Source organism: Microbispora sp. NBRC 16548 (assembly GCF_030268985.1).
GTDB lineage: Bacteria > Actinomycetota > Actinomycetes > Streptosporangiales > Streptosporangiaceae > Microbispora > Microbispora catharanthi.
In genome coordinates, this window is sequence record NZ_BSSF01000003.1 from 624,114 (window position 1) to 681,784 (window position 57,671).

Annotated in this window: 51 protein-coding genes (2 of these 51 cut by a window edge); 21 read left to right on the plus strand and 30 right to left on the minus strand. The window is 72.2% G+C overall.

The annotated features are described in order from the left end of the window. The 9 genes from QSK36_RS10710 to QSK36_RS10750 all read right to left on the minus strand — a co-directional run. On the minus strand, positions 1-573 hold the 5' portion of the coding sequence (locus QSK36_RS10710) for a DEAD/DEAH box helicase (RefSeq protein ID WP_285782316.1). The gene continues 990 nt to the left of window position 1, outside the view; only the first 573 of its 1,563 coding nucleotides appear in the window; the start codon lies at positions 571-573; the stop codon falls past the left edge of the window. A gap of 403 nt (positions 574-976) precedes the next feature. Continuing rightward, on the minus strand, positions 977-1,366 hold the full coding sequence (locus QSK36_RS10715; RefSeq protein WP_139573118.1) for a metal-sulfur cluster assembly factor: 390 nt from the start codon (positions 1,364-1,366) through the stop codon (positions 977-979). 67 nt (positions 1,367-1,433) lie between these two features. Beyond that, positions 1,434-1,871 (minus strand): Fe-S cluster assembly sulfur transfer protein SufU, encoded by a 438-nt coding sequence (sufU, locus tag QSK36_RS10720; RefSeq protein ID WP_139573119.1) that lies wholly within the window; start codon positions 1,869-1,871, stop codon positions 1,434-1,436. Positions 1,872-1,874: 3 nt separating this feature from the next. Beyond that, entirely contained in the window at positions 1,875-3,137 is a 1,263-nt protein-coding gene (locus QSK36_RS10725; RefSeq protein ID WP_183537372.1) for a cysteine desulfurase, read from the minus strand. Further along, positions 3,137-3,886 carry a Fe-S cluster assembly ATPase SufC gene (gene sufC / locus QSK36_RS10730; RefSeq protein WP_183537370.1) on the minus strand — a complete coding sequence of 250 codons (750 nt, stop codon included), beginning with the start codon at positions 3,884-3,886 and terminating at the stop codon, positions 3,137-3,139. Before sufC ends, QSK36_RS10725 begins: the two co-directional genes overlap by 1 nt. A gap of 6 nt (positions 3,887-3,892) precedes the next feature. After that, complete coding sequence (locus QSK36_RS10735) at positions 3,893-4,222, minus strand: non-heme iron oxygenase ferredoxin subunit (protein ID WP_139573122.1); 330 nt, start codon at positions 4,220-4,222, stop codon at positions 3,893-3,895. Beyond that, positions 4,219-5,343 carry a Fe-S cluster assembly protein SufD gene (sufD, locus tag QSK36_RS10740; protein WP_285782255.1) on the minus strand — a complete coding sequence of 375 codons (1,125 nt, stop codon included), beginning with the start codon at positions 5,341-5,343 and terminating at the stop codon, positions 4,219-4,221. The genes QSK36_RS10735 and sufD overlap by 4 nt, the downstream gene beginning before the upstream one ends. Beyond that, positions 5,343-6,755 (minus strand): Fe-S cluster assembly protein SufB, encoded by a 1,413-nt coding sequence (gene sufB / locus QSK36_RS10745; protein WP_030507291.1) that lies wholly within the window; start codon positions 6,753-6,755, stop codon positions 5,343-5,345. The genes sufD and sufB overlap by 1 nt, the downstream gene beginning before the upstream one ends. Further along, positions 6,752-7,504: a helix-turn-helix transcriptional regulator gene (locus QSK36_RS10750; RefSeq protein WP_139573246.1), complete on the minus strand. Its 753-nt coding sequence runs from the start codon at positions 7,502-7,504 to the stop codon at positions 6,752-6,754. The genes sufB and QSK36_RS10750 overlap by 4 nt, the downstream gene beginning before the upstream one ends. A 337-nt stretch (positions 7,505-7,841) precedes the next feature. On the opposite strand from QSK36_RS10750, the gene QSK36_RS10755 reads away from it, so the two are divergent. The 3 genes from QSK36_RS10755 (at position 7,842) to QSK36_RS10765 (ending at position 10,655) form a co-directional block, all read left to right on the plus strand. Next, positions 7,842-8,798, plus strand: coding sequence for an ABC transporter ATP-binding protein (locus QSK36_RS10755; protein ID WP_285782256.1), 957 nt, complete (start codon positions 7,842-7,844; stop codon positions 8,796-8,798). A 56-nt stretch (positions 8,799-8,854) separates the two neighbouring features. After that, positions 8,855-9,571 (plus strand): ABC transporter permease, encoded by a 717-nt coding sequence (locus tag QSK36_RS10760; protein WP_183537522.1) that lies wholly within the window; start codon positions 8,855-8,857, stop codon positions 9,569-9,571. A gap of 172 nt (positions 9,572-9,743) precedes the next feature. Next, entirely contained in the window at positions 9,744-10,655 is a 912-nt protein-coding gene (locus QSK36_RS10765) for an EamA family transporter (protein WP_183537350.1), read from the plus strand. 23 nt (positions 10,656-10,678) lie between these two features. Here the strand turns inward: QSK36_RS10765 and QSK36_RS10770 are convergent, their stop codons facing one another. Both QSK36_RS10770 and QSK36_RS10775 read right to left on the minus strand, forming a co-directional pair. Continuing rightward, positions 10,679-11,626: a GNAT family N-acetyltransferase gene (locus tag QSK36_RS10770; RefSeq protein WP_285782257.1), complete on the minus strand. Its 948-nt coding sequence runs from the start codon at positions 11,624-11,626 to the stop codon at positions 10,679-10,681. Positions 11,627-11,697: 71 nt separating this feature from the next. Continuing rightward, on the minus strand, positions 11,698-12,423 hold the full coding sequence (locus QSK36_RS10775; RefSeq protein ID WP_285782258.1) for a GntR family transcriptional regulator: 726 nt from the start codon (positions 12,421-12,423) through the stop codon (positions 11,698-11,700). Between the two features lie 163 nt (positions 12,424-12,586). Here QSK36_RS10775 and QSK36_RS10780 point away from each other — a divergent pair, with 163 nt between their 5' ends. Continuing rightward, on the plus strand, positions 12,587-13,594 hold the full coding sequence (locus QSK36_RS10780; RefSeq protein WP_285782259.1) for a COX15/CtaA family protein: 1,008 nt from the start codon (positions 12,587-12,589) through the stop codon (positions 13,592-13,594). Between the two features lie 6 nt (positions 13,595-13,600). Beyond that, a complete protein-coding gene (locus QSK36_RS10785) occupies positions 13,601-14,341 on the plus strand; it encodes a SanA/YdcF family protein (protein ID WP_285782260.1) in 741 nt (246 codons plus the stop codon). Between the two features lie 394 nt (positions 14,342-14,735). On the opposite strand, the gene QSK36_RS10790 is transcribed toward QSK36_RS10785, so the two are convergent. Together QSK36_RS10790 and QSK36_RS10795 are read right to left on the minus strand one after the other, a co-directional pair. Further along, positions 14,736-15,815 carry a lytic polysaccharide monooxygenase auxiliary activity family 9 protein gene (locus QSK36_RS10790; RefSeq protein ID WP_183537342.1) on the minus strand — a complete coding sequence of 360 codons (1,080 nt, stop codon included), beginning with the start codon at positions 15,813-15,815 and terminating at the stop codon, positions 14,736-14,738. A 201-nt stretch (positions 15,816-16,016) separates the two neighbouring features. After that, positions 16,017-17,420: a PrsW family intramembrane metalloprotease gene (locus QSK36_RS10795; protein ID WP_285782261.1), complete on the minus strand. Its 1,404-nt coding sequence runs from the start codon at positions 17,418-17,420 to the stop codon at positions 16,017-16,019. A 140-nt stretch (positions 17,421-17,560) separates the two neighbouring features. Here QSK36_RS10795 and QSK36_RS10800 point away from each other — a divergent pair, with 140 nt between their 5' ends. From QSK36_RS10800 to QSK36_RS10815, 4 genes are all read left to right on the plus strand, one after another. Continuing rightward, on the plus strand, positions 17,561-19,114 hold the full coding sequence (locus QSK36_RS10800; protein ID WP_285782262.1) for a N,N-dimethylformamidase beta subunit family domain-containing protein: 1,554 nt from the start codon (positions 17,561-17,563) through the stop codon (positions 19,112-19,114). Between the two features lie 105 nt (positions 19,115-19,219). Then, positions 19,220-19,618 carry a nuclear transport factor 2 family protein gene (locus QSK36_RS10805; protein ID WP_183537337.1) on the plus strand — a complete coding sequence of 133 codons (399 nt, stop codon included), beginning with the start codon at positions 19,220-19,222 and terminating at the stop codon, positions 19,616-19,618. A 2-nt stretch (positions 19,619-19,620) separates the two neighbouring features. Beyond that, positions 19,621-20,622, plus strand: coding sequence for a zinc-dependent alcohol dehydrogenase family protein (locus QSK36_RS10810; protein ID WP_285782263.1), 1,002 nt, complete (start codon positions 19,621-19,623; stop codon positions 20,620-20,622). A 203-nt stretch (positions 20,623-20,825) separates the two neighbouring features. Next, positions 20,826-22,883, plus strand: a complete 2,058-nt coding sequence (locus QSK36_RS10815) for an MMPL family transporter (RefSeq protein ID WP_285782264.1) — start codon at positions 20,826-20,828, stop codon at positions 22,881-22,883. On the opposite strand, the gene QSK36_RS10820 is transcribed toward QSK36_RS10815, so the two are convergent. From QSK36_RS10820 to QSK36_RS10830, 3 genes are all read right to left on the minus strand, one after another. Beyond that, positions 22,884-23,570 carry a response regulator gene (locus tag QSK36_RS10820; RefSeq protein WP_183537331.1) on the minus strand — a complete coding sequence of 229 codons (687 nt, stop codon included), beginning with the start codon at positions 23,568-23,570 and terminating at the stop codon, positions 22,884-22,886. After that, entirely contained in the window at positions 23,567-24,778 is a 1,212-nt protein-coding gene (locus tag QSK36_RS10825) for a sensor histidine kinase (protein WP_285782265.1), read from the minus strand. The genes QSK36_RS10820 and QSK36_RS10825 overlap by 4 nt, the downstream gene beginning before the upstream one ends. Positions 24,779-24,871: 93 nt before the next feature. Beyond that, on the minus strand, positions 24,872-25,825 hold the full coding sequence (locus tag QSK36_RS10830) for a heme o synthase (protein WP_183537327.1): 954 nt from the start codon (positions 25,823-25,825) through the stop codon (positions 24,872-24,874). A 213-nt stretch (positions 25,826-26,038) separates the two neighbouring features. Between QSK36_RS10830 and tkt the strand changes: the two genes are divergently transcribed. From tkt to pgl, 6 genes are read left to right on the plus strand one after another with little or no spacing between them, the layout of a single operon-like run. Beyond that, entirely contained in the window at positions 26,039-28,180 is a 2,142-nt protein-coding gene (tkt, locus tag QSK36_RS10835; RefSeq protein WP_502883300.1) for a transketolase, read from the plus strand. A 10-nt stretch (positions 28,181-28,190) separates the two neighbouring features. Beyond that, a complete protein-coding gene (gene tal / locus QSK36_RS10840; RefSeq protein WP_183537322.1) occupies positions 28,191-29,294 on the plus strand; it encodes a transaldolase in 1,104 nt (367 codons plus the stop codon). 7 nt (positions 29,295-29,301) lie between these two features. Beyond that, positions 29,302-30,927, plus strand: coding sequence for a phosphoglucose isomerase-related protein (locus QSK36_RS10845; RefSeq protein WP_285782266.1), 1,626 nt, complete (start codon positions 29,302-29,304; stop codon positions 30,925-30,927). A 46-nt stretch (positions 30,928-30,973) separates the two neighbouring features. Then, positions 30,974-32,653, plus strand: coding sequence for a glucose-6-phosphate dehydrogenase (gene zwf, locus QSK36_RS10850; protein WP_183537318.1), 1,680 nt, complete (start codon positions 30,974-30,976; stop codon positions 32,651-32,653). Between the two features lie 49 nt (positions 32,654-32,702). Next, positions 32,703-33,626 (plus strand): glucose-6-phosphate dehydrogenase assembly protein OpcA, encoded by a 924-nt coding sequence (locus QSK36_RS10855; protein WP_285782267.1) that lies wholly within the window; start codon positions 32,703-32,705, stop codon positions 33,624-33,626. After that, complete coding sequence (gene pgl, locus QSK36_RS10860; protein WP_285782268.1) at positions 33,623-34,402, plus strand: 6-phosphogluconolactonase; 780 nt, start codon at positions 33,623-33,625, stop codon at positions 34,400-34,402. Before QSK36_RS10855 ends, pgl begins: the two co-directional genes overlap by 4 nt. A gap of 205 nt (positions 34,403-34,607) precedes the next feature. On the opposite strand, the gene QSK36_RS10865 is transcribed toward pgl, so the two are convergent. Beyond that, on the minus strand, positions 34,608-35,573 hold the full coding sequence (locus tag QSK36_RS10865) for a hypothetical protein (protein WP_285782269.1): 966 nt from the start codon (positions 35,571-35,573) through the stop codon (positions 34,608-34,610). Between the two features lie 16 nt (positions 35,574-35,589). Here QSK36_RS10865 and QSK36_RS10870 point away from each other — a divergent pair, with 16 nt between their 5' ends. Continuing rightward, complete coding sequence (locus tag QSK36_RS10870; protein ID WP_285782270.1) at positions 35,590-36,138, plus strand: YciI family protein; 549 nt, start codon at positions 35,590-35,592, stop codon at positions 36,136-36,138. Positions 36,139-36,209: 71 nt separating this feature from the next. Here the strand turns inward: QSK36_RS10870 and QSK36_RS10875 are convergent, their stop codons facing one another. Then, positions 36,210-37,286: a GNAT family N-acetyltransferase gene (locus QSK36_RS10875; RefSeq protein WP_285782271.1), complete on the minus strand. Its 1,077-nt coding sequence runs from the start codon at positions 37,284-37,286 to the stop codon at positions 36,210-36,212. A 196-nt stretch (positions 37,287-37,482) separates the two neighbouring features. Between QSK36_RS10875 and QSK36_RS10880 the strand changes: the two genes are divergently transcribed. Further along, positions 37,483-38,898, plus strand: coding sequence for an NAD(P)/FAD-dependent oxidoreductase (locus QSK36_RS10880; protein ID WP_285782272.1), 1,416 nt, complete (start codon positions 37,483-37,485; stop codon positions 38,896-38,898). 10 nt (positions 38,899-38,908) lie between these two features. After that, positions 38,909-40,513 (plus strand): amidohydrolase, encoded by a 1,605-nt coding sequence (locus tag QSK36_RS10885; protein ID WP_285782273.1) that lies wholly within the window; start codon positions 38,909-38,911, stop codon positions 40,511-40,513. A gap of 13 nt (positions 40,514-40,526) precedes the next feature. On the opposite strand, the gene QSK36_RS10890 is transcribed toward QSK36_RS10885, so the two are convergent. Next, positions 40,527-41,129: a hypothetical protein gene (locus QSK36_RS10890; protein WP_183537301.1), complete on the minus strand. Its 603-nt coding sequence runs from the start codon at positions 41,127-41,129 to the stop codon at positions 40,527-40,529. Positions 41,130-41,296: 167 nt separating this feature from the next. Here QSK36_RS10890 and QSK36_RS10895 point away from each other — a divergent pair, with 167 nt between their 5' ends. Continuing rightward, complete coding sequence (locus QSK36_RS10895) at positions 41,297-43,210, plus strand: sensor histidine kinase (RefSeq protein ID WP_285782274.1); 1,914 nt, start codon at positions 41,297-41,299, stop codon at positions 43,208-43,210. After that, positions 43,207-43,848, plus strand: a complete 642-nt coding sequence (locus QSK36_RS10900; protein ID WP_183537298.1) for a response regulator — start codon at positions 43,207-43,209, stop codon at positions 43,846-43,848. Before QSK36_RS10895 ends, QSK36_RS10900 begins: the two co-directional genes overlap by 4 nt. 255 nt (positions 43,849-44,103) lie before the next feature. Here QSK36_RS10900 and QSK36_RS10905 read toward each other — a convergent pair whose 3' ends face one another. After that, on the minus strand, positions 44,104-44,529 hold the full coding sequence (locus tag QSK36_RS10905; protein ID WP_285782275.1) for a DUF2690 domain-containing protein: 426 nt from the start codon (positions 44,527-44,529) through the stop codon (positions 44,104-44,106). A gap of 148 nt (positions 44,530-44,677) precedes the next feature. Then, positions 44,678-48,034 (minus strand): golvesin C-terminal-like domain-containing protein, encoded by a 3,357-nt coding sequence (locus QSK36_RS10910; RefSeq protein ID WP_285782276.1) that lies wholly within the window; start codon positions 48,032-48,034, stop codon positions 44,678-44,680. Positions 48,035-48,174: 140 nt separating this feature from the next. On the opposite strand from QSK36_RS10910, the gene QSK36_RS10915 reads away from it, so the two are divergent. Then, on the plus strand, positions 48,175-49,116 hold the full coding sequence (locus tag QSK36_RS10915; RefSeq protein ID WP_183537292.1) for a helix-turn-helix domain-containing protein: 942 nt from the start codon (positions 48,175-48,177) through the stop codon (positions 49,114-49,116). A 144-nt stretch (positions 49,117-49,260) separates the two neighbouring features. Here the strand turns inward: QSK36_RS10915 and QSK36_RS10920 are convergent, their stop codons facing one another. The 9 genes from QSK36_RS10920 to uvrC all read right to left on the minus strand — a co-directional run. After that, entirely contained in the window at positions 49,261-49,608 is a 348-nt protein-coding gene (locus QSK36_RS10920) for an RNA polymerase-binding protein RbpA (RefSeq protein ID WP_139573152.1), read from the minus strand. 75 nt (positions 49,609-49,683) lie between these two features. Next, positions 49,684-49,914 carry a preprotein translocase subunit SecG gene (gene secG / locus QSK36_RS10925; RefSeq protein ID WP_030507323.1) on the minus strand — a complete coding sequence of 77 codons (231 nt, stop codon included), beginning with the start codon at positions 49,912-49,914 and terminating at the stop codon, positions 49,684-49,686. Positions 49,915-50,038: 124 nt separating this feature from the next. Then, the gene (gene tpiA / locus QSK36_RS10930; protein ID WP_285782277.1) at positions 50,039-50,818 is read right to left on the minus strand and encodes a triose-phosphate isomerase; all 780 of its coding nucleotides are present in this window, start codon (positions 50,816-50,818) and stop codon (positions 50,039-50,041) included. Continuing rightward, entirely contained in the window at positions 50,819-52,006 is a 1,188-nt protein-coding gene (locus QSK36_RS10935; RefSeq protein WP_285782278.1) for a phosphoglycerate kinase, read from the minus strand. Continuing rightward, complete coding sequence (gene gap, locus QSK36_RS10940; protein WP_285782279.1) at positions 52,006-53,010, minus strand: type I glyceraldehyde-3-phosphate dehydrogenase; 1,005 nt, start codon at positions 53,008-53,010, stop codon at positions 52,006-52,008. The genes QSK36_RS10935 and gap overlap by 1 nt, the downstream gene beginning before the upstream one ends. A gap of 297 nt (positions 53,011-53,307) precedes the next feature. Continuing rightward, positions 53,308-54,288, minus strand: a complete 981-nt coding sequence (gene whiA / locus QSK36_RS10945; RefSeq protein WP_139573156.1) for a DNA-binding protein WhiA — start codon at positions 54,286-54,288, stop codon at positions 53,308-53,310. A 63-nt stretch (positions 54,289-54,351) separates the two neighbouring features. Then, the gene (locus QSK36_RS10950; protein ID WP_285782280.1) at positions 54,352-55,311 is read right to left on the minus strand and encodes a gluconeogenesis factor YvcK family protein; all 960 of its coding nucleotides are present in this window, start codon (positions 55,309-55,311) and stop codon (positions 54,352-54,354) included. Between the two features lie 222 nt (positions 55,312-55,533). Then, complete coding sequence (gene rapZ / locus QSK36_RS10955; protein WP_079319418.1) at positions 55,534-56,403, minus strand: RNase adapter RapZ; 870 nt, start codon at positions 56,401-56,403, stop codon at positions 55,534-55,536. A 256-nt stretch (positions 56,404-56,659) separates the two neighbouring features. Beyond that, positions 56,660-57,671, minus strand: partial view of an excinuclease ABC subunit UvrC gene (uvrC, locus tag QSK36_RS10960; RefSeq protein WP_285782281.1) — the 3' portion only. The gene runs 995 nt beyond the window's last position; only the last 1,012 of its 2,007 coding nucleotides appear in the window; its start codon lies beyond the right edge, outside the window; it ends in the stop codon at positions 56,660-56,662.

The following is a 57,671-nucleotide window of genomic DNA, read 5'->3' on the forward strand; positions in this document are numbered from 1 at the left end:
GCGCTGCCCGTCGGCGGGCGTGCGCGCGAGCAGCGCGCTGACCACGGGCAGGAACCCGAGGTCGCACATGTGGTCGGCCTCGTCGAGGACGGTGACCTGGACGTCGTCCAGCGCGCACTCGCCCTGCTCGATGAGGTCGGTGAGGCGGCCGGGCGTGGCGACGACGACGTCGACCCCCCGGCGCAGGTCTTCGATCTGGCGGCCCATGGACATACCGCCGACGACCGTGCGGGTGCGCAGCGACAGCCCGCGGCCGAGTGGTTCGAGGGCGTCGGCCACCTGCAGGGCCAGTTCGCGGGTGGGCACCAGGACGAGGGCCCGGGGTCGGCCGGGGCGTGCCTTCTCCCCCGCGATCCTGGTCAGCGTGGGCAGGCCGAAGGCGAGCGTCTTGCCGGAGCCGGTCTGGCCCCGGCCGAGGACGTCGTACCCGGCGAGGATGTCGGGGATGGCCGCCCGCTGGATCGGGAACGGCGCGGTGATGCCCTGCCGGGCCAGCCCCGCCACGAGCGGCTTGGGCAGACCCAGCAGTGCGAACTCGGCGCGGGTCTCGGTGCCCTCACCGAGGTCAAGCATGGTCACGAAATCGTGCCTTTCGTAGAAAGAACGTGCCGGAACACGTGGGCGCGTCACTTCTGCGAAAGGACGAGCCTGTACAGGTACGGCAGGCGAGCCGTACCGATCGGGGCGCCGCGGGCCGGAGAATGAAGCGGCCTGCGCCCGGGTGATGCCGTGAGCGCGTCCCGCAGAAGTGGAGACCGCCGGGTGGCGGCATCCCACGGACGCCCGTCACTCACGTCGCACAAAGCAAAGCAAAGAACCACTGTACGGCATTCCCGCGCCGCGACGGCGATTTGCCGGGCGGACGGCGGCGGGAGCGCCGCGTCGTGAACGCTCCGGGAAACGATCGCCGGAACGCGTGTGTCCGGGGCGCGAGGCCCCGGACACACGGGTGGCAGGACCGACCCGGTCCGGCCGGTCAGACGTTGAAACCGAGCATGCGAAGCTGGTCGCGGCCCTCGTCGGTGATCTTGTCGGGACCCCACGGCGGCAGCCAGACCCAGTTGATGACCACGTTGGAGACCAGGTCGGCGAGCGCCGAGTTGGCCTGGTCCTCGATCACGTCGGTCAGCGGGCAGGCGGCGCTGGTCAGCGTCATGTCGATGGTGGCGATCGGGCGCTCGCCCTCGCCGGCCGGGTCGAGGTTGACGCCGTAAACGAGGCCGAGGTCCACCACGTTGATCCCCAGCTCGGGGTCGACGACGTCCTTCAGCGCCTCGAGCACGTCGTCAAGGGAGCTCTCCCCGTCGTAGGTCCCGGTCGCCGCCTCGGTCGCGGTTCCCGTCGGGGTCTCGGTCGGCTTGCTCACGTCGTCTCCTCACCTCGCGGCGCCCGCGGGGCGGCGCCGTACTTCCCAACGCGGCCGGGGCGGCCGGTCATCCCTGGCTCCTCATCAACGCGTCCTTGTAGGCCATCCAGGCCAGCAGCGCGCACTTGACGCGGGCGGGGAACTTCGCCACACCGGCGAACGCCACCGCGTCGCCCAGCACGTCCTCGTCGGGCTCCACCTGGCCCCTGCCCTGCATGAGCCGGGTGAACTCCTCCACCACCGACAGCGACTCCTCCACCGTGGAGCCGGTGGCGAGCTCGTGCAGCACCGAGGCGGCGGCCTGGCTGATGGAGCAGCCCTGGCCGTCGTAGGACACGTCGAGCACCTTGCCGCCGTCGGCCACCTTCACCCGCAGCGTCACCTCGTCGCCGCAGGTGGGGTTGACGTGGTGCACCTCCGCGTCGTACGGATCACGCAGGCCCCGCCCCTGGGGATGCTTGTAATGCTCCAGGATCAGCTCCTGGTACATGGATTCACCGATCATGGCTCAGCCGAACACCTTCTGCACGTGGTGGAGGCCGCGGACCAGCGCGTCGATCTCGGCCGTCGTGTTGTACAGGTAGAAAGACGCCCGCGTGGTCGCCGGAATTCCGAACCTGAGGTGGAGCGGCCGGGCGCAGTGATGACCTACCCGCACCGCGATCCCGTACACGTCGTCGAGGATCTGCCCCACGTCGTGCGGGTGGATCCCCTCCAGCGTGAACGAGATCGTGCCGCCACGGGCGATGGGCGTGCGCGGGCCGATGATCCTGAGCCCGGGGACCTCCGGCAGCGCCTCCAGCGCGTACGCGACCAGTTCCTTCTCGTGCGCCTTGATCTGGTCCATGCCGACGGCGGTCAGGTAGTCGGCCGCCGCGCCGAGGCCGATCGCCTCGACGATGGGCGGCGTTCCCGCCTCGAACTTGTGCGGCACCGGCGCGTACGTCGAGCGGTCCATCCAGACCGCCTCGATCATCTCGCCGCCGCCGAGGAACGGCGGCATGGCGTCGAGCAGCTCGCGGCGGCCCCACAGCACGCCGATGCCGGACGGCCCGACCATCTTGTGGCCGGTGAACGCGACGAAGTCGACGCCCAGCTCGGTCACGTCCACGGGCTGGTGGGGCACCGACTGCGACGCGTCGAGCATCATCAGCGCGCCGACCTCGCGCACGCGGGCCAGGATCGGCGAGACCGAGTTGACCGTGCCGAGCACGTTCGACTGGTGCGCGATCGAGACGATCTTCGTACGCTCGTTGACCAGCTCCTCCAGGCCCCCGACGTCGAGGCGGCCCTCGTCGGTCACGGGGAACCAGCGCAGCGTCGCGCCGGTCCGCTGCGCGAGCAGCTGCCACGGCACGATGTTGGAGTGGTGCTCCATCTCCGAGATGACGATCTCGTCGCCGGGGCCGAGCCGGAACCGCTCGTCCTCGCCGACGGGGTTGCCGAAGGCGTACGCCACGAGGTTGAGGGCCTCGGAGGCGTTCTTGGTGAAGACGATCTCGTCACGCGACGGGGCCTTCACGAACGCGGCGATCTTGTCGCGCGCGGCCTCGTACGCCTCCGTCGACTCGCTGCCCAGCACGTGCAGCGCCCGGCCGACGTTGCCGTAGTGCCAGGTCAGGTGATCGCGCATGGTCTCGATCACCTGGGTCGGCTTCTGGGAGGAGTTGCCGGAGTCGAGGTAGACCAGCGACCTGCCTCCGGGGAGTTCGCGGCCGAGGACCGGAAAGTCCTTCCTGATCCTCTCCACGTCGAAGCCGGGCGCACTCATCAGGCGGACGCCGCCTTCGTGTAGGACTCGTAGCCCTCGGACTCCAGCTTGTCGGCCAGCTCGGGGCCGCCCTCCTCGACCACGCGCCCGCCGGCGAAGACGTGGACGAAGTCCGGCTTCACGTAGCGCAGGATGCGGGTGTAGTGGGTGATCAGCAGCACGCCGGTGTCACCGGAGGCGCGGAACCGGTTGATGCCCTCGGACACGACGCGCAGGGCGTCGACGTCGAGGCCGGAGTCGGTCTCGTCCAGCACCGCGATCTTGGGCTTGAGCAGCTCCAGCTGGAGGATCTCGTGGCGCTTCTTCTCGCCGCCGGAGAAGCCCTCGTTGGTGTTGCGCTGGGCGAAGGCCGGGTCGATGGACAGCGCGTCCATGCCCCCCTTCAGCTCCTTGGCGAACTCGCGCAGCTTGGGCGCCTCGCCGCGGACCGCGGTGATCGCCGAGCGCAGGAAGTTCGACACGCTGACGCCGGGCACCTCGACCGGGTACTGCATGGCGAGGAACAGGCCGGCGCGGGCGCGCTCGTCCACCGACATCTCCAGCAGGTCCTCGCCGTCGAGCAGCACGGTGCCGGAGGTGACGGTGTACTTGGGGTGCCCCGCGACGGCGTACGCCAGCGTGGACTTGCCCGAGCCGTTGGGGCCCATGATGGCGTGCGTCTCGCCGCTGCGGACCGTCAGGTCGACGCCGCGCAGGATCTCCTTGTCGCCCACGGCGACGTGCAGGTCACGAATCTCAAGGGTGGACACTTGTATTTACTCCTTCGAGAGCGAGACGTACACGTCGTCGCCTTCGATCTTGACTCGGTAGACGTTGACGGGCCTGGTCGCGGGCGGCCCGGTGGGCTTGCCGCTGCGCAGGTCGAAGCAGGAGCCGTGCAGCCAGCACTCCAGCGTGTGGTCGTAGACCTCGCCCTCGCTGAGGCGGACCTCGGCGTGGGAGCACACGTCGTGCAGGGCGAAGACCTCGCCGCCGGTCCGCACCAGCGCGACCGGCGTCTCCCCGACCTCCAGGCCGATGACGCCGCCGTCGGGGATGTCGCCGACCTGGCAGACCTTCTCCCAGTGGGCGGTCTCGGCGCTCATCGAGCCAGCTCCGCCTCGACCGCGGACAGGACGCGCTCGCGGATCTCCGGCACCTCGATCTTCTCCAGCAGCTGGGCGAAGAAGCCGTGGATGACCAGGCGGCGGGCCTCGTCGAACGGGATGCCGCGGGCCTGCAGGTAGAAGATGTGCTCGTCGTCGAGGCGGCCGGAGGCGGACGCGTGGCCCGCTCCCGCGACCTCGCCGGTGAGGATCTCCAGGTTCGGCACCGAGTCGGCGCGGGCGCCGTCGGTGAGGATGAGGTTGCGGTTCAGCTCGTAGGTGTCGGTGCCCTCGGCCTCGGCCCGGATGATCACGTCGCCGATCCAGACCGCGTGGGCGCCGTCGCCCTGCAGCGCGCCCTTGTAGGTCACGTTGCTGCGGCAGTTGGGCACGCTGTGGTCCACCAGCAGGCGGTGCTCCAGGTGCTGGCCCTCGTCCACGAAGTACAGGCCGGTCAGGTCGGCGTCGCCGCCCGGGGCGGTGTACGACACCGAGGGCGACAGCCGTACGAGGTCGCCGCCGAGGGTGACCACGAACGAGCGGAACGTCGCGTCCTTGCCGAGCCGCGCGTGGTGGTGGGAGACGTGCACGGCGTCGTCGTCCCAGTCCTGCAGGCTGACGACCTTGAGCGTCCCTCCCTCGGCCACGTCGAACTCGACGTTGTCGGCGTAGACGGCGCTGCCGCGGTGGTCCAGGACCAGCACGGCCTCGGCCATCGGCTCCACCGACACGAGGATGTGCCCGTAGGCGGCGGCGCCCGCCCCGGACCCCCGCAGCGTGATCACGGTGGGCCGGGAGGCGGCCGTCATCTTCGGCACCGTGACGACGGTGGCCTTCTCGAACGACGAGTAGGCCTGCGCGCTCACCCGGTCGGCCGGCGTGTAGGCCTTGCCGATCCGGGCGTCGTCACGGCCGACGGTCTCGACGCGCACCTCGGGCGCCGCCTCGACGTCCACCACGACGCCGCCGGTGACGGCGGCCGTGCCGTTGTGCAGCCCCTTCAGCCGCGACAGCGGCGTGAAGCGCCACTCCTCCTCGCGGCCCGTCGGCACCGGGAAGTCGGCCACGTCGTACGACGACTTCTCGTGCAGCGTCGACAGCGGCTTGGTCTCCAGGCCCATCAGCCGACCGCTCCTTCCATCTGCAGCTCGATCAGGCGGTTGAGCTCCAGGGCGTACTCCATGGGCAGCTCGCGGGCGATCGGCTCGACGAAGCCGCGCACGATCATGGCCATCGCCTCGTCCTCGCCGAGGCCGCGGCTCATCAGGTAGAAGAGCTGGTCCTCCGACACCTTCGAGACCGTGGCCTCGTGGCCCATCGACACGTCGTCCTCGCGGACGTCCACGTAGGGGTAGGTGTCGGAGCGGCTGATCTGGTCGACCAGCAGCGCGTCGCACTTGACGGTCGAGGCCGAGCCGGCCGCGCCCTCCTCGATCTGCACCAGGCCCCGGTAGGACGTGCGGCCGCCGCCGCGCGCCACGGACTTGGAGATGATCGTCGAGGACGTCTTGGGCGCGAGGTGCACCATCTTGGCGCCCGCGTCCTGGTGCTGGCCCTCGCCGGCGAAGGCGACCGACAGCGTCTCGCCCTTGGCGTGCTCGCCCATCAGGTAGACGGCCGGGTACTTCATCGTGACCTTGGAGCCGATGTTGCCGTCGATCCACTCCATGGTCGCGCCCTCGTACGCCACCGCGCGCTTGGTGACCAGGTTGTAGACGTTGTTCGACCAGTTCTGGATCGTCGTGTAGCGGCAGCGGGCGCCCTTCTTCACGACGATCTCGACGACCGCCGAGTGGAGCGAGTCGGACGAGTAGATCGGCGCGGTGCAGCCCTCGACGTAGTGGACGTAGGAGTTCTCGTCCACGACGATCAGGGTCCGCTCGAACTGGCCCATGTTCTCGGTGTTGATCCGGAAGTAGGCCTGCAGCGGGATCTCGACGTTCACGTTCGGCGGCACGTAGATGAACGAGCCGCCCGACCACACGGCGGTGTTGAGCGCGGCGAACTTGTTGTCGCCCACCGGGATCACCGTGCCGAAGTACTCCTTGAAGAGCTCCTCGTGCTCGCGCAGGCCGGTGTCGGTGTCGACGAAGATGACGCCCTTCTCCTCGAGGTCCTCACGGATCTTGTGGTAGACGACCTCGGACTCGTACTGGGCGGCGACGCCGGCGATGAGGCGCTGCTTCTCCGCCTCCGGGATGCCGAGCTTGTCGTAGGTGTTCTTGATGTCGGGGGGTAGCTCGTCCCAGGACGCGGCCTGCTTCTCCGTCGAGCGGACGAAGTACTTGATGTTGTCGAAGTCGATGCCCGTGAGGTCAGAGCCCCAGGTCGGCAGCGGCTTCTTCCCGAACAGCCGAAGGCCCTTGAGGCGCAGGTCGAGCATCCACTCCGGCTCGTTCTTGAGCGCGGAGATGTTGCGGACGACCTCTTCGGACAGCCCACGCCGGGCGGTGGCCCCGGCCACGTCCGTGTCGGCCCAGCCGAACTTGTAATTCCCGAGGCCTTCCAGCTCCGGGCGGTCGGTGACAGTCACCTTCCGGACTCCTTGCTCGTCGATGTGCTCGATAGATGTGCGGCCGATAGATCGGCGATCGATGAATCGGCGGTCGATAGATCGGGACGCGCGTGCCGTGCGGCGAGCGCGTGTGAACTCACGTGGGTGGTGCAGACCCCGTCGCCGTTGGCGATCGTGGCGAGCCGCTGCACCGGCGTGCCCAGCAGCCGGGCGAAGGCCTCGGTCTCCGCCTCGCACAGCTGCGGGAACTGCGCCGCGACGTGCGCGACCGGGCAGTGATGCTGGCACAGCTGCTCGCCGCCCTTGCCCGTCGCGGACGCCGACGCCGCGTAGCCCTCGGTGGACAGCGCCTCGGCCAGCACGCGGACCCGCTGGTCGGCGGGGACCTCGCGCATCAGCGCCTCGAGCCGGCCGACCAGCCCGGACACCTGCGCCCGCGCGAACTCCGACACCGCCTCGCCGCCCAGGCGCTCGGCCAGGAAGCGCAGCGCGCTGCCGGCGAGGTCGTCGTAGGCGTGGACGAAGGCGCTGCGCCCCGCGTCGGTGATCGCGAACATCTTCGCCGGCCTGCCGCGCCCCCGCTGGGCGCGCGGGCGGGCCGTACGCGGCTCTATCATGCCCTCGGCCAGCAGCGCGTCGAGATGGCGGCGCACCGCGGCCGGGGTCAGCCCGAGCCGCTCACCGAGCGCCGCCGCGGTCACCGGGCCGTGCTCCAGGATGAGACGCGCCACCCTGGCCCGGGTGCCGCGCTCGGCACTGATGTCCATGTGCACAGGGGATGCCGGAACGGGCCGTGTCACCACGGCCTTCTCGGCGTTCTGCTTCCCCTGCACGTTTTTCACAACATCAGTGTGCCGTAATTCCTTCCCCGGCGACAAACCCAAGGCGGGGTCGGCGGAGATGCAATTTCTCGCGCAGGTAAGCCTTACCTAACCTGCGACGATGGGACTTTTCCGCATCCTTTGCCTCCCTGGGCTGGAATGGCGGCACTCGCCGACGAGAGCGCGCCTCCCGCTCCCTAGACTCGATGCCGTCGACGACTGACAGGGCGGCCCGCATCCGGCCCGCTCCGGCGGTCGGTCCTGCGAGGGGAGGCCGGTGGGAGTGCCGGGGGTTGACAGCACGTTCGAGAGCACGCTCGGCAGCGCGGGCGACGGCGCGCCGGCGGTCGAGATCGACGGGCTGGTCAAGCGCTACGGAGGCACCACGGCCATTGACGGGCTGACCCTCACCTGCGCGCGGGGCGCCGTCACGGCGATCCTCGGGCCGAACGGCGCGGGCAAGACCTCCACGATCGAGATCTGTGAGGGCTTCCGGCGGCCGGACGGCGGGACCGTGCGCGTGCTCGGCCTGGACCCGGCCGACCCCGCCCTGAGGCCGCGCCTGGGGATCATGCCTCAGACGGGAGGGGTGCCTCCCGCCGCCCGCGCGGGCGAGTGGCTGCGGGTGGTCTCCCGGTTCTACGCCCACCCGCTCGACCCCGACGCCCTGCTCGGCGTGCTCGGCCTGACCGGCCACACGCGCACGCCGTACCGGCGGCTGTCGGGCGGCCAGCAGCAGCGCCTGTCGCTCGCGGCGGCGGTGATCGGGCGGCCTGAACTGGTCTTCCTGGACGAGCCGACCGCCGGGCTCGACCCGCAGGCACGGCACGCCTGCTGGGACCTCGTGGCCGCGCTGCGCGCCGCCGGGGTGTCGGTGGTGCTGACGACCCACCAGATGGACGAGGCCGAGAAGCTCTCCGACCACGTTGTGGTCATCGACCACGGCCGGGTGGTGGCCGAGGGCACGCCCGCGTCGCTGACCGGCGCCGAGCGCCAGCTCAGGTTCCGCGCCCGCCCGGGACTCGACCTGGAGGAACTGCTGGCCGCGCTGCCGCCGGGCAGCGCCGCCAAGGAGTCGCCCTCGGGGCACTACATCATCGAGGGGCAGGTCGGCCCGCAGCTGCTCGCCACCGTCACCGCCTGGTGCGCCACCGAGGGCGTCACCACCGAGGACCTGCGCATCGAGCGGCGCACGCTGGAGGACGTCTTCCTCGAACTGACCGGCAGGGAGCTGCGGTGAGCACGATCGCCACGCTGGACCTCACGCCGCGGCCGGGAGCCGCGCCGCTGCACCGGATGGTCCTCGCCCAGGCGGGCGCGGAGATCCGGGCCATGCTGCGCAACGGCGAGCAGCTCCTGCTCACGATGATCATCCCGATCCTGCTGCTTGTCGGCTTCTCCACCGCTCCGCTGGTGGACATCGGCGGCGGCGCGCGCGTCGACTTCGTCGCCCCCGGCATCCTCGCGCTCGCGGTCATGTCGACCGCGTTCACCGGGCAGGCGATCGCGACCGGCTTCGAGCGCAGGTACGGCGTGCTCAAGCGCCTGGGCGCGACCCCGCTCTCGCGGGCCGGGCTGCTGCTGGCCAAGACCGTCGCGGTCGTCGCCGTGGAGGCGCTGCAGGTCGTGGTGATCGTCGCGGTGGCGCTCGCGCTCGGCTGGTCGCCGCACGGCGACCCGCTGTGGGCCGTGCCGCTCCTGTTGCTGGCCACGGCGGCCTTCAGCGGCCTCGGCCTGCTCATGGCCGGCACACTGCGGGCGGAGGCCACGCTGGCCGGGGCCAACCTCGTCTACCTGGTGCTGCTCGGGCTCGGCGGCGTGCTGTTCCCGCTGGACCGGTTCCCTGCCGGGGTGCAGCACGTGCTCGGGCTGCTGCCGATCAGCGCGCTCACCTCCGGCCTGCGGACCGTCCTGAGCGACGGCGGCGGCTTCCCCGGCGGCGCGCTGCTCGTGCTGCTGTGCTGGACGGTGGCCGCGCTCGCCCTGGCCGCCCGCACGTTCCGCTGGGAGTGACACCCGGGCCGCCGGAATGACACGGGGCCGCCGGAATGACACCGGAGCGGCCGGAAATGACACCGGACCGCTGGGAGTGACGACGCCGGGGGCCCTACCTGCGGCCTGACGGTCGGCGCATATGATTGCGGACGTTTGTCCGTGATCAATGCCATTTTGTGGGGTCGCCGGCATGACCGCTGAATCCCTTCCGGGAGCCGAGCCGTATCGCATGAGGCCGTCGCCGGGCAGGGCCCTGCGGGCCGCCTCGGACGCGATACCGCCGTCGGGGCTGGTGCTGCTGGGCATCCTGTCGGTCCAGGTGGGCGCCGGGCTGGCCAAGAACCTGTTCACGCAGCTGCCCCCTTCGGCCGTGGTCTTCCTGCGCATCGCCACCAGCGCCGTCATGCTGCTGGCCGTCGTCCGGCCCAGGGTGCGCGGGCTGTCGCGGCGCGACCTCGCCGTCGGCGTCGCGTTCGGGCTCAGCCTCGGCCTGATGAACCTTTCGTTCTACGAGGCCCTCGCCCGGCTGCCGATCGGGATCACGGTGGCCATCGAGTTCATCGGGCCGCTCACCCTGGCCGTGGTGTCCTCCCGCCGCCGGCTCGACCTGCTGTGGGTGGCGCTGGCCGCCGCGGGCGTGATCCTGCTCGCCCCCTGGGGAGGGGCGGGCACCGCGAGCTGGATCGGCATCGGGTTCGCGGCGCTGGCGGGGGCGTGCTGGGCCGCCTACATCGTGTTCTCCGCGGCCACCGGCGCCCGCTTCCCCGGAGCGAGCGGGCTGTCGTTCGCCATGATCGTGTCCACGATCGTCGTCGCGCCCATCGGGGTCACCGCGGGCGGGAGCGACCTGCTGCGGCCCGAGATCCTGCTGATCGGCGCCGGGGTCGGCCTGCTCTCCTCGGTCATCCCCTACTCGCTGGAACTGGAGGCCCTGCGCCGGATGCCCAAGCGGGTCTTCGGCATCCTGATGAGCCTGGAGCCCGCCGCCGCCGCGCTCGTCGGCCTGTTCGTCCTGCACGAGGTGCTCCAGGTCCGCGAGTGGGCGGCGATCGGCTGCGTGGTCGTCGCCTCCATCGGCGCCACCCGCGCCGGCGACGGCTGAGCCGTACGGGTCAGGCCGGTGGACTACAGCCGGAGGACGGCGTCGGTCCAGGTGGACACGGGCCGGAACCCGAGCGTCCGGTTGACCGCGAGGATCGCGGCGTTCGACGCGTCGTTCGCGGTGGTCACCAGGGCGACGTCGGGCCGGTCCGCGGCCAGCAGCCGCAACGACTCCCGCTTGATCCAGGTGGCCAGGCCCCTTCCCCGGTGCGCGGCGACGACCGCCGTGTCGTCCACGCCCGCGACGGCTCCGGTGTCGGGTGACACGCGCAGCTCGGTATAGCCCGCGACCTCTCCCGCGCCGTCCAGGGCGACCGTGACGCGCTGCCGGCGGCCCCGCAGCACCAGCGCCTCCTCGAAGTCGCGTACCGTCTCGACGGTCCACCGGGGCTCGTCGGCCCCCTCCGTGTGCGGTGCGTCCGAGATCGCGTTGCGGGCCCGGGCGTACGATTCGACGAGGTCGTCCGGGGCCCGGGTGATCCACGAGCACAACCGGTATCCGGGCACCGGACGCGCGTCGCCCTCCGGCGGAAGGGTCAGCACGGAGACGATCTGGCTGTTTCCCGGCGTCGCGCCCACGGCGGCGGCGAAGGCGGCGCCGCTCGGGCCCGCGTGGCGGCCCACCAGACGGGCGCACCCGAGCGTCCGCGCGTACACGGCGACGGTCTCCAGCAGCGCCCGGCCGAGGCCGCGCCGTCGCCGGGACGGCGCCACACAGATCTCCACCGAGGCGCCCGCGGCCCCGCGGATCCACGACAGCCCGGCGTACCCGCCCTCGGCGGCTCCCCCCTCGACAACCCAGTGCAGGCGGGTCACGAGCGCCGGCGGGTGCAGCACGACGCCCCGCCACACCTGCTCGGTCACGAACGGCTCCTCCGGCGCGTCGAGGCGGTGGCACTCCGCGCGCAGGCGGTAGATCTCCGGCAGCAGATCGCGGTCGGCGGCGAGGTCGACCGGGCTCGGCGTCTCCACGCGGTGATCCTAGGAACCGCGCACCCGCCCGCGCCTCCGGTTTTCCGGAGGCCACGCCGGCCGCGTTCCGCCTACCCGTGCGGCCCGGCCTCCGGCTGCGCCGGGTCGGCCGACCAGATCGCGCGCACGTGCTGGAGATGGTGGTTCATCAGGCGCTCTGCCGCCTGGACGTCGCCGCGTACGAGGGCGTCGAGAAGGTCGAGGTGCTCACGCGCCGAGGCCGCCATCATCCGCGCGTCGGGCAGCCCGCGCAGCCCGTAGAGCCGGGCCCGGGCGCGCAGGTCCCTGACCGTCTCGACCAGCCGGGCATTGCCCGACAGGGCCAGCAGCGCGAGATGGAACCGCTGGTCGGCGGCCACGTAGGCGAGCAGGTCGCCCCTCCCGGCGGCCGAGACGATCTCCTCGGCGATCGGGCGCAGGGCCTCGGCCTCCGCGCCCCGGGACTCTCCGGCGAGCCGGGCCACCGTGGGCACCTCGATCAGCCGCCTGATCTCGATGATCTCGTCGAGGTCGCGCTCGGACACCTCCGCGACCCGGAAGCCCTTGTTGCGCAGGGCCTCGAACAGGCCCTCCTTGGCGAGGTCGAGCATCGCCTCCCGCACCGGCGTGGCCGAGACCCCGAACCTGACCGCCAGCGCGGGGGCCGAATAGACGACGCCGGGCCGCATCTCCCCGGCCACCAGCGCGTCGCGCAGCGCCTGCGCCACCTGCTCGCGCAGGTTCTGCCGCGCTCCGGCGCCCGGCGCGCGGAGGCCGTCACGCTCGCGGCCCGCCGGTCCGTCCCACGCCCCGCCCATCGACCGGCCACCGCCCTCCTCGGTCCCGTACGGCCGATCGTACCGGCCCCTGCCAGCGAAACGATCAGCGCGTACCCGGGCGGGCCCGAAGGAGCGGGGGCGGCGCTGAACTCGCCGGACGGCGCGCGGCCCGGAGAAGGGACCACCCACAGGGCCGCCTACGATGAATTCCGTGAATCCCACGACTGACCGGATCCGCGGCACGCTGCTCGCCTTCTATCGCTCGTTCATGTTCCCGACGAACGAGTCGATGCGGCGGTGGGCCCTGGCGGCGATCGTGGTCAACGTCGGCATCACCGTCACCGGCGCCGCCGTCCGCGTCACCGGCTCCGGCCTGGGCTGCCCGACCTGGCCGCGCTGCACGCCGGACAGCTTCGTGCCGGCGAGGATCGACACCCACGCGCCCCTCAACATGGCGATCGAGTTCGGCAACCGGCTGCTGGCGTTCCTCGTGCTCGCGGTCGCGGTCCCCTGCGTGATCGCCGCGTGGCGGCTGTCGCGGGGCGAGCGCGGCCGCCCGGTCCTGCTGCGGCTCGCACTGCTGCAGCCGGCCGGCGTCGTCGTCCAGGCCCTGTGGGGCGGGGTCGTGGTCCACACGATGCTCAACCCGGTGACCGTCAGCGTCCACTTCCTGCTGTCCATCGGCATGATCGGCGCCGCCGTCGTGCTGTTCGCCCGGGCGGACGAGGGCGACGCCCCTCCCGAGCGGGTGGTCCACAGGGACATCCGCACGCTCGGATACGTGCTGGCGGCGGCCGCCCTCGCGCTGCTGCTGGCCGGGATGGTGGTGACCGGCACCGGGCCGCACTCGGGAGACGAGGCCGCCTCCCGCTTCGGCTTCGACATCCAGAGCGTGGTGCGGCTGCACACCGACATCGCCTACGTCGTCATCGGGCTGACGTTCGCCCTGCTGTTCGCCCTGCGCGTCACCGGATCCCCCGGCCAGGTCCGGCGCGCCGCGCTCGTGCTGCTCGGGGTGGAGCTGTCCCAGGGCGTGGTCGGCTACGTGCAGTACTTCCTCGCCGTCCCCGCGGCGCTGGTGCTCCTGCACGTGCTGGGGGCGACGCTCGTGTGGGTCTGCGCGCTGCGCGTCGTCTTCCTGATGCGGACCCGGGGCCCCGCGCCCGCCCCCGTTCCCGAGCAGCCGGAGCTCCACCACGCGGGCGTGTGACCCGAGGTGGCCGGCTTACCGGGCTCCTCGTCCCGCAAGGGCGTCCTGTCCCAGGTCGTCCGCCCCTGGACCTGGTCACGTACGGCCCTGCGCCGGGGTTTCCAGGGGCTGGTCGCCCTGAGCGTGCTGCCGCTGGCGCCGATGACCTGGGCCTGGCTGGCGAGCGCCGCCCATCGGGTGACGGCGGAGCCGGGCACGCGCTGGACCGCCGAGGTGCCCGCGATGCCGGCCGCGCTCGTGCTGGGCGCGGGCGTCTGGAACGGGCAGCCCAGTGCGATGCTGGGCGCCCGGCTCGACATCGCCGCCGAGCTGTACCGCACGGGAAAGGTGCGGGCCCTGCTGCTGTCCGGCGACAACAGCCGCAAGGACTACGACGAGCCTTCGATCATGCGTGACTACCTGATCGCGCACGGCGTCCCGGCCGCAAGGATCGTGCTCGACTACGCCGGGTTCGACACGTGGGACTCCTGCGTACGGGCCAAGGAGATCTTCGGCGCGTCCCGTCTCGTCGTCGTCACCCAGGTGTTCCACCTCCCCCGGGCCGTCGCGCTGTGCCGCGCTGCCGGGCTGGACGCGTTCGGCGTCGGCGACGACTCCAGCCGCGACTGGCCGATGGAGACGGTGGTCTACGCCGTCAGGGAGTTCCCCGCCTCCGCCAAGGGCCTGCTCGACAGCATGGTCCTGCACTCCTCGCCGCGCTTCCTCGGCCGTCGCGAGACCGCGCTCGACCGCGCGCTGGCCGGCTGAATCGCGCCTCGCCGGACGGCCTCCACGAGCGGCACGGCGGGCGGCGTGGCGGGCGGCACGGCGAGTGGCACGGCGGGCGGGCGGGCGGCGGGCGGCGCGGCGAAACTTTCATCGGGCGGCACGCCATGAGCTGGGCGGACAGGACCCCCGGAGGCCCGTCCACTGGCCGGTGACGGCGCGGCGCGTTAGGGTCCGGGCCACGTGGGAGCGCTCCCACCATCCCCAGAGGGAGGTGAGGCCACACCCACAGTGGCTATCGCACCGCGGGTACGAGGCGGATCCTCCTCCGCCCACCCATCGCGCAACGCCCGGGGGGCCGCCGTGACGGCATCCCCGGGCGTCTCCCGCGGACTCACTCCGGCGCCGGGCCGTGCCCGGCGAGATCAGGCCCCGCTCAGCCGCAGCTGATGTCGCTGATCGACGGCGTGGCCGACCCGCTGCCGAGGAACCCGGCCGTGGCCGAGGCCCCCGGGGCCAGCGAGGAGTTCCACTCCGGGGCGTGGATCATCGCGAACGGCCCGCTCTGCATGGACGTCCCGTTCCACGCCTGGGTGATCGTCGCGCCGTTCGACATCTGCCACTGGACGTACCAGCCGTTGAGCGGGCCCGTGCCGGTGTTCTTGATCGTGACCTCGCCCTGGAAGCCGCCCTGCCAGGTGTTGGTCAGCTTCACCGTGGCCGTGCACGCCGGGTTCCCGGACGTCGGGGAGGCCGAGGGGCTCGGCGACGGGCTCCTCGTGGGTGAGGCGCTCGGCGAAGGACTGGGCGAGACGCCGTCGTTGAGGAAGTTCACGTCCGAGCAGCCGTAGAAGGTCTCCTGGCTGTCGGACCGGTACCAGACGGCGTAGATGATGTGCCGGCCGCTCTTGTTGGGCAGCTTGCCGGAGAAGCGGTAGGCGCCGTTGGTGACCGCGGGCTCGGGGTCGACCGTGAGGAACGGCTGCTCCTCCATGTCGGCCCACGTCAGCGGCTTGGTCGGGTCCCATCCGTCTTTGGTGACGTAGAGCTTGAAGCCGCCGGGGTGCGGCACCCACGCGCCGTAGACGAAGTCGTAGGTGCTGTTCGCCTTCAGCGTGGTGGTCGGCCAGTCGGTCCTGGGCGCGTCGTAGGCGGCGTACTTGCTGAAACCGCCGCTGCACAGCTGGCCGTCGGGGATGAAGCCCCGGGTTCGGCCGCCTCCGTCGGAGCGGAGCACGCCGTACCAGTCGTAGAGAGGCTGGGTGCCGCCGGCCGCCACGGCGTCCTTGCAGGCGGGGTTGTTCGGGATGATCTGGCCGCCGGTGAGACCGTCGGTGTAGCACGCGTACGTGCGGCTCGCGGGGGCCTGCAGCGCGCCGTGCGCCTCGGCCGCGGTCTGCGTCAGGACCGCGACGAGACCGGCGAGCACGGCCGCCACCGCGGCGAGTACGGCGAGCTTTCGCCCCGATCTCAGGGACAGCGATCTCCGACGCGGGGATTGCGCTGTGGTGCTCATGGTGGGGGGTTCTCCTCATGGTGGGCGGGCACGCCTTCGGGGAAGGTCGCGCCGTCTTGGGCTGTCGTACGAGAAGAACGCGTGCGGCATCGCCGCACGCCCTCCTGGAGCCCACCCATCAAGTGGCCACCGCGCACAGTGATTGAAACACGCACCGGCCGTCCGGGCCAAGCGGTACCGCGATCGTGCCGCGGCGCGGAATCAGCGCCGCGGGTCGCCGGGCCCGGAACCCGGCCCGGCGCCGGGGCCGGGACCGCCCTGTGGCGGGCCCTGTGGCGGGCCCGGCGGCTGTCCGGGACCGCCCGGCGGGTGCCCGTATCCGGGCGGCGGACCGCCCGGCGGCGGACCGTAACCCGGCCCGCCCGGTTGCTGTCCATACCAGGGCGGCACCGCGGGGCCACCGCCCGGCCACCGGCCCGGGGGCGGGGCGCCCGGCGCGTACCCCGGCGGAGGCACCCCCCGCGCGGCGTTCGCCTGGTGACGCTCCGGCAGCGGGAACGACAGCCTGGCGTAGGCCATGAGGTCCGCGAGCGACCGCTGCTGGACGCGGAAGGTCTCCTCGTCCACCCCGCCCCGGGCCGCGCGGGCGTGCAGCAGCCCGAGCTCGGTGGAGGCGACCTGGTAGTCGATCATCGCCCGTGCCCCGGCCCTGCCGCCGTGGGCCTTGGCCCACGCCCTGGCCTGCCGCCGGCGGCGCAGGGACGACAGCATGAAGATGTCGGCCTGGTTGATCAGCCCGTTGCGCTCGTACGGCGGCAGGTAGTGCTGGATCAGGCCGACGATCCGCCGTCTGTCCCGGAAGATCACGATGAGCTCGACGATGAGCAGGATCATCAGCAGCAGGTAGGCGATGGCGAGCCCGCCGAGGCCGCCGAAGGAGGCGAAGCCGTTCCAGAGGCCGTGCAGCAGCATGGCGCCGATCCACCCGATGACGATGACGACGACCCCCACCGCGCCGCCGCGCTGGGCGGCGTACGCGACCGCGATGCCGATCAGGGAGGTGAACAGCGGATGGGCGAACGGCGACAGCACGGCCCGCAGCACGAGCGTGGCGGCCAGCCCCTGCGCGCCGTTCTCCTCGAGGGCGGCGAGGTAGTAGCTGACGTTCTCCGACATGGCGAAGCCGAGCCCGACCATGCTGGCGTAGATGATCCCGTCGGTGGGCCCGTCCAGCTCCTGCCGCCGGAACCACAGCAGCCCGAGCAGGACCATCCCCTTGGCCGTCTCCTCCACAGGCGGGGCGCCGAACGTGGCGACGAGGTTGCGCGCGCTGGTCGTGTCCCCGAGCTGATGGGCCACGTAGACGAGGTTGAGCGAATTGAGCACGCCGGCGAGCAGGACGGCGATGCCGGCGCCCCAGGCGAACGCGAAGATCAGGTTGCTGCGCGGTTCCGGTTCCATCCGGTCGAGGGCGAGCACGCCCGCGAGCAGCAGCGGCACGGGGGCCACGGCGAGCCCGAGCGCGATGAAGAACTGGACCGGCTCGCCGTTGATGATGTCGAAGGAGAACGACACCAGGGCGCAGATTCCGGCGACGACCAGACCCACGATTAGGCCGATGGACGGACGCTCCCTGAGAACGGCGCGGGGGTCGAGGCCTGCCACTGTGCGACTGTAACCGACCACGCCCGCCGCGGTCCTCCTCCGGCCTCAAAAGATCCCCATGCATTCCGTGCCGAGGCAAGTATCTCGCAGGCGTGCCGGCCGTCCCCGGCACGTCCCGGTTGCGGGCACAATGGGCGATCATGGATGTCGCACCACGTGACGGGCTCGGACGACGCGGTTTCCTCCGTGTCGCGTGCGCCGCCGCCGTCGGCTCGGTCGCCGCCGCATGCGCGCCCGCGTCCAGGGAAGGCTCCACTCCCGCCTCCCCTTCGCCCTCCTCCACCTCCACGTCGCCGGGCAGGAGGCCGGTGGCGGAACGGCTGCTGCCCGGCGACCCGGACTGGCGGGTGCGCAGGCGGGGACCCGACGAGGCGATCGAGGGCTACGGCGACCGCGCGAGCGTGCTGCCCGGGGAGTCGTTCGGGCTGCACGTCTCCACCGCCGAGGGCCGCTACCGGGTGACGGCCTACCGGATGGGCTGGTATGGCGGGACGCTCGCCCGCCGGGTGTGGCGTTCGGGGTGGATGAGGGGACGCGACCAGGGCCGTGGACGGCTCGCCGGCGACACCCGCACCGTACGCGCCGGGTGGCGGCGCTCCCTGACCGTGTCCACGGAAGGCTGGCCGGAGGGGGCCTACCTGCTGCGCCTGGACACCGAGCGCGGCCACCAGCGGCACGTGCCGCTGGTCGTGCGCTCGGCCTCCGGGGCCGGCCGCACGGTCCTGGTCCACGCCACCCCCACCTGGCAGGCGTACAACCGGTGGGGCGGCTACAGCCTCTACTACGGCGATGACGGCCGCTACGAGAGCCGCTCGCTCGCGGTCAGCTTCGACCGGCCCTACGACAGCATTGGGATGGAGAAGTTCCTCATCCACGAGCGGCCGGTGGTGGCGCTTGCCGAACGGCTCGGCCTGCCCCTGGCGTACACGACGGGCGGCGACCTGGAGGCCGGCGACGACGTGCTCACCGGCGCCACCTCGGTGATCTTCCTCGGGCACGACGAGTACTGGACGCCCGGCGTGCGCCGCACGGTGACCGAGGCCCGCGACGCCGGAGCCAACCTGGCCTTCCTGGGCGCCAACACCTGCTACCGCCGCGTCCGGATGGAGGAGGACGGCAGGCTGGTGGTCTGCTACAAGACCGCGGTGGACCGCGACCCGCTGCTCCGCACGCGCCCGTCGCTGGCGACGACCGACTTCCGGGCGGCGCCGAAGGCCGATCCCGAGTCGTCGCTCATCGGGGTCTACTACGACGGCTATCCCGTGGACGCGCCGTTCGTGGTGCACGAGCCCCGTCACTGGATCTTCGCGGGCTCCGGCGTGCGCCGTGGCGACGCGTTCCCGCACCTCGTGGGCGTGGAGTACGACCGGGTGAACACCGACGTGCCGACGCCCAGGCCGCTGCAGATCCTCGCCCACTCGCCGGTGACCTGTGTGGGGCGGCCCAGCTTCGCCGACGCGGCCTACTACACGGTCCCGAGCGGGGCCGGGGTGTTCGCGTCGGGGACCATGCGCTGGGCCGAGACGCTCATGGCACGCACCCGCGACCTGCCGCGGGCCCACGGGATCGACGCGCGTACGCGGGCCTTCGTCACCACCGCGACGACCAACCTGCTGAAGGGCTTCGCCGAAGGCCCCGCCGCCGAGCGCCTTCCCACGCCCGACGACAACGTCCGCCGCACCTACCGCGCCTGACGCTGAGAACCCGGCCTGAACGTACGGCCCGGTCCTGTTGACGAGTAGATCGACCAGTCGATATAAAGCCATAGACCGAACGTTCTATCCATACAGGGAGCCGAAGTGCCGCAACGGACCACGGCCGAGGTCATCGACCGTTTCAACCGCGCGTTCGTCCACCACTCCCCCGAGATCCTCGACGACCTGATCGCCGAGGACTGCGTGATGGAGGCGATCCAGCCGGCTCCGGACGGGGAGCGGGTCGAGGGACGCCAGGCGTGCCTGACGTTCTGGCGGGCGCTCGCCGACGACCGCGCCACCCAATTCGGGCCCGAGGACGTCTGGGTCGACGGCGACCGCGCGACGATTCTGTGGCGCTACCGCTTCGGCGACGGCCCCGAGGACTCGGTGCGCGGAGTGAACCTCATGCGGGTCCGGGACGGGAGAATCGTCGAGGCCCTCGGCTACAGCAAGACCGGCGCCCCCGTCCCGCTCGCCACCGACTCCGAGGCCGGGGCCTGACGATGCGCAGCTACCACCTTGACAGCGGCGCCGGGCTCACGGGTCTGACGATCAGAGACCACCCCGACCCGGTCCCCCGCGTCGGTCAGGTCGTCGTCGCCGTACGCGCGGCGTCTCTGAGCTTCCGGGAACTGATGATCGCCCGCGGCGACTACGTCCTGCCGGTGAAGCCGGGCGTGGTCCCGGTATCCGACGGGGCCGGCGACATCGTGTCGGTCGGGCCCGGGGTCGACTCCCGGCGGATCGGCGAACGGGTCACCGCCACCCTCTTCCCGAGCTGGCAGGACGGCCCGTTCGGCATCGAGCACCTGCCGCAGCGCGGCGGCTCGCTGGACGGCATGCTCACCGAACGCGCCGTGGTCGACGAGGACGCGTTGGTGCCGGTTCCCGGCCATCTGTCCTACGAGGAGGCGGCGACGCTCCCGTGCGCCGCGGTCACCGCCTGGAACGCCGTGACCGGCGCGGACGGCCTGCGTCCGGGCCAGACCGTGGTGACGCAGGGATCGGGCGGGGTGTCGCTGTTCGCCCTGCAGTTCGCCAAGACGCTCGGCGCCCGGGTGATCGCCACCACCAGCGGCCCCGAGAAGGCAGCCCGCCTGCTCGGCCTCGGCGCGGACGAGGTCATCGACTACCGGGCCGTCCCCGACTGGCCCGCGAGGGTCCGCGAACTCACCGGCGGGCGGGGCGCCGACCGCGTCATCGACGTCGCCGGCCTGCTGGAACAGTCCCTCAAGGCGGTGGCGGTGGCAGGGCATGTCGCCTGCGTGGGCTTCGTCTCCGACACCGCGCCTCCGCTCGACGCGCGCACGCTCTTCGCCTCCGGCGCCACCGTGCGCGCCGTCGCGGTCGGCAGCCGAGCCCAGTTCCTCGCCATGAACCGAGCCGTCGAGGTCAACGACCTGCACCCGGTCATCGACCGCGTGTTCCCCTTCGATCAGGCTCACGACGCCTACCGCTATTACGCCTCAGGCAAGGCGTTCGGCAAGGTCGTCATCACCATCTGACCTCGGCGCGTACGTCACCGGGCGACCTGGTCGCGACCGCACCGGACCAGCGCGGCCGCACCTACCGCGCCTGATCCGTACGGCGGACGGCCCGACGGCGTACGCGCCGCGCCGTAGCGGCACGTGACGTTCCACGGGGGACGCCCGCGACGCTCCCCGCGCACCACCGTTGATCTCCCATCGAGGACGACGAGAGGTGCGGAATGGAGACGTTGCGACGTCTGGCCGGTCTGCCGGCGGGGCGGGTCGGCAAGTGGGCGGTGATCGCCGCGTGGCTGGTGATGCTCGTTCCCCTCGGCGCGCTGGCCGGAGGCATCGGCCGGGTGCAGGACAACGACGAGACCAACTGGATGCCCGCGAGCGCCCAGTCGACCCGGGCCGTGGAGCTGGCCAGGCGGGAGTTCCCCGCAGGGCGCGACAGCACGCTGGTCCTCGTGTACGCACGGGAGGGCGGCCTGAGCGCCGCCGACCGCGAGACCGTGCTGGACGACCGGGACCGGCTCCGGGCCCTCGCGGGCGGGGGCGTGACCGGCCCGGCGCCCTCGGCCGACGGGGAGGCGCTCACGCTGACCGTCCCGGTGCCGGGCCGCGCCATGGAGACCGGCGAGGCCGGGGAGATCGTGGCCCGGGCCCGGGAGATCATGCGGGCCGGGCTGCCCGCCGGGCTCGCGGCGGCCGCCACGGGGCCCGCCGCCTCTCGCGCGGACGCGACGGACGCCAACGGGCGGATCGACGGGACGCTGACCCTGGTCACCGTGGGGGTGGTCGCGCTGCTCCTGTTCGTCACCTACCGCAGCCCGGTCCTGCCGCTCGTCCCCCTCGCCTGCGTGGCGGCGGGCGTGGTGGCCACGCAGGCCGGGGCCGTGCTGGCCGGCAGGGCGGGCGCCGAGGTCAGCGGCTCCGGTTCGATCCTGATGATCGTCCTGGTCTTCGGGCTCGGCACCGACTACGCGCTCCTGCTGATCTCCCGCTATCGGGAGGAGCTGGCGGAGCACGCCGACCGGCACCACGCGATGGCGCTCGCGCTGCGGCGCACCGTGCCGTCCGTGGCGGCCTCCGCCGCGACGATGGCCCTCGCCGCGCTGGCGCTGCTCGCGGCGGACATGAACTCCACCAAGGGGCTCGGCCCGCTCGCCGCGGTCGCCGTCGTGGCGGCGCTGCTGGCGATGACCACCCTGCTGCCGGCGCTCCTGACGGCGCTGGGCCGGGGCGTCTTCTGGCCCGCGATCCCCCGTCGACGGGCTCCCGGCGCCCGCAGCACGCGGATCTGGCAGCGGATCGGGGCGCTCGTCGCCCGGCGGCCGCGCCGCGCCTGGGCCCTGGCCGGGCTCGCGCTCGCCGCGCTGACCTGCGGCACGGTCTTCCTGCGGGTGGGCGTCCTCGACGGCGGCGACAACTTCACGCGCAAGCCCGAGTCGGCGGCCGGGCAGGAGATCATCCGCGCGCACTTCCCCGGCGGCACCACCGCTCCCGCCCTCGTCTACGCCCCGGTGCGGGCCGCCGCGCCCGTCGCCGCCCTGGCCAGGACGGCGCGGGGGATCGCCTCGACCGGCCCCGCCGAGACCTCCGCTTCGGGCCACTGGGTGCGGATCACCGCCGTGCTCGCCGACGCCCCGGCGAGCGAGCCGGCCAGGCGATCGGTGGCGGGATTGCGCGCCCGGCTCGCCCAGGCGGCGCCCGGCGCGCTGGTCGGGGGCCAGACCGCGGCGCTGGTCGACCGCGACGCCACGATGGACCGCGACCTGGCGGTGATCGCCCCTCTCGTCATCGGCGTCGTCACCCTCGTCCTCGGCGTCCTGCTCCGCGCGGTCGTCGCGCCCCTGCTGCTGCTCGGCTGCGCCCTGCTCTCGTCCGGCGCGGCCGCCGGTCTGTCCGCGCTGCTGTTCCACGCCCTCGGCTTCCCCCGCACCGACCAGACCGCGCTCACGCTCGGCTTCCTGTTCCTGGTCGCGCTGGGCGTGGACTACACGATCTTCCTCATGGCCCGGGCGCGCGAGGAGGTCGCGCGGCATGGTCACCGGGAGGGAACGGTGACCGCGCTCGTCGCGACCGGGGGCGTCATCACCGGTGCCGGCGTCGTGCTCGCCGCGACGTTCCTGGTCCTGACCATCACCCCGGTGGTCCTCAACATCCAGCTCGGCCTGCTGGTCGCGCTCGGCGTGCTCGCCGACGCGTTCGTGGTGCGCACGATCCTGGTCCCCGCCCTGGCCCTCGACATCGGCCCCGCGACCTGGTGGCCCGCCCGTCCCGTGCCCGCGTAGTCAGCCCTCGGGGATCGGCAGCCCGCCCTGGTAGGCGAACACGACGAGCTGGGCGCGGTCGCGCGCGCCCAGTTTCGTCATCGCACGGCCCACGTGCGTGCGCACGGTGGCGGCGCTGACCACGAGCCTGAGCGCGATCTCGTCGTTGGACAGGCCCGCGGCCACCCACCCGACCACCTCGCGTTCGCGCTCGGTGAGCGCGGACAGCCGCGCCCTCGCCTCGCCGGGCGGCCCAGGCCGCCCGGCGAACCGCGCGATCACCCGCCGGGTGACCGCGGGCGACAGCAGGGACTCGCCCTCGGCCACCACCCGCACCGCCCGCAGCATCTCGTCAGGCTCCGCGCTCTTCAGCAGGAAGCCCGAGGCGCCCGCCCGCAGCGCGTCGAACACGTGGTCGTCCAGATCGAACGACGTCAGCATGACCACCCGGGTCGCGGGGGCCTCGGCGACGATCCGCCGCAACGCCTCGATCCCGTCGAGCACCGGCATCCGGATGTCCATGAGAACCACATCGGGGCGCCACCGGCGGACGGCGGCCACCGCCGCCGCCCCGTCCGCCGCCTCGGCCACCAGGTCGATGTCCGGCTCGTCCTCCACCAGCATGCGCACGCCCATGCGTACGAGCGCCTGATCGTCCACCACCGCCAGCCGGATGACGGGCCCGGGTCCGTCCCCCGCAGGCCTCATCCGCGGGTCCCGCCGCCGGCGCGCGGTTCGCAGGGCAGGACGGCCAGGACCCGGAAGCCGCCTCCCGGGCACGGACCCGCCTCCAGAGCGCCGCCCACCGACGCCGCGCGCTCCCGCATTCCGGGCAGGCCGTGCCCGCCGCCCTGTCCCGCGCCGTGCCCGCCGCCCCGGCCGTCACCGTCATGCCCCAGGCGGCCGGTCCCGTCGTCGGTCACCGTCACCGACACCGTGTCCGGCCCGTACGTCACCCGCACGTCCGCCCGGGACGCACCGGCGTGACGCACCACGTTGGTCAGCGACTCCTGCACGATCCGATATCCGGCCAGATCCACCGCGACGGGCACCCGGCGTCGCGCTCCCTCGACGACCAGGTTCACCGGCAGGCCTCCCCGCCGCACCGCCTCGACGATCTCCGGCACCCGCTCCAGTCCCGGCGCCGGGGCCAGGTCCTGGTCCAGCGTCCCGGGCAGCGTCCGCAGCGCCACCCGCAGTTCCTCCAGCGCCTGGGCGCTGACCTCCCGCACGGCCCGCAGCGACTCCTCCGCCCTCTCCGGCCGTCTGTGCAGCACGTGCAGGGCCACCCCCGCCTGCATGTTGATGACCGCGAGGCTGTGGCCCACGATGTCGTGCACCTCCCGGGCCATCCGCAGACGCTCCTCCTGGACGTGGCCCAGGCGCTCGGCCTCGGCGGCCCGCGCCCTGACCCGGCGGTACGCACGCACGGCCACCCCGGCCGCCCACGGCGCGAGGAGCCACAGGGCGGCCAGCGCGGGCACGCCCATCTCCGGCGCGGCCGGCGCCGCCGTCCAGGACGAGAACGACAGGTAGGCGACCGCCACCGCCGCCAGCGCCGCCGCCGACACCCGTTCCGGGCGCCAGGCGGCGACCGAGTAGACCGCCACCGACGTCAGTTCGAGCACCGGGGCGTACGGATGGCCGCGGGCCAGGAAGGCGATCGTCGCCGTGAAGGTCGTCGCGAGGGCCGCGAGCGGCCACGCCCGCCGCGCCACGAGCCCGGCCGCCGCCACCGCGACCAGCGCGTACCCGGCGGCGTCGAGCCGCAGGCCGCGCTCGGACAGGGCGGACGCCGAGCCCAGCGCGGCGAGGACGCCGAGGACGGCCGCGAACAGGGCGTCGAGCGGTTCCACCCGGTGGGGTTCGCCGCCGGGCCCCGCCCATGCGGCCCGCCGCACCGCCATCCGTTCCATGGCTCGAACGTACGCAAGGACGCGGCCGGCGGCATCAGCGCTGTGACGTATTCCGGCGGCAGGCCCGACGTAGGCGGGCCGGGCGGGAAAGGATCAGGCGACCAGGGAGTCGAGCGCGACGGCGAGGAACAGCAGCGCCAGGTAGATGTTCGACCAGTGGAAGAACCGCATCGGGCGCAGGTCGACGCCGGTCTTGCCGGCGTTCACGCGGCCGAGCAGGCGGTAGACCTCCACCAGGCAGACCGCGCCGAGCACGAGCGCGGCGGCCGGGTAGAGCAGGGAGGTGCCGGCGATCGGCCACAGCAGGAGCGAGCACAGCACGGTGGCCCAGGTGTAGGCGACGACCTGCTGGACGACCCGGCGCTCGGTGGTGACCACCGGGAGCATGGGCACGTCGGCCGCCGCGTAGTCCTCGCGGTAGCGCATGGCGAGCGTCCAGGTGTGCGGCGGCGTCCAGAAGAACACGACGCCGAACAGCACGACCGGGGCCCACGACAGCCCGCCGGTGATGCCGGCCCAGCCGATCAGCACCGGCATACAGCCGGCGATGCCGCCCCACACGATGTTCTGCGACGTGCGCCGCTTGAGCACCAGCGAGTACACGAAGACGTAGAACAGGATCGCGCCCAGCGCCAGCGCGGCGGCCAGTCCGTTGACCGTGAGCGCGAGCCCGAGCGTGGAAAGAGTGCCGAGAATCACACCGAAAATCAGCGCGCCCATCGGCGACACGTCGTGCTTGGCGAGCGGCCGCCTGCGGGTGCGCCGCATCGTCCGGTCGATGTCCCGGTCGATGTAGCAGTTCAGGACGTTCGCGCTGCCCGCCGACAGGGTGCCGAACACCATGGTGGCGGTCGCGGTCCACAGGTCGGGCAGGCCATGCGCCGCGAGGAACATGACCGGCAGGGTCGTGATCAGCAGCAGCTCGATGATCCGGGGCTTGGTGAGCGCCACGTAGGCCTTCACGAGCGCCCCGATGGAGCGGGGAGCCGTGGCCGTCGCGGCGGACCCGAGGGGGGCCACCGTCTGCTTGTTCGTCAAGACCGTCAAGGCGCTTCCAACACGTGCGGGGTCAACGCGTAACCTCTGATTAGGGCGGATCTCCGGGCAGCCTGTCTCCGGGCGGCAGCCGGCACTTGCGAAATCACTGTAGTCGCCACCGCAGGTGGTCCCCGAACCGGGGCCGAAGCCGCAGGCACCGTTACCGAGGTGGCTACCAAACGGTATTACGAGGAACCCGTTAGGGTCCCCTGTGGGCGGGAAATGCCAGAACCGGCGCGAAGACAAGAGGGGATCGAGCAGTTGAGCAGCGCAAGCCTTGAGTGGAGTGACCTTGACCGGCAGGCGGTCGACGTCGTGCGGGCCCTGGCGATGGACGCCGTGGAGAAGGCGGGATCGGGTCACCCCGGCACCGCGATGAGCCTCGCGCCCGCCGCCTACCTTCTGTTCCAGCGGGTCCTGCGTCATGACCCCTCGGATCCCAAGTGGGCGGGACGTGACAGGTTCGTCCTTTCCTGCGGGCATTCGAGCCTGACGCTTTACATTCAGCTCTACCTGTCCGGCTACGGCCTGACCCTGGACGACCTCAAGACGCTCCGGCAGTGGGGCAGCCTCACCCCGGGCCACCCCGAGTACGGCCACACGGCCGGCGTGGAGACCACGACCGGCCCGCTCGGCCAGGGCATCGGCAACGCGGTCGGCATGGCCATGGCGGCCCGCCGCGAGCGCGGCCTGTTCGACGCGGACGCCGCCCCCGGCGCCTCACCGTTCGACCACATGATCTGGTGCTTCGCCTCCGAGGGCGACCTCGAGGAGGGCATCAGCCACGAGGTCAGCGCCCTGGCCGGCCACCAGAAGCTCGGCAACCTGGCCGTGGTCTTCGACTCCAACCACATCTCCATCGAGGACGACACCCAGATCGCCCTGTCCGAGGACATCACCAAGCGCTACGAGGCGTACGGCTGGCACGTCCTGGAGGTCGACTGGACCAAGACCGGCGAGTACGAGGAGGACGTCCAGGCGCTGTACGACGCGCTTGAGGCGGCCCGCGCCGAGACCGACCGGCCGACCTTCATCAAGCTCCGCACGATCATCGGCTGGCCGGCGCCGAACAAGCAGAACACCGGCAAGATCCACGGCTCGGCCCTGGGCGCCGACGAGGTCGCGGCGACCAAGCGCGTCCTCGGCATGGACCCCGACAAGAGCTTCGCGGTGCCCGCCGAGGTGCTCGACCACGCGCGTGAGGTCGTCGAGCGCGGCCGGGCCCTGCGCGCCGAATGGGACAAGGGCTACCAGAGCTGGCGCGAGGCCAACCCCGAGCGGGCGGAGCTGTTCGACCGGATCTCCAAGCGCAAGCTGCCGGAGGGCTGGGACAAGGCGCTGCCGTCGTTCGAGATCGGCTCGCAGGTCGCCACCCGGAAGGCGTCCGGCGAGGTGCTGAGCGCGCTCGCGCCGGTGCTGCCGGAGCTGTGGGGCGGCTCGGCCGACCTCGCGGAGTCCAACAACACCACGATGAAGGGCGAGCCGTCCTTCATCCCGGACGAGTACCAGACCAAGGAGTTCCCCGGCAACCGGTACGGCCGGACGCTGCACTTCGGCATCCGCGAGCACGGCATGGGCGCGATTCTGAACGGCATCGCGCTGCACAACGGCACCCGCCCGTACGGCGGCACGTTCCTGGTGTTCAGCGACTACATGCGGCCGTCGGTGCGGCTCGCCGCGCTGATGAAGCTGCCGGTGACCTACGTCTGGACGCACGACTCGATCGGCCTCGGCGAGGACGGCCCGACCCACCAGCCGATCGAGCACCTGTGGGCGCTGCGCGCGATCCCCGGCCTGGACGTCGTCCGCCCGGCCGACGCCAACGAGACGGCGGCCGCGTGGAAGGCCGTCCTTGAGCACAACGACCGCCCGGCGGGCCTCGCCCTGACCCGGCAGAACGTTCCCACCCTGGACGGCGCGGGCGACCCCGACGCCGTCGCGCGGGGCGGCTACGTCCTGCAGGACGCGTCCAACGGCCAGCCCGAGGTCGTGATCATCGGCACCGGCAGCGAGGTCCAGCTCGCCGTCGAGGCCCGCACGATCCTGGAGTCGCAGGGCATCCCCACCCGCGTGGTCTCCATGCCGTGCGTGGAGTGGTTCCGGGAGCAGGACGCCGCCTACAAGCAGACCGTGCTGCCCCCCGCCGTCAAGGCCCGGGTCGCGGTCGAGGCGGGAATCACGCTCGGCTGGCGCGAGTTCGTTGGAGATGCGGGCGAGGTCCTGGGGATCGACCACTTCGGCGCCTCCGCGCCGTACAAGACGATCTACGAGCAGTTCGGCCTCACCGCCGACCGCGTCGTCGCCGCCGCCAAGGCCAGCCTGGCCAAGACGGGCGCCGACAAGGGCGAGACGACCGGAAACTGAGGGACGAAGGATGAATGAGAATCTGAAGCGGCTGTCCGACGCCGGAGTCTCCATCTGGCTGGACGACATCAGCCGGGAGCGGCTGCGCTCCGGCAACCTCGCCACCCTGATCCGCGACAAGAACGTGACGGGGGTCACCTCCAACCCCACGATCTTCGCCTCCGCGCTGAGCAAGGGCGACGCCTACGACGCGCAGCTGCGCGACCTCGCCGCCCGCGGGGTGACGGTCGAGGAGGCCGTACGCGCGATCACCACGTTCGACATCCGCTGGGCGGCCGACGTGCTTCGGCCGGTCTTCGACGCCACCCGCGGCGTCGACGGGCGCGTGTCGATCGAGGTGGACCCGCGCCTGGCCCGCAAGACCGAGGCGACGATCGCCGAGGCCCGCGCGCTGTGGTGGCTGGTCGACCGGCCCAACGTGCTCATCAAGATCCCGGCGACCGTCGAGGGCCTGCCGGCGATCACCCAGGCCATCTCCGAGGGCATCAGCGTCAACGTCACGCTGATCTTCTCGCTGGAGCGGTACCGCCAGGTGTTGGACGCCTGGCTGAGCGGCCTGGAGAAGGCGAAGGCCAACGGCCTCAACCTGGCCACGATCGAGTCGGTCGCGTCGTTCTTCGTCAGCCGCGTCGACACCGAGATCGACAAGCGCCTCGACAAGATCGGCACGCCGGAGGCCGCCGAGCTGAAGGGCAAGGCCGCCGTGGCCAACGCCCGCCTGGCGTACGCCGCGTACGAGGAGGTCATGAACTCGCCGCGCTGGCAGACGCTGCGCGCGGCCGGCGCGCACCCGCAGCGCCCGCTGTGGGCCTCCACCGGTGTGAAGAACCCCGACTACCCCGACACCCTGTACGTGGAGCAGCTGGTCACGGCCGGGATCGTCAACACCATGCCGGAGAAGACGCTGGACTCCTCGGCCGACCACGGCCGGATCTCGGGCGACACGATCCGCCCCTTCTATCAGCACGCGTGGGACGTCATGGCCTCGCTGAAGCAGGCCGGCATCGACTACGACGACGTCGTCCGCGCGCTGGAGGAGGAGGGCGTCGAGAAGTTCGAGACGTCCTGGACCGAGCTTCTCGAAACCGTCGACGGCGAGCTGCGGAAGGCCTGAGCTGCATATGACAATCGAGGTAACCCTCGGCGACGAGGCGGACGCCGTCACGGCGGTCAAGGACAAGCTCGTGGCCGAGGGGGTGCCCGCGGCCCTCGCCGCGGGCGACTCCACGCTGTGGGGCCCGCAGGCGCAGTCCGAGGCCGCGATCCGGCTGGGCTGGCTCGACCTGCCCCGCAGCAGCCGGGAGCTGCTCCCGGAGATCGCCAAGCTGGTGGAGCGGGCCCGCGCCGAGGGCCTTGACCACGTGGTGCTCGCCGGCATGGGCGGCTCCTCCCTCGCCCCCGAGGTGATCTGCGCCACCGAGGACGCGCCGCTGACCGTCCTCGACACGACCGACCCGCACCAGGTGCGGCGCGCGCTCGCCGACCGGCTCGACCGCACGATCGTCGTGGTGGCGAGCAAGAGCGGCGGCACGATCGAGACCGACAGCCACCGGCGCGTCTACGAGCAGGCGTTCCGCGACGCGGGGATCGACCCGGCCGAGCGGATCGTGGTCGTCACCGACCCCGGCTCCCCGCTGGAGCGGACGGCGATCGAGGCCGGATATCCGGTCGTGCTCGCCGACCCGAACGTGGGCGGCCGCTACAGCGCGCTCACCGCGTTCGGCCTGGTCCCGAGCGCCCTGGCGGGCGCCGACGTGACCAGGCTGCTCGACGACGCCGCCGCGGTGGCGCCGCTGCTCGCGCAGGACGAGGGCAACCCGGGCCTGGAGCTCGGCGCGCTGCTCGGCGCGCGGGCGCTGCACGGCCGCGACAAGCTGATCCTGCGCGACGGCATGTCCGACATCACCGGCCTGCCCGACTGGATCGAGCAGCTCATCGCCGAGTCGACCGGCAAGGAGGGCAAGGGCATCCTGCCCGTCGTCGGCGCCGAGGCCGCGGAGGCGGACGACCAGTTCCTCGTCACCATCGGGCCCGACAGCGGCACGACCGTCGACGGCCCGCTCGGCGCGCAGTTCCTCGTCTGGGAGTACGCCACGGCGATCGCGGGCCGAGTGCTCGGGATCAACCCGTTCGACCAGCCCAACGTCGCCGAGTCGAAGGAGAACACCACCCGGATCCTGCAGGAGGCCGGCGACGGCCCGCTGCCGACCGGCACTCCGGTGCTCACCGACGGCCCGGTCGAGGTGTACGGCGACCTGCCCGGCGACCTCAAGAACCTGGCCGACGTCCTCACCTGGCTGCTGCGCGCGATCCCCGAGCGCGGCTACCTGGCGATCATGGCGTACCTCGACCGCGAGGCCGCGTTCGACGCGGCGGTCGTCGGCGAGGCGTCCTTCGAGGAGATGACCGAGACCTGGGCGAGCGCCGACGTCGCCACCCTGCGGGCGCTGCTCGACTACCGCACCGACCACGCGGTCACGTTCGGCTGGGGCCCGCGCTTCCTGCACTCCACCGGCCAGTACCACAAGGGCGGGCCGGCGTCGGGTGTGTTCCTGCAGATCACCGGGGCGGTGACCGACGACGTCGAGGTCCCGGGCAAGCCCTACACGCTGGGCAGGCTGCAGCTCGCGCAGGCGCTGGGCGACCTGGGGGCCCTGACCTCCCGCGGCAGGCCGGCCGTGCGCCTGCACCTCACCGACCGCGTCGCCGGGGTCAGGCACCTGCTCTCCGTGGCGGAGGAGCTCTGACCATGCGATGCGCTACTGGCGAAGGGCCCGTCCGCGGGGAGGACACATGACGGAGCAACAGGAGCCGCAGGCCCCCGCCGGCGACGCCCTGCAGGCGCAGGAGTCGCGCAGCGCCGCGCAGGAGGCGGGGGACGACCTGACGAGCGCGGAGCGGGCGGTCCTGGCCGCCGCTCAGGCCGCCACCACCGCGACCACCGAGCTGACCGTGGCCGCCAACCCGCTGCGCGACCCGCGCGACCGGCGCCTGCCCAGGGTCGCCGGGCCGTGCGTGCTCGTGCTGTTCGGCGTCACGGGCGACCTCGCCAAGCGCAAGCTGCTGCCGGCGATCTACGACCTGGGAAACCGGGGGCTGCTGCCCCCGGGCTTCTCCCTGGTCGGCTTCGCCCGCCGCGACTGGGCGCACGAGGACTTCGCCCAGGTCACGTACGAGGCGGTCAAGGAGCACGCGCGGACGCCGTTCCGCGAGGAGGTCTGGAAGCAGCTCAGCGAGGGCATCCACTTCTGCCCGGGCGAGTTCGGCGACGACGGCGCCTTCGACGTGCTCGCCATGATGCTCAAGGAGATCGACGAGACCCGGGGCACCGGCGGCAACTACGCGTTCTACCTGTCGGTGCCGCCGAAGTTCTTCCCGCTCGTGATCGAGCAGCTCAAGCGGACGAACCTGGCCAAGGGCCCCGAGGGCTCCTGGCGCCGGGTCGTCATCGAGAAGCCGTTCGGGCACGACCTGAAGAGCGCTCAGGAGCTCAACGCGATCACCAGCGCGGTGTTCCCGGAGAGCTCGGTCTTCCGGATCGACCACTACCTCGGCAAGGAGACCGTCCAGAACATCCTGGCGCTCCGCTTCGCCAACACGCTGTACGAGCCGATCTGGAACCGCGGCTACGTCGACCACGTCCAGATCACGATGGCCGAGGACATCGGCATCGGCGGCCGGGCCGGCTACTACGACGGCATCGGCGCGGCCCGTGACGTGATCCAGAACCACCTACTCCAGCTCCTCGCGCTGGTCGCGATGGAGGACCCCACGTCCTTCGACGCCGACGCGCTGCGCCGGGAGAAGGAGAAGGTGCTGCGGGCCGTCAAGCTGCCCGCCGACCTGGCCACCGGCACCGCCCGCGGTCAGTACGTGCGGGGCTGGCAGGGCGGCGAGCCCGTCGTCGGCTACCTGGAGGAGCAGGGCATCTCCCCCGACTCCGCCACCGAGACGTACGCCGCGGTCAAGCTGGAGGTGGCGAACCGCCGGTGGGCCGGGGTGCCGTTCTACCTGCGTACGGGCAAGCGGCTCAGCCGCCGCATGACCGAGGTGGCCGTCGTCTTCCAGCGGGCGCCGCACCTGCCGTTCAGCAAGGACGACACCGAGATCCTCGGGCACAACGCGCTGGTCATCCGCGTCCAGCCGGACGAGGGCATCACGGTGCGCTTCGGCTCCAAGGTGCCGGGCACGGCCATGGAGGTCAGGGACGTCAACATGGACTTCGCCTACGGCGAGTCGTTCATGGAGTCCTCCCCCGAGGCGTACGAGCGGCTGCTGCTCGACGTGCTCATCGGCGACCCGCCGCTGTTCCCGCACCAGCGGGAGGTGGAGCTGTCGTGGAACATCCTCGACCCGATCGAGGAGTTCTGGGCCTCCCAGGGCCAGCCTGAGGGGTACGCGTCCGGCTCCTGGGGTCCCGCCTCGGCCGACGCGATGCTGGCCAGGGACGGACGCGCCTGGAGGCGGCTGTGAGCGCGGCTGTCAGCGCGGCGCATCTGGGGTGGAGCGAGCGGAGAGCGGTGTGACGACCTTCAACCTGACCGAGACGACCGCGTCGAAGATCTCCTCGACGCTCACCCGCCTGCGGCACCAGATGGGCGCGCCGGCCGTCGGCATGGTGCTGACCCTCGTCGTGGTGGTGGACGAGGCGGGGCAGTACGACGCCCTGCGCGCGGCCACCGAGGCGGCGCGCGAGCACCCCTCGCGCATCCTTATGGTGATCATCCGCGACCCTGCCGAGCCCAACCGGCTGGACGCGGAGATCCGCGTGGGCGAGTCGGCGCCGGGCGAGGTCGTGCTGCTGCGCCTGTACGGCGAGCTGACCGAGCACGCCGACTCGGTGATCACGCCGTTGCTGCTCACCGACACGCCGGTGGTGGTGTGGTGGCCGGGCGAGTGCCCGGAGATCCCCGCCAAGCACCCGATCGGGCACCTGGGCAGCCGCCGGATCATGGACGCCAAATCGGCCGGAGACGCGGTCGCCGCCATCTCCTCGCGGGCCGGCTGCTACGTCCCCGGCGACACCGACCTGGCCTGGACCCGGCTCACGCCGTGGCGCAGCCTGCTGGCCGCCGCCTTCGACCAGCCCATGGGGAAGATCACCGGGGGCGTGGTGGAGGCCGCGGCGGGCAACCCCAGCGCGCCGCTGCTGGCCGCCTGGCTGTGCGACCGGCTGGAGGCGCCGATCGAGATCGCCGACTCCGGCGGCCCCGGCCTGACGGGCGTGCGGCTGTCCATCGAGGGCGGTGGCGAGCTGACGGTGAGCAGGACCGACGCCAGGCTCGCCACGCTGTCGCGGCCCGGCAACCCCGACCGGCGGGTCGCCCTGGCCCGCAGGCCGACCTCGGAGCTGCTGGCAGAGGAGCTGCGCAGGCTCGACCCCGACGACATCTACGCCGCCTCGATCCGCCGGCTGGCGGAGATGAAGGGGCGGGGACGGGCGTGACCGGCGTTCCCACCGTCATCGTCCACCGCGACGCCGAACTGCTGGCCCAGGCCGTGGCCGCCCGCCTCATCACGCGGCTGGTGGACACGCAGGCGGCCCGCGGTTCGGCGCACCTGGTGCTGACCGGCGGCACCGTGGGCATCTCGACGCTGGCCGCCCTCGCGGGGACGGCGGCGCACGACGCCATCGACTGGCGGGCGCTCGACATCTGGTGGGGCGACGAGCGGTTCCTGCCGACCGGCCATCCCGAGCGCAACGAGACCGGGGCACGCCAGGCCCTGCTCGACCACGTCGACGTGGACCCGGCGCGGGTGCACCCGATGCCCGGCCCCGACTCGGGGATGACCGCCGAGGAGGCCGCCGACGCGTACGCGGCGGAGCTGGCCAAGGCGGCCAGGCCGGAGGACCACGGGCCGGTGCCGTCGTTCGACGTGCTGCTGCTCGGCATGGGCCCCGACGGCCACGTGGCCTCGCTGTTCCCCGGCCAGCCGGGGGTCTACGAGGAGGAGCGGCCGGTCGTGTCCGTGCACGGCTCCCCCAAGCCGCCGCCGACCCGGCTGTCGCTGACGTTCCCCGCCCTGCGGGCCGCCAGGGAGGTCTGGGTCGTCGCGGCGGGCGAGGAGAAGGCTCAGGCGGTCAGGATGGCACTGTCCGACGCCGGACCGTTCCAGGTGCCGGCCGCCGGGGCGCGCGGGCGGCAGCGCACGCTGTTCCTGCTCGACCGCGCCGCCGCGCACAAGATCCCACCGTCGTTGGGGCGGATCGCCTCCCCCTGACGGGAGATCACAACGGAACGGCCGGGCCGGGGCACACGCCCCCGCCCGGCCGTTCCGCTATGAGACGTCACCGAGGTGAGGCTGCACCGCCCACTGTGAGACGTCACTGCGCCGGTCGTAAGGTCCGGTCCTCGCGAAGCCCGCTCCGCTGGGCCTTCGCTGCGGTCCTCCCTCCCGCCCGCTCCGCTCCTTCAGTGCCGCGCCATCATTCGTCGGCGGATCGTGCCTCGTCGAGGGCGGCATGGGCCTGCTCGGCACGCTGGCGGGCGGATCGGGCGGCGCGTTCGGCGTTCGTCTCCTCCCGGCGGGCGACCTCCAGCCGGTGTTCGGCCGCGTTCAGCTTGTCCTTCGCCTTGACCAGCTTGGCCGTGATCGTCTCGACCTTGGCCGCGCGCCGCTCGTGCTCGCGTACGGCCTCGGCCCGCTCGGCCTCCCAGTCGGCGCGGCCCCGCTCCGCCTCCTGCGCGGCCTGCTCGGCCTCGGCGAGGGCGTTTTCGAGGTTCTCGATCCGGCGACGGCGTTCGGCTTCACGGCGCTCGGTTTCGTGCCGTTCGCGCTCCCGCCGCTCCTCGTCGCCGGCGTGGCGCTCGGCCTCGGGTTCGGCCTTGGGTGTGGGCTGTGCGCGCGCCGCCGGTTCGGGGGCGGGCCGTACGACCGGGGCGGGGGTGAAGCCGCTGTAGCTCAGGGGGCGGGCCAGCCGGCCCCGGCGCACCTGCTCGGCCGCGTCCTCGTCCACCACGGCGGCGTCGAGGGTCTGCTCGACCTCCAGGTCGGCCGTCGGGGCCAGCGGATGCCCGGCCTCCTCGGCCGCCTCGCGTACGGACCGCACGAGACGGGCGACGAGCGGGGTCCGTTCGCGGCCCGCCTCGGCCAGGGCGTCGGCGTCCTGGCCCCTCCAGGCCTCCCGCAGCCGCCGGCCGAGGTCGAGCAGCCGGCCGAGCTCCTGGCTCCGTTCGCGGGCCGTCCGGTTGACGGCCCAGGCCACGACGGTGGGCTTGCGCAGCGCCTTGATCCGCTTGGCCAGCGCGGCGTCACCGGCCGCCTTCGTCTCCCTGGCCAGCGCGTCGCGGGCCGAGGTGAACTCCTCGGGCACCATGCCGTAGAGCCGGTCGGCCGCCTCGTCGAAGTCCACAGACCACGTGTACCGGACTTCGCCCTGGCGTTCCAGCATGGTAGGTAGTCTCCGCATGGAGTTCTTCTGTTATCACCGCGATCGGCCCGGCTCGGGGGCGCTGCGCGACGAGCTGCTGGAAGAGCACTGGTCCTACATGGACCGGTACGACGCGGAGATGATCGCCCGTGGCCCGACCCTCGACCGCGTCGCCGACATCGCCACAGGCAGCGTGCACATCGTCGACTTGCCGGATCCCGCCACGGCGCGTGCGTTCGCCTTCGACGAGCCCAACTACCAGGCCGGTGTGTATCGCGACGTGATGGTACGGCGATGGCGCAACGTGCTGGGGCGCACCATGTGGGACTTCCCCGGCGGCAGGGACGGCGGCAACCGATATCTGGTGCTGGGCCTGGGCTCCGGGGAGGCCGCCGACCTCGTCCCGCCGCCCGAACGGGACGAGCTGATCGCGTATGGGCCGCTGCTGTCCGACGACGGCGCCACCTGGCTGGGTACGGCGGTGCTGGTCCGGGCGCCGGACCCGGACGCGGCACGGGCCGTCCTGACCCGGGACAGGTACGCCGGCATCGAGGTGCACGACTGGGAGTTCGGCGGGCGGCGGTGACGTACCGCGGCGACCCGTCCTGGTCCGGTGCCCTGAGCTACACCGGACCAGGAGGATCACCCGTGAGGACGTCAGCTCGGGGATGCCGTCGCCATCACGCCCACGGCGATCCGCGCCTCCATCACACCGGGATCCTCGGTGTGGGTGAGCGTCGCGCCGAGGGAGCCGAGCAGCCTGCGCATGCGCGTGTTGTCGTACAGAAGGGTCGCCCGCACCTCGGCGAAGCCGAGGTCCCTCGCCTGGGCGAGGAGCATCCGGGCCAGCCGGCCGCCGAGGCCCCGGCCCTGCCAGCGGTCCTCCACGAGAAAGGCGATCTCCGCGATGCCGGGGTCCGCGGAGAACATCAGCGACGCGAGCGCGACCACCTGGCCGTCGCGCCCCGCGACGAGCGACTGGCCGCGGGCCCGGTCGCACAGCCGGTCGAAACAGTGCGGCGGCAGGGTGGGGTTGGCGGTGAAGTAGCGGAACCTGCGCGTCTCGGGTGAGCAGCGCTCGTGCAGGTCGCGCAGCGCCTCGCGGTAGAGCGAGGTCAGCGGCTTGACCTGCACCTCCGCTCCGTCGGCGAGCCGCACCGGCCCCTCGGCCGCGGACGGTTCCGCCGGCGGCTGCGCCAGCCTCACCATCGCGGCGGCGCGGGCCGCCTCGGTCAGGGTGAACGGGAGCCCGGAGCGGCGCAGCCGGATCGACCGCCGCGGCGCCACGGGCACCACGAGCAGGGTCGGGTCGGGCAGCTCCAGAGCCTCCCCCTCGTCTCGCTCGCCGTCCTCGGTCCGCGAGCGTGCGGCGGTCGCGCCGTACACCCAGCGGGCGTCGTCGGCGCGCAGCAGCTCGCCCAGGATCTCCGGCAGGCGCCAGGGAGCCGAGCGCAGCCGGGCGGCGAGCAGCAGCGTACGCGTCGGCTCGTCGGTCAGTTCGTGCGCGGTGGCGGGCACGATCCGCACCCGCCTCCCGCCCGCGGCCTCCAGCGCCTCGCGTACGGCCTCGGGGGAGGCGGGGATGTCCGTGACGAACTCGTCGACCGTGCCGTCCGTGTCGGGCTGCACCGAGAGGCCGAGGATGTTGCCGCCCTTGTCGGCGAGGGCGGTCGCCAGCGACGCCAGCCGCCCGGGCCGCTCGTCCACGGTCGTACGGATCCGGAAGAACCCCATCGCTACCCGCTCCCTCCGTTGCGCTGGTCTTCAGAGTGCCGGAGGCCTGTTACACGTTTGCTACACGGCGGTGAGCCGATCGTTTCCTTTCAATGGAGGACGTTACGACTACGGTTATCCGCATGTGTCTCCACGGATCTCCACGACATCCGTCGCCGAATAGCGAGATGAGCACGGATATAGCAGGATGTGCTCCATGACCGCTCCCCTGTCCCCCGGTTTCGTCAACGGTGACGTGTCCTTCTGGTACCGGTCACCGGGGGTGCCCGCGCCCGGAGAGCCGCTCGGCGGCGACCTGCAGGCCGACGTGGCCGTGGTCGGCGCGGGCTACACCGGGCTGTGGACCGCCTACTACCTGAAGAAGGCCGACCCGTCGCTGCGGGTCGTCGTGCTGGAGAAGGAGTTCGCCGGGTTCGGCGCGTCGGGACGCAACGGCGGCTGGCTGACCGGCGCGCTGGCCGGCTCACCCGAGCGGTACGCCAAGACCCACGGACGGGACGGGGCCCGGCGGCTGCAGCGCGCGATGTTCGAGGCCGTCGACGAGGTCATCCGCGTCGCCCGCGAGGAGGGCATCGACGCGGACATCGTCAAGGGCGGCCTGCTCACCGTCGCCCGCGGCCCGGCGCAGGACCTGCGACTGCGTGAGGAGCTGACGGGCCAGCGCGCCTGGGGCTGGGACGCCGACGACGTCCGGCTGCTGACCACCGACGAGATGAACGACCGGCTGCGCGTCGCGGACGCCACCGGGGCCACCTGGAGTCCCCACTGCGCCAGGATCCAGCCGGCCAAGCTCGTCCGCGGCCTGGCGCGGGCCGTACGGGACCTGGGCGTCGAGATCTACGAGCGGACGCCGGTGACCGCGATCACGCCGGGCCGAACGACACACCCGGCAGCGGCGGTCACGCCGTACGGGACCGTGCGGGCGGACCACGTGCTGCGCTGCACCGAGGGGTTCACCGCCACCATCACCGGTCACCATCGCGACTGGCTGCCCATGAACAGCTCCATGATCGTCACCGAGCCGCTGCCCGAGCGGGTCTGGGCGGAGATCGGCTGGCAGGGCCGCGAGATGCTCGGCGACATGGCGCACTACTACATGTACGCCCAGCGGACGGCCGACGACCGCATCGCCTTCGGCGGGCGAGGCAGGCCCTACCTCTACGGGTCGAGGATCGACGAGCGGGGGCACACGCACGACTGGACCGTGGACGCCCTGTGGGACCTGCTGGTCGCGTTCTTCCCCGCCGTCGCCGGGTCGCGGGTGGAGCACGCCTGGTCGGGCGTGCTCGGCGTGCCGCGCGACTGGTGCTCGGCCGTCCACGTGGACCCCGCGACCGGCCTCGGCTGGGCGGGCGGCTACACGGGCCACGGCGTGACCACCACCAACCTGGCCGGGCGCACGCTGTGCGACCTGGTGCTGCGCCGCGACACCGACCTGACCCGGATGCCGTGGGTGGACCGGCGGGTGCGCGCCTGGGAGCCCGAGCCGCTGCGCTGGCTCGGCGTCCACTCGATGTACCGTCTCTACCGCCTGGCCGACGCCCGCGAGAGCAGGGGTATGACCAGGACGTCCCTACTGGCCAGGATCGCCGACAAGATCACCGGGCACTGAAAGGCTTCACGTGAGTTCCTCCCTCCTGTTCCGCGGCGGCCGCGTCTTCGTCCCCGGCGGGTTCGCCGAGGCGGTCCTCGTCCGCGACGGCGTCATCGCCGCCGTCGGCGCCGAGTCCGACCTGGCACGGCTGGCGCCGGACGCCGAGCCGGTGGACGTCGGCGGCGGCCTGCTGACGCCGGGGTTCACCGACGCCCACATCCACCCGGTGCAGGCCGGGCTGGAGCGGGCCAAGTGCGACCTGTCCGAGGTGTACGGGCTCGACGCCTACACGGCGGAGATCGGCGGTTATGCCGTGAGAAATCCGGACAAGGCGTGGATCGACGGCGGCGGCTGGGACATGTCGGCCTTCCCCGGCGGGCTCCCCCACCGGTCCCAGCTCGACTTCCTCGACCGCCCGGCGTACTTCGTGCAGCGCGACCACCACGCCGCCTGGGTCAACACGCGGGCTCTGGAGCTCGCCGGCATCACGAAGGACACCCCCGACCCCGCGGACGGCCGCATCGAGCGCGACCCGGACGGCACGCCGAGCGGCGTGCTGCACGAGGGCGCCATGGACCTCGTCGGCCTGCTCACCCCGCGCCCGACCCCGGCCGACGTCGACGCCGCCCTGATGGACGCGCAGGCCTACCTGTTCTCGCTGGGCATCACCGGCTGGCAGGACGCCATCGTCGGGTCGTACGCCGGGTCGGACGACCAGCTGCCCGCCTACATCTCCGCGGCCTCCTCCTGCCGGCTGAAGGCCCGCGTGGTCGGCGCCCTGTGGTGGGACCGCGCGCGGGGCGCGGAGCAGATCCCGAGCCTGGTCGAGCGGCGCGCGTCGGCCGAGGGCCTGGACCGGTTCAGGGCGACCTCGGTCAAGATCATGCAGGACGGCATCCCGGAGAACTTCACCGCCGCCGTCATCGAGCCCTACTGCCGCTGCGGCGGCACCGGCCTGTCGTACATCGACCCCGCGCTGCTCGGCGGCTATGTCAAGGAGCTCGACGCCCTGGGCTTCCAGGTGCACTTCCACGCCATCGGCGAGCGGGCCGTGCGCGAGGCGCTCGACGCACTGACCGGCACCGACCCCGCCAACCGGCACCACATCGCGCACGTGCAGATCATCACGCCGCAGGACGTGCCGCGCTTCGCCGAGCTCGGTGTGACGGCCAACCTGCAGGCTCTGTGGGCCACCCACCACCTGCAGATGGACGAGCTGTGCATCCCCTACCTCGGCGAGGAGCGCGCCTCCTGGCAGTACCCCTTCGCCGATCTCGTACGGCACGGCACCCGCTTCGCCGGGGGCTCGGACTGGCCGGTCTCCTCGGCCAAGCCCCTGGAGGCCATGCACGTGGCGGTCAACCGCACCGAGCCGGGCGGCTCCGTCCACGCGACCTACCCCACGGCCCAGACCCCGTTCCTGCCGGAGCAGAGCCTCGACCTGCGGACCATCATGACGGCCTACACCGAGGGCTCGGCCTGGATCAACCGCTCCCCCGCCGGGGTGATCGAGGAGGGCCGCCCGGCCGACCTCGTCGTGCTCGACCGCGACCCCTTCGCCCTCGACCCGAAGGACATCTGGACGACCGAGGTCGTCATGACGTTCCTCGACGGCGAACAGGTGCACGGCTGACCAGGACGGCGCTTCAGCGGTCCCCTGCCAGGGCGGAGCGGTGCCGGGCCACGGCGAACGCCACGGCGAGGCAGGCCGCGGCGAGCAGCAGCGCCGAGCCGCGGAAGCCGAGCGGGCCGTCCTCCCCGACGGGGCCGCCCACCACCCAGCCGACGGCCAGGGACGGGCCTGCCCACCAGGGCAGCACCCCGGCGCGAAGCAGGCCGACGGCGAAGAGCACCAGCCCGATCAGCGAGACGAGCATGGACAGGAGGTAGACAGGGCCGAGCGACTCCGTGTCGCCGCTGACGAGCGACACCACGAGCGGAGGCAGGAAGCCGAGCATGCCGACGGTCGTGAGGACGAGCGCCACCGAGCCGAGCCGCCCGTCCCGGCCGCCGTGCAGCGCGTGGATCGCCGCGACCGACACCAGCATGCCCAGGACGAGGGGGAACCCGTCCGCGGTGAAGGCGTAGTCGGCGAGGTCGATCAGCCGGTCGTGCTGCGGCACGGAGGTGAACAGGTCGAGCAGGGCGAGCGCGGCGGCCGACGCCGCGCCCGTCATGAGGCCGGCCTGGGCCGGCCCGTACGGCAGGCGAGCGGGTCCGGTGTGGGCCTGGGTGGCCGATGTCGTCATCGGTGTCCTCCCTCGATGTGGTCATTCGACGGTCGGCGATGACACTAGAAACCGGGTGGCCGCCGGTCGTCCGGCCGTGCGGGGAAATCCCGTCCGCCCGCCGTGTGAGCCGGGAGTCCGCCCGTGGTGGGACGACACGGCACGGACGAGGGCCTAATCTTCGGGCGATGGACCGGCTCTTCCCGCTATCCCGATGGGGTTCGGCCGTCAGCGGCGATCTGCTGCTCGCGGCCGCGCTCGCGCTGGTCATGGCCGCGGCGGCCGCACTGGACGGGCCGGCGACCCTCAGCGGCCGGGTGGGCGCGGTGGTCGCCGCGGGCGGGCTGCTGGTCCTCGCTCACCGGCGCCGCCGTCCGGCGACGGCGGTCGCCGTCGTGATCGTGGTCACCGTGACCGAGGTCGTCGCCTCCCCGCAGGCCAGCACGGCTCCGGCGTTTCTCGCCATCATGGTCGCCACGTACTCGCTCGGCGCGTACGCGTCGACCTGGCCGCTCGTCGCGGGCCTGGCGCTGGCCACGGCCGGGGTGGCGACCGCCCAGTATCTGGGGCCGTCGCAGGGGTATTCGCGCGCCTCCGCCGACCTCTTCCTGGTGGCGTCGCTGGTCCTGGCTCCGGGGGTCGTCGGCGGCGTCGTGGGCGCGCGCGACCGGCTCGGGCGGCGGCTGGACGCGGGGACAGAACGGCTGCGGGCAGCGCGGCACGAGCGGATCGCGGAGGAGCTCGCACGCGAACGGCGGCGGGTCTTCGCCGCCCTGGAGGTTCTGCTCGGCGGCCTGGACGAGACCAGGCGGCATGCGGCGGTCGCCGGGCTGGCGGACGTCACCGCTCTGGAACGGATCGCCCGCGACCTGCTGACCCGGATGCGCACCCTGGTCGGGGAGCTGCGGGCGCCGAACTCCGGCGACAGGCGGCCGGTCCGCGAGGTCGCGGAGCTGCGGACACAGGTGCGGGAGGCGCTCGCCGCCGCGAACCTGCCCGACACGAACTGGAGCGGGCTGCGCCCCGCCGGCAGGTGGACCCTGGCCCTCTCGGGATGGCGGGACGCGGCGCCGTCGGGCGTCGCGGCCCCACTGGCGTGGGCCGGGCGGCATCCCTTGACCTGCGCCGTGATCTGCCTGGCCGCCACGCCGGCGTACACGGCGGCGACCGCGAGCCCTGATCCCTTCGACGGTCTCGTGCCCTGCGGGGTCCTCGTCGTGTCGCCGTTCATACTCGGTGTGGCCTGCCCGATCCGCCGGGCGCTGGCCGGGCTCGCGCTCTGCCTGCTCGGCTGCGCGGCCGTCGGTCTGGCCAACCCCGCCGCGGTGATCACGGCGCCGGAGGCGACCGGGGCCGTCGCGGTTATCGTGGGGTGCTGGTCGGCGGGTCGCGTGCTGCGCGGCGGCGCCGAGGCGCTGGCCACGCGGGCGAGGGCCACCGTCGCCGCCGCCGAGGAGAACCGGAGAAGGGCGGCCGCCGCGCTGGACGAACAGCGCGCCCGCCTCGCCCGGGACCTCCACGACGCCGCGGGGCACATGATGACCGTCATCGTCCTGCAGGCGGCCGCCGCGCGGCGGGTCTGGGATAGCCGGCCCGGTCTGGCCGGCGAGCACGTGGCCGTGTTGCGCCGCACGCTCGCGGAGGCGCTCGGCGAGTTGCGCCCGCTCCTGCTCTCACTCTCACTCGCCGACGTCCCCGCCGCGATCGGGCTCGCCGGCCTGCCCACGCTCGCCGACAGAGCGCGCGCCTGCGGCCTGCGGGTGGCCCTGGAAGTGGACCCGGACACAAGCACGGGGGCGCCGCTTCCGCGCGCGGTGGACACGGCCGCCTACCGGATCGTCCAGGAAGCGCTGACCAACGCGGCCCGGCACGCTCCGGGCGCGTTCGTGCGCGTCGGGATCACGCGCACGAAGCGGACCCTGGCGATCGACGTGAGCAACACCCCGCCCGCCGACCGGCCGGCGCTGTCCACCTCCGCCGGGCACGGCCTCAGCGGCATGGCCGAGCGGAGCGCCGCCTGCGGCGGCACGTTCGCGGCCGGCCTCCGGCCCGGCGGCGGCTTCGGCGTTCGTGCCGTGTTCCCCCTGGAGGAAGTAGCGTGATCCGCGTCCTGCTCGCCGACGACCAGCCCTTGGTGCTGACCGGGCTGCGCACCATTCTGTCGGCAGAACCCGACATCGACGTCGCCGGCCAGGCGCGGGACGGTCACGAGGCCGTCGCGCTCGCCCGCGACCTGCGGCCGGACGTCGTGCTGATGGACATCCGCATGCCGGGGCTCGACGGGCTCGCCGCCGCACGCCAGATCCTCGCCACCATGCCGGACGTACACGTGATCATGCTGACCACGTTCGACCTGGACGAGTACGTCTACGAGGCACTTCGCGCGGGAGCCGGCGGCTTCCTCGTCAAGGACCTTCCGGACGAGCAACTCGTGGCGGGCGTGCGCACGGTGGTCCGGGGGGACACCCTGCTCGCTCCGTCGGTCACGCGCCGGTTGATCGAGGCGTACACGCGGCGTCCTCCGGCGCAGGCCGCCCTGCCTCCGGGCGCGGACAGGCTGACACCGCGGGAGGCCGAGGTCTGGAGGCTGGTGGCCCGGGGCCTGTCGAACACCGAGATCGCCGCCGAGCTGTTCGTCGGCGAGGCCACCGTGAAGACACATGTCTCCCGGATCATGGCCAAGCTCGGGGCCCGCGACCGGATCCAGGCGGTGGTGCTGGCCTACGAATGCGGCCTGTGACGCGCTCCCCACGGGTGCCCGCTCCCCCGCAGAGTGCACCGTCCCGTGGAACGGCACGGTCGGGCCGGCGCCGGCGGCCCACGCGCCGCCCGGGGCCTCATGTCGGTCCCACCGGCCGACATGCCGCCCCACCGCCTCGTCCTCGCCTGGAACAGCGCCGGCGCCAACCCGCTCATCCGCTCCGCGGGCACGTCCGCTTCACCCCCGGCCTGGTAGGCCGGAGCACTGCGGACGAATGCGGTAGCACCGGGAGGTTCAGTACCAGTTGGTGCAGGTCCAGGTCGACTGGTCCTGGGGATAGGCCGCGGGTCTGATGCAGGCTCGGACCCAGTAGCTGAAGCCGATCATCAGCGTGTAGGGGCCACCCCCGTTCGTGTAGCTCAGGACGGGAGGACCGCCCTTGCTGTTGGCGCCCTGGATGCTGAAGTCCCACCGGGAGTCGCTCCTGGCCCATACGGCGTTGCACTGCGCCGAGTGCCGCAGCTCCACCGCCGGTCCGCCCCCACTGGGCTGGACGCTGGTGGTGGTCCAAGCGTCGTTGCACTGCATCGTGGACGGGTTCTTCCCGGTGCAGCCACTGTCGTAGCAGCCCGCCGCGAGAGCCGGGCTGGGTGGCACCGCGAACAGCGGCAGCCCGACGACCAGGGCCGCGAGGAGACCGCGTTTCTTGCTGATCTTCACGTGCTTCACCACTTTCTTGTTGCAGGGATCTATGGGATGCCGGTGAACCGGCTCTGGTCCCCGGCACAGTTCATGGCCGGCGAACAGGCGGCACCGTGCTCAGGGCCGCGGTGATTCTTCTGACTGCGTGACCCCCACGGGTGAGGGATCACAGACACCCTTCGGTGGTGAGGCGGACCGCGTCGGCCGCCGTAAAGGTCCCGGTGGGGCCGGTGTCGTCGAGCGTGATCCGCGCGCCGCCCCCGCCGTCGGTCGTGACCACGCCCAGGAACGTCCAGCCTGTGGTGTTCGCCTGGTTGATCAAGGAGGTGAAGGCCGGCGAGGTCGCCGAGCCCGGGTAGCCCTGGTAGTGCGCGGCGGTGTTGTTGGCGTAGTTGTCGGGGATGGAGGCGCAGGCCGAGTAGGCGGTGTTGCGGGCCGCACCGGTGAAGGTCCAGGTGGCCGTGGAGACCGCGGTGGACCCGTGGGTGTTGGTCCACTTCTCGTATCCGAGCAGGCCGTGGCCGAAGCGGTTGTACCACTCGTCGTGCAGGGTGAACTGCGTCAGGGGCGAGCCCGGCCCCTGGGTCAGTGTGGAATAGGTGGAACCCTGGAGTGACGCCGGACATCCGACCCGCACGAACGACATCGTGTCCGCGGCCACGAAAGCGTCGTTCTTGAGCGGGCTCTGGTCGGTCAGCACGACCGTGAGCGCGCCCTTGCTGGTCGCCCGGTAGGTGCCCAGCCCGGCGAACGCGTTGGTGTAGGCGTTCTCGTCGATGGTGACCGTGGGTTTCGCGCCGCTCGCCGACTCGATCGTGTACGCCGCCTGGTAGCTGTTGGAATGGTCGTCGGGGACGTACGCGAAGATCTCGTAACAGGCGTCAGGCGTCACCTGAACGCTCCAGGTGGCGGAGGAGTCGGCGGCCGGGCCGTTGGTGAAGGTGTAGTACGAGTTGCCGAGCTGGCCGCGGTCCGCGTCCGCGTACCAGCCGTTGACCGTGCCCGTCGTGGAGGTGCCCGACAGGGTCAGGCCGTTGCCGTAGTAGGCGGTCGCCGACGACCGCACCAGGCCTTCGCAGTCGGCCTGGCGGATGTAGCGCATCGCGTCGGCGGCGACCTGGCCGTTCCCGGCGCCCTGGTCGGTGAGGGTCACCGGCAGCGTCCCGTCGTCGCGTGCCTTGAAGACGCCGAGTTCCACCCACTGGTTGGTGGCCTTGTTCTCGTCGACGGGCACCTCGCTCTGGCCGAAGCCCTTGTCGAGGACGATGTACTGCGCGGCGGCGTTGTTGGACCACTGATCCGGCACGAACGCGTCCACCCGGTAGCAGGTGTTGGCCGACAGCGACGGCGACCACGAGGCGGTCGAGTCGGCCGGTACCTTGTGGGTGTTGGTCCACAGCATCGCGCCGATCTCGCCGTGTCCCGGGTCCTGGTACCAGCCGTGGGTCGTGCCGGGGTAGTCCGAGCCGGTCAGCAGTGCCGGGCCGAGCACGACCAGGCCCGGCGGCTGGGACGGGTAGGTCGCCTTCACCACGCCGGCGTTCGCCGGCTCGGGCGGCGAGGCGGCGCCGTCCTTGGGGCCGTCCGCGACGTGGATGAATGCGCCCGGCCACGGGATGGGGAAGGGCGACAGGTTGAAGCTGTCATCGCTGTAGCCGAGGCCGTACTTGAGGTGGACCACCGAATACTGGCCGTTGGCCCGCATGTTGTAGGACTCGATGGTGACCGAGCCGTCCGGGTAGACGTCGGTGACGTAGCCGACATGCCCGGTGGTGCTGCTGGGAATGCCGTGCTCGGCGTCCGGCGGGTTGTGGTCCTGCGGGTCGGGCACCGCGTTGGGCCACCACGCGATCGAGCCGGGTGACGGCGCGTCATCCACGCGATAGCCGAGCGCGGAGAACTTGGCGGCCCACACGTCGGCGTTGCCGTATTTTCCGTTGTTCGGACCCCAGGTGAACTGGTCGACGGGGCTTATCGACGCGTTGCCCGGCGTCCATCCGGGGGCCGGCACGGACGGCGGGTGCTGCGCGGCCGAGCCGGCGAGGTTCTCGTACACCTTCCACGCGGCGAACGAGTCGCACTGGCCGTAGAACTCGTTCCACGCGTCGGTGCCCTCGTCGATGTGCTCGAACTGGCCGAGCGTCTCGTACGGGTAGTCGTCGCCGGCGTGGGCGGCGTGCCCCACGGTCCAGTGGGAGTGCGGCGGCACGAGCAGGGCGGCGATCTGCGCCAGGCTGTGCGGGGCCTGGCGGGGCGAGTCCAGCCGCACGTCGCCGAAGTCGGCGGTGGTGTCGCAGTGCGCCGTGCAGACGAACGCCTTGGTGTAGGTGGCCGGGTTGGCCGGGTCGGGCAGCGTGCCGTCATTGAGGTAGAACGGCGCGTGGGTGCAGGTGCCGCTGGGCCCGTTGCCCGCTTCGCCTGCCGGGCCGCCCGGGATCTGCTGGCAGGTGCCGGTCTCGTGCTCGTATTCGGTCGCCAGGTCGGCGACGTAGAGTTGCTGCGCGGTGTCGACGGCCCATTCCTCGACCGCGCCGTACAGGACCTTGTAGTCGGCGTGCATGGCCAGCGAGCTGAGCGCGTTGACCACGCCGTCGGCGTCGGGATACTTCACCGCATCGAGGTGGTCCGCGAGACAGGAGAGCGTACGACCGAGCGAGAACTCCTCGGCCACGTCTCCGGGGCCACAACTCAACGACTGGTAGGTGCCGCCGTAGAACTGCCCGGACGGCACCGAGGATCCGATGAGCGCCCAGAACGTGCCGTCGCGTCCCTGCGGCTTCTCGAACTGAGCCTGGCCCAATCTGTTCATGAAGTCACTGCCGGGGGTCAGGTCGGCGACCTGCTGCGTGCCGTACCCCGACCACCAGACGGCTTGCTGGGCGACGCCGCCGAACCCGCCGTGCGGCGTGGCCACCGTGACCGCTCGCGAGACCAGCAGCGGCGCGGGCGGGAAGTGGGCGAGCGAGGGATTGGAGCCGCCGATCGCGGCGCGGGTGATCATTCCGCCCATGCTGTGCGCGACAATCTCGACCGGGATGCCGTTCTTCGTGTAGGTGTCGTAGATGTACCAGGCGAACCTGCAGCCCAGCCGCATCAGGCCCTCGCCGGTGGTCCCGTAGCCGAGCGAGTTCGGCCAGTACCCGTCGCAGCCGGCCGCGTCGGAGGACTGCCAGCCGTCGGTCTTGTTGAGGTTGACGTCGCAGCCGCGCTCGTCGTCGTTCAGGTAGTAGCCGACCGTGGTCATGTCGTCTCTGGACCAGCCCCCGTAGTCGCGCAGGTAGTCCAGGGTCGTGGTGTCGTGCTGCTGCGTGGTCGTGTGGTCGTGGCCGTTGGACGTATAGGTGTAACTGCCGGCGTGATCGAAGGCGTACCCGCAACTGTCGGTGTAGCCGTGAATCAACAGCAGGTGCGGGGCGGCCGTGGTCGCGGCCGCCGCCCTCGTGGCGGCGACGGCGGGACGCGACGGGTGGATCACCCAGATCACCGCGCACAGCAGCGCCAGGGTTGCGAGGGTTCTCTTCACGGAGGCTCCGGGGCTGGGGACCGCTGGATGGGCACTAAGCGGGGTGTATCAGGCGGTTTGCCGCCGCAAAAGAGATCGTGAACAATGGTGGACAATCGCGCTCAAGGCCCAGATCCAGCACCTTCGACCTGGAGAAAGGCATGGCCGGACGTAAACGATCCGCGCTCGGCGGCACCGGATTATCCGCGGAGCTTGCGCGCAGGCTCAGGGCGCTGCGCGACGGCAGCGGGTTGACGCTGCGCCAGCTCGCCGCCAAGTCGGGGTTCTCCCACAGCGCACTCTCGCTGGCCGAGAGCGGGCGCGTGGTGCCCTCCTGGGAATTGGTCCAAGCGTTCGTGCAGGCGTGCGGGGACAGCCCGCGGGCGTGGCGGCAGCTCTGGGAGATCGCCCGCGCCGAGTCGGAACCAGCCGAAGCCCCGCCCGTCGTCTCCTCTGGCAGCCCGGCCGCCGCCCCCCAAGGGTCGCCCGCCGCGACCGAGACTCTTGCCACCGTGGGCCTGGCTACCGCTTCAGCCGGGCCACCGGCCGGTGAGCCTCCCGTCGCCGCCTCGGCCGTCCCCGCGCCGCACAGGCGGCGGCCGCCCGGGCCCGTGCTGGTGGCGGCCGTCGCCGCTGTCGTCGTCGCCGTCTCAGCGGTTACCGCCTGGGCTGTCACCGCCGGACGCGCCACCAACGCCGGCACCGGCGTCGCCGCCGCCCCGCTGCCCAGTCCCGCCCCCGCCAAGGACGGCACCGATCCGTACGACGACGGCTGCAAGGCGGATCACAAGCAGCTCGACTGGCAGCCCGTAACCCGCAAGGACGGCAGCGCGTTCGGCACCATCCTGCTGATGTACTCGCCCGCCTGCCGGGCCGCCTGGGGCTACCTCCAGGGGCCCAACCGTGCGAGCTGGACCACGCACATCGTCGCTCACCGCATGCCCGGCGACGTGAGCGCGCCCTCCCAGTTCAACGGCGACGCCGACCCGGGGTCGTGGGGCAACGTCCTGTCCACCAACCCCGGCTGCGTCTTCGTCGAGGCGTACGTGGTGGACGGCGCCGGCGAGGGGCCGCACGCCCGCACCGCCTGCATCCAGCCATAGTCTCCGGCGCCGGTGCGGCCAGACGACCACCGGCGTGGCGAGGAACCCCCGGTGCGAAATCCCCTCGGACGCCACAAAGCCCCCGATCCGGGCGGGATCGGGGGCCTGTGCCGTACCGGAATCAGCGGCGGAGCCGCGTCACCTCTAGTAGATCGGGCGGGAGGAGGAGCGCAGCCGCTCCAGCGCCTCGGCGAGGATCTGCGCGCCGTCCTTGTCGCTACGGCGCTCCTTCACGTACGCGAGGTGCGTCTTGTACGGCTCGTTCTTCGGCGGAGCAGGCGGGTTCGACTGGTCCTGCCCGGCCGGCAGTCCGCACCGCGGGCAGTCCCAGAACTCGGGGACGGCCGCGTCACTGGCGAAGCTCGGGCGCGTCTCGTGCATGTTCGCGCACCAGAACGGGACCCGCACACGGGGGGCGGCCTCGCCGCGTTCGGCCTCTCCCATGGGGCCGGCGCCGACTCGGCTGCCACGGATCGCGTTGCCACTACCCACCGATGAACTCCTTGCTCGATCGCCCCGCGGACGGGGGGAGGTGAATCTCTGTCACGCGTGGCCGGAGGCCGTCCGCTACGGCTTGAGCAGGAAGCCCAGCGCGATGATGCAGACGAACCAGACGATGCCGGTGATGATGGTGAGACGGTCCAGGTTACGCTCCACCACCGACGAACCGCCGAAGGAGGACGAGAACCCGCCTCCGAACAGGTCGGACAGGCCGCCGCCCTTGCCCTTGTGGAGCAGGACGAGCAGCACCATCAGAGCGCTCGACAGGATGAGGGCGATGGAGATTCCGATTGTCACCGTAGACCTGTTCCTATGTCCGGGCGTGCACGACGCGTTGTGCACGATGCCATCGGCGTGACGATTCAATTGTGTTCTTTGAGGGTACGACCTGGTGTCAAGTCGCACCCCCCAAACGGCTCAGCTAGCCGGCGGTCTCGCCAAATCGGCAGATCTTGGCGAATTCTCCCGCGTCGAGGCTGGCCCCTCCCACGAGGGCGCCGTCGATGTCGGCCTCCGCCATGATGCCGGCGACGTTGTCCGACTTCACCGAGCCACCGTAAAGGATACGGACAACAGAGGCCACATCATCACCGTAAAGCTCGGCGAGTCGCGTCCTGATGGCGCCGCACACCTCCTGGGCGTCCTTCGGCGTGGCGACTTCGCCGGTGCCGATCGCCCAAACCGGCTCGTACGCGATCACGATGGACTTCGCCTGCTCGGCGGGCACGCCCTCCAGCGCACCGTCGAGCTGCGCCAGCGTGTGCTCGACGTGGCGGCCCTCCTGGCGCACCGGCAGCCCCTCGCCCACGCACAGGATGGGCGTCAGCGAGTTCCGGTAGGCGGCCTTGACCTTGGCGTTGCACAGCGCCTCGTCCTCGCCGTGGTACTGCCGCCGCTCCGAGTGCCCCACCAGCACGTACGTGCAGCCGAGCTTGCCCAGCATGACCCCGGAGATCTCCCCGGTGTACGCCCCGGAGTCGTGCGCCGACAGGTCCTGGGCGCCGTAGGCGATGCGGAGCTTGTCGGCGTCCACGAGCGTCTGCACGCTGCGCAGGTCGGTGAACGGCGGGATGACCGCGACGTCCGCCTTGTCGTAGTCGCGGTCGGTCAACGTGAACGCCAGCTTCTGCACCAGGTTGATGGCCTCGAGGTGGTTGAGGTTCATCTTCCAGTTGCCGGCGAACAGCGGCTTGCGAGCCATCTACTCCTCCAGCGCCGCGAGTCCGGGCAGCGTCTTGCCTTCGAGGTACTCGAGGCTCGCGCCGCCACCGGTGGAAATGTGCGAGAAGCCGTCCTCGGGCAGGCCGAGCCTGCGCACGGCCGCCGCCGAGTCGCCGCCGCCGACCACGGTGAACGCCTTGGAGTTCACCAGCGCCTCGGCCACCGCGCGGGTGCCGCCGGAGAACGCGTCGAACTCGAACACGCCCATCGGGCCGTTCCAGAACACGGTCTGGGCGTCGGCCAGCTTCGAGGCGAACAGCTCGCGGGTGCGGGGGCCGATGTCGAGGCCCTCGCGGTCGGCCGGGATCGCGGTGGCGTCCACGACGTCGTGCGGCGCGTCGGCGCCGAACTCCGTGGCGGCCAGCACGTCCACCGGCAGCACCAGCTCGACCCCGCGGGAGGCCGCCTGGTCGAGGAAGCCCTTGACCTGGTCGATCTGGTCTTCCTGCAGCAGCGACTTGCCCACCTCGTGGCCCTGGGCCTTCAGGAACGTGTAAGCCATGCCGCCGCCGATGAGCAGGCGGTCCACCTTGGACAGCAGGTTCGCGATCACGCCGAGCTTGTCGGAGACCTTCGCGCCGCCCAGCACGACGACGTACGGCCTGGCCGGGTCCTCGGTGAGCTTGCGCAGCACCTCGACCTCGGCGAGGACCAGGTCGCCCGCGGCGTGCGGCAGCCGCTTGGGCAGGTCGTAGACGCTGGCGTGCTTGCGGTGCACCGCGCCGAAGCCGTCGCCGACGTAGAGCTCGGCGAGGGCGGCCAGCTTGCTGGCGAACTCGCCCCTGACCGCGTCGTCCTTGGACTCCTCGCCCGGCTCGAAGCGCAGGTTCTCCAGGAGGGCGACCTGCCCGTCCTGCAGGCCCGCCACCACGCTCTGCGCGGACTCGCCGACCACGTCGGCGGCGAACGCCACGTCCTCGCCGAGCAGCTCGGCCAGCCGCCGGGAGACCGGGGCGAGCGAGTACTTCGGCGTGACGGAGCCCTTGGGGCGGCCGAGGTGGGCGGCGACGACGACCTTCGCACCGCGCTCGATCAACTTCTTGATCGTCGGCACCGACGCCCGGATGCGACCGTCGTCGGTGATCGTCTCCCCGTCGAGGGGGACGTTGAGGTCGGCGCGCACGAACACGCGCCGGCCCTTCACGTCGAGCTCGTCGATTCCGATCATCAGAGGGAGGCGCCCACGTACTCGATGAGGTCCACGAGACGGTTGGAGTAGCCCCACTCGTTGTCGTACCAGCCGACGACCTTCACCTGGTTGCCGATGACCTTGGTCAGGCCGGCGTCGAAGATGCAGGACGACGGGTCGGTGACGATGTCGCTGGAGACGATCTCGTCCTCGGTGTAGCTGAGGTAGCCCTTGAGCGCGCCCTCGGCGGCGGCCTTCAGCGCGGCGTTGACCTCCTCGACGGTGGTCTCGCGGCCGACCTCGACCGTGAGGTCGGTGGCCGAGCCCGTCGGGATCGGCACGCGCAGCGCGTAGCCGTCGAGCTTGCCCTTCAGCTCCGGCAGGACCAGGCCGATGGCCTTGGCGGCGCCGGTGGAGGTCGGGACGATGTTCAGCGCGGCGGCGCGGGCGCGGCGCAGGTCCTTGTGCGGGCCGTCCTGCAGGTTCTGGTCCTGCGTGTAGGCGTGGATGGTGGTCATCAGGCCCTTCTCGATACCGAAGGTGTCGTTGATGACCTTGGCTATCGGGGCCAGGCAGTTGGTGGTGCAGGAGGCGTTCGAGATGATCGTGTGAGCGGCCGGGTCGTACTTCTCGTGGTTCACGCCCATGACGATCGTCACGTCTTCGTTCTTCGCCGGGGCGGAGATGATGACCTTCTTCGCGCCGTTGTCGGCGTGCACCTTGGCCTTGGTGGCGTCGGTGAACAGACCGGTCGACTCGACGACGACGTCCACGCCGAGGTCGCCCCAGGGCAGCTTGGCGGGGTCGCGCTCGGCGAACGCCTTGATCGCCTTGCCGTCAACGGTGATCTCGTCCGCCGAGGCCTTGACCTCGTACGGCAGGCGGCCCAGGATGCTGTCGTACTTCAGCAGGTGGGCCAGCGTGGCGTTGTCGGTGAGGTCGTTGACGGCGACGACCTCGATGTCCTTGCCGCTGGCCGCCACAGCGCGCCAGAAGTTGCGGCCGATACGGCCGAAGCCGTTGACGCCTACGCGGATGCTCACGGATCCGATCTCCTCGTACGTCGTGCGCCGGGATACCGGCGCCAGGGCTGTGTTAAACCTCAATGACAGACCTTATCGGACCCAAATTGGTGTAGACCACCGGGCCACGCTTTGACGGCGTGTCAGGCCGGACGAGCCGGTGAGCGGGCCCTTCCCGCACGACGGCGACCCCGCCACACCCGTTCCACCGGGCCCTCGCCCAGGCGCCAGCCGCCGCGCCGTCGGGCGGCCGGAAGGTGGCGCGGCGCGCACGCCGCCCCCGGTGCGCCGGGCCGGGACGGAGCCGGGAAGGCGCCGCTACTGCACGAGCATGTCCGCGGTGAGGTTGGCCTCGGTGTTGGCGATGCCGAGATCCTGGGCGCGCTTGTCGGCCATCGCGAGCAGCCGCCGGATGCGCCCGGCGATGGCGTCCTTGGTCAGCGGCGGGTCGGCGATCTGGCCGAGTTCCTCCAGGGACGCCTGCTTGTGCTCGACCCGCAGCCGGCCGGCGATCACCAGGTGCTCGGGGGCGTCGTCGCCGAGGATCTCCAGCGCCCGCTGCACCCTCGCGCCGGCGGCGACGGCCGCCCTGGCCGACCTGCGCAGGTTGGCGTCGTCGAAGTTGGCCAGGCGGTTGGCGGTGGCCCGCACCTCGCGCCGCATCCGCCGCTCCTCCCAGGCGAGCACGCTGTCGTGGGCGCCGAGCCGGGTCAGCAGCGCGCTGATCGCGTCGCCGTCGCGCACGACCACGCGGTCGACGCCGCGCACCTCGCGCGCCTTGGCGTGGATCTTGAGCCGCCGGGCCGAGCCGACCAGGGCCAGCGCCGCCTCCGGCCCGGGGCAGGTCACCTCCAGCGACATCGACCGGCCGGGCTCGGTCAGCGAGCCGTGCGCGAGGAACGCGCCCCGCCAGGCCGCCTCGGCGTCGCAGGTGGCCCCGGAGACGACCTGCCGTGGCAGCCCGCGCACGGGGCGCCCGTGGTTGTCGATCAGGCCGGTCTGCCGGGCCAGCGCCTCGCCGTCCTTGTAGACGCGCACGACGTAGCGCGAGCCCTTGCGCAGCCCGGCGGGGGCCAGGACCAGCACCTCGGCCTTGTGGCCGAAGACCTCGCCGATGTCCTTGATCAGCCTGCGGGCGGTGGCGTTGGTGTCGAGCTCGGCCTCGATCACGATGCGCCCGCCCACCAGGTGCAGCCCGCTGGCGAACCGCAGCAGCGTCGAGACCTCCGCCTTGCGGCAGCAGGGCTTGAGCACCGGAAGGCGGCTCAGCTCGTCTTTCACCACACCCGTCATGGCCATCAGCTCGTGTCCTCCCCCAGACAGACTCTGCCCGTCAGTCTCTCGCACCTGGCGGACACGCAATCACCGCTTCTCACGGAAAATCTCATCCAGGACAGCGGCAAGACGTGGTCCGTCGTGCCGTGCAGATCCGTCAGAGGCGGCCACATCGGCCAAAACGACCCGGCCGCCCATCGACCAGGCCGCCTTCTCCAGCGCCCTCGGGTCGGCGACCACACCGCCGTCGGCGACGACCGCGTCGACGACCAGTGCGGGGGCGTGCTCACCGAGCACCTCCAGGTGCCGTTCCGGCGAGAAGCCGTCGGTCTCCCCCGCCTGCGGCGCGAGGTTGAGGATCACCAGCCGCCTCGCGCTCGTCTCGTGCAGCGCCCGGGCGAGTCCGGGCACCTTCAGGTGCGGCAGCACGCTGGTGAACCAGGAGCCCGGCCCGAACACCACCCAGTCGGCCGCCTCTATCGCCTCGATCGCCTGGGGGCAGGCGGGCGGGTCGGACGGCACCAGCGAGATGGAGCGCACCCGCCCGGGCGTCAGCGCGCAGGCGACCTGCCCGCGCACCGTCGTGACCGTCCCGTCCAGCTCGACCTCCGCCTGGATGTCGAGCGGCACGGAGGCCATGGGCAGCACCCGGCCGTGCGCGCCGAGCAGCCGGCCCACCCATTCCAGGCCCACCACGGGGTCCTCCAGCAGCTCCCAGAGCGCGACGATGAGGAGGTTGCCGACGGCGTGGCCGTGCAGTTCGCCCTCGCTTCTGAAACGGTGCTGGACGACTTCGCTCCAGGTCTGGCCCCACTCGTCGTCGCCGCACAGGGCCGCGAGCGCCATCCGCAGGTCACCGGGCGGGAGAACCCCCAGCTCGCGCCTGAGACGCCCACTGGAGCCACCGTCGTCGGCGACCGTCACCACGGCCGTCAGGTCGTCCGTGACGGTCCTGAGGGCCGACAGGGAGGCGTACAGGCCGTGGCCGCCGCCGAGCGCGACGACCTTGGGACCGCTCGCGGCGGTGGCGGGGTGCGGGGAAAGCATCGGTCTGCCGGGGGCGGGGCACTTCCGGGGATGATCGGGGACGGAGGGGTCCGCGGGTTTTTCCGGGGCGGGGTCCTTCATCGTCCTCCTCGCCTCGCCACGAGCACCGCTCTGCGGAGCCGTGGCGCTCATGTCGTGCCGATCGGCCCGGCCCCGGCGCCTGCCGGGGCTCGCCGTACGAGGTTCCGCCCGCGGGCCCGCCGGCGGACCGGGCGGGGGCCGTCACTCGCGGCCCGTGTCCCGGTGGCTGACCTGGACGTCCATGCCGCGCTCACGCAGGCGGGCGCCGAGCTGCTCGGCCATCGCGACGCTGCGGTGCTTGCCTCCGGTGCAGCCCACGGCGAGGGTCGCGTAGCCCTTGCCCTCGCGCGTGTATCCGGCGGCCACGACGCCGAAGACCTCCTCGTAGCCGTCGAGGAACTCCTTGGCCCCGGGCTGGCTGAGCACGTAGTCGCGCACGGGGGCGTCGAGCCCGTTCATGGGCCGCAGTTCCGGCACCCAGTGGGGGTTGGGCAGGAACCGGCAGTCCACGACGAGGTCGGCGTCGACCGGCAGGCCGTACTTGTAGCCGAAGGACACCACGTTCACCTTCAGCCCCGGGCGGTCCTCGCCGCCGAAGAACGACACGATCTTCTTACGGAGCTCGTGGACGTTCAGCAGGGACGTGTCGATGACGAGGTCGGCGTTGGCGCGGACCTCGCGCAGGATGCCGCGCTCGCGATCGATCCCGTCGACGAGCCGCCCGTCACCCTGGAGGGGGTGGGGACGCCGGACGTTCTCGAACCTGCGGACCAGTTCCTCGTCGCTCGCCTCCAGGAACACCACTCGGACGCCGACGCCGCGCCCGTCGAGTTCCTCGATCGCCGCGTTCAGGTCGGTGGTGAAGGCGAGGCTGCGCACGTCGACCACGGCCGCGACGCGGTCGGTCGCCATGTTCACCCGGCCCGCCTCCTCGGCGAGCGAGGACAGCAGTCCCGGCGGCAGATTGTCGATCACGAACCAGCCGAGGTCCTCCAGAGCCTTCGCGGCGGTGCTGCGCCCCGCCCCCGACATTCCGGTGATCACCACGAATGCCGGCTCAGTCGTGCTCATCGCCCGCTCACCGCCTTGCCGCCCATGTCAGCTCGCCCAACGTCAGCCCCGTCCGCCGCCCACGCCGGGACGGCCGGCCCACCCGCAGGGGACCGGGCCCCCCTCCCCGCGGGAGGGACCTCTGGTGCCGGAGCATGACACCTCTTCACCTGATCGCGCCACCGCCACGCCGGGCGACCCCGACGGCGCCCTCCCCGCTGCCCCTGCCTGCTGCCCTGGCCGGGACGGGACACGCCGAGGTGCTCGCGCGAGCACCTCACGACCCCTGCCCCGCCGGGGACGGGCTCTCACCGCGCAGCGCCGCGACGATGGCCTCGGCGGTCGCACGGCCGATGCCGGGGACCTCGCGGATCTCCTCCGCGCTCGCCTCCCGCAGCCGCTTCACCGAGCCGAAGTGCCGCAGCAGGGCCTGACGGCGTGCCGGGCCCAGGCCCGGCACGTGGTCGAGCGCGCTCTCCTTGAGCGATTTCGACCTCTTCGTCCGATGGTAGGTGATGGCGAACCTGTGCGCTTCGTCGCGGACGCGCTGTAACAGATAGAGGCCCTCGCTGCTGCGCGGCAGGATCACCGGCTGGTCGTCGCCGGGCAGCCAGACCTCCTCCAGCCGCTTGGCCAGCCCGCACACCGCGATGTCGTCGATCCCGAGCTCGTCCAGGGCCCGCTGGGCCGCCGCCGCCTGCGCCGGGCCGCCGTCCACCACCACGAGGTTGGGCGGGTAGGCGAACTTGCGGGGACGGCCGGTCTCCGGGTCGATCGGCGTCGCGGCGCCGCCGCGCTCGGCCGCTCCGTACCCATCCGCGTCGTACCGTGCTCCGTCGTGCGCCGCCCCGTCGTGCGCCGCCGCGTCCTCCGTCTCCGCGTCCAGCTCGCCTGTCGCCGCCCGCTCCTCCAGATAACGCTTGAACCGCCGGCAGATGACCTCGTATATCGAGGCGACGTCGCCTTCCGCGGTCCTGATGGAGAAACGGCGGTACTCGCTCTTGCGGGCCAGGCCGTCCTCGAAGACCACCATCGAGGCCACGACGTTCTCGCCCTGGATGTGCGACACGTCGTAGCACTCGATCCGCAGCGGCGCCTGGTCGAGGTCGAGGGCGTCCGCGATCTCCTGCAGGGCCCGGCTGCGCGTGGTCAGGTCGCTCGCGCGGCGCAGCTTGTGCTGGGCGAGCGACTCCTTGGCGTTGCGCTCCACGGTCTCCATGAGGCTCTTCTTGTCGCCGCGCTGGGGAACGCGCAGGTCGACGCGGGAACCCCGCTGCTCGCTCAGCAGC

Coding starts and splice junctions, on each gene's coding strand:
- tal (WP_183537322.1), top strand. CDS start 28,191: ATGAATGAGAATCTGAAGCGGCTGTCCGACGCCGGAGTCTCCATCTGG.
- QSK36_RS10895 (WP_285782274.1), top strand. CDS start 41,297: ATGGACCGGCTCTTCCCGCTATCCCGATGGGGTTCGGCCGTCAGCGGC.
- QSK36_RS10725 (WP_183537372.1), bottom strand. CDS start 3,137: ATGAGTGCGCCCGGCTTCGACGTGGAGAGGATCAGGAAGGACTTTCCG.
- QSK36_RS10765 (WP_183537350.1), top strand. CDS start 9,744: ATGACCGCTGAATCCCTTCCGGGAGCCGAGCCGTATCGCATGAGGCCG.
- QSK36_RS10870 (WP_285782270.1), top strand. CDS start 35,590: ATGGAGTTCTTCTGTTATCACCGCGATCGGCCCGGCTCGGGGGCGCTG.
- QSK36_RS10950 (WP_285782280.1), bottom strand. CDS start 55,311: ATGCTTTCCCCGCACCCCGCCACCGCCGCGAGCGGTCCCAAGGTCGTC.
- zwf (WP_183537318.1), top strand. CDS start 30,974: ATGACGGAGCAACAGGAGCCGCAGGCCCCCGCCGGCGACGCCCTGCAG.
- QSK36_RS10760 (WP_183537522.1), top strand. CDS start 8,855: ATGGTCCTCGCCCAGGCGGGCGCGGAGATCCGGGCCATGCTGCGCAAC.
- rapZ (WP_079319418.1), bottom strand. CDS start 56,403: ATGAGCACGACTGAGCCGGCATTCGTGGTGATCACCGGAATGTCGGGG.
- QSK36_RS10820 (WP_183537331.1), bottom strand. CDS start 23,570: ATGAGGCCTGCGGGGGACGGACCCGGGCCCGTCATCCGGCTGGCGGTG.
- QSK36_RS10800 (WP_285782262.1), top strand. CDS start 17,561: ATGGATGTCGCACCACGTGACGGGCTCGGACGACGCGGTTTCCTCCGT.
- tkt (WP_502883300.1), top strand. CDS start 26,039: ATGCCAGAACCGGCGCGAAGACAAGAGGGGATCGAGCAGTTGAGCAGC.
- QSK36_RS10810 (WP_285782263.1), top strand. CDS start 19,621: ATGCGCAGCTACCACCTTGACAGCGGCGCCGGGCTCACGGGTCTGACG.
- sufU (WP_139573119.1), bottom strand. CDS start 1,871: ATGATCGGTGAATCCATGTACCAGGAGCTGATCCTGGAGCATTACAAG.
- QSK36_RS10935 (WP_285782278.1), bottom strand. CDS start 52,006: ATGATCGGAATCGACGAGCTCGACGTGAAGGGCCGGCGCGTGTTCGTG.
- QSK36_RS10735 (WP_139573122.1), bottom strand. CDS start 4,222: ATGAGCGCCGAGACCGCCCACTGGGAGAAGGTCTGCCAGGTCGGCGAC.
- QSK36_RS10780 (WP_285782259.1), top strand. CDS start 12,587: ATGAATTCCGTGAATCCCACGACTGACCGGATCCGCGGCACGCTGCTC.
- whiA (WP_139573156.1), bottom strand. CDS start 54,288: ATGGCCATGACGGGTGTGGTGAAAGACGAGCTGAGCCGCCTTCCGGTG.
- tpiA (WP_285782277.1), bottom strand. CDS start 50,818: ATGGCTCGCAAGCCGCTGTTCGCCGGCAACTGGAAGATGAACCTCAAC.
- QSK36_RS10845 (WP_285782266.1), top strand. CDS start 29,302: ATGACAATCGAGGTAACCCTCGGCGACGAGGCGGACGCCGTCACGGCG.
- sufD (WP_285782255.1), bottom strand. CDS start 5,343: ATGGGCCTGGAGACCAAGCCGCTGTCGACGCTGCACGAGAAGTCGTCG.
- QSK36_RS10815 (WP_285782264.1), top strand. CDS start 20,826: ATGGAGACGTTGCGACGTCTGGCCGGTCTGCCGGCGGGGCGGGTCGGC.
- QSK36_RS10880 (WP_285782272.1), top strand. CDS start 37,483: ATGACCGCTCCCCTGTCCCCCGGTTTCGTCAACGGTGACGTGTCCTTC.
- QSK36_RS10825 (WP_285782265.1), bottom strand. CDS start 24,778: ATGGAACGGATGGCGGTGCGGCGGGCCGCATGGGCGGGGCCCGGCGGC.
- QSK36_RS10915 (WP_183537292.1), top strand. CDS start 48,175: ATGGCCGGACGTAAACGATCCGCGCTCGGCGGCACCGGATTATCCGCG.
- QSK36_RS10890 (WP_183537301.1), bottom strand. CDS start 41,129: ATGACGACATCGGCCACCCAGGCCCACACCGGACCCGCTCGCCTGCCG.
- QSK36_RS10875 (WP_285782271.1), bottom strand. CDS start 37,286: ATGGGGTTCTTCCGGATCCGTACGACCGTGGACGAGCGGCCCGGGCGG.
- QSK36_RS10775 (WP_285782258.1), bottom strand. CDS start 12,423: ATGGGCGGGGCGTGGGACGGACCGGCGGGCCGCGAGCGTGACGGCCTC.
- QSK36_RS10865 (WP_285782269.1), bottom strand. CDS start 35,573: ATGCTGGAACGCCAGGGCGAAGTCCGGTACACGTGGTCTGTGGACTTC.
- QSK36_RS10750 (WP_139573246.1), bottom strand. CDS start 7,504: ATGGACATCAGTGCCGAGCGCGGCACCCGGGCCAGGGTGGCGCGTCTC.
- QSK36_RS10790 (WP_183537342.1), bottom strand. CDS start 15,815: ATGAGCACCACAGCGCAATCCCCGCGTCGGAGATCGCTGTCCCTGAGA.